General features: G+C 35.2%; 61 protein-coding genes (1 of these 61 running past the window's edge). 47 read left to right on the plus strand and 14 right to left on the minus strand.

The window, feature by feature from the left end; translation table 11 throughout:
- The first annotated feature begins 166 nt into the window (after positions 1 to 166).
- The 4 genes from Q0358_RS01990 to Q0358_RS02005 all read left to right on the plus strand — a co-directional run bounded on the left by Q0358_RS01990 (position 167) and on the right by Q0358_RS02005 (position 4,313).
- Positions 167 to 1,522 (plus strand): DASS family sodium-coupled anion symporter, encoded by a 1,356-nt coding sequence (locus Q0358_RS01990; protein ID WP_299546485.1) that lies wholly within the window; start codon positions 167 to 169, stop codon positions 1,520 to 1,522.
- Positions 1,523 to 1,620: 98 nt separating this feature from the next.
- Entirely contained in the window at positions 1,621 to 2,070 is a 450-nt protein-coding gene (locus Q0358_RS08425) for an adenine-specific methyltransferase EcoRI family protein (protein ID WP_366120857.1), read from the plus strand.
- Positions 1,989 to 3,008, plus strand: coding sequence for an adenine-specific methyltransferase EcoRI family protein (locus tag Q0358_RS02000; protein ID WP_299547022.1), 1,020 nt, complete (start codon positions 1,989 to 1,991; stop codon positions 3,006 to 3,008). Before Q0358_RS08425 ends, Q0358_RS02000 begins: the two co-directional genes overlap by 82 nt.
- A 129-nt stretch (positions 3,009 to 3,137) precedes the next feature.
- Positions 3,138 to 4,313: a DUF262 domain-containing protein gene (locus Q0358_RS02005; RefSeq protein ID WP_299546487.1), complete on the plus strand. Its 1,176-nt coding sequence runs from the start codon at positions 3,138 to 3,140 to the stop codon at positions 4,311 to 4,313.
- On the opposite strand, the gene lepA is transcribed toward Q0358_RS02005, so the two are convergent.
- Positions 4,310 to 6,100 (minus strand): translation elongation factor 4, encoded by a 1,791-nt coding sequence (gene lepA, locus Q0358_RS02010; RefSeq protein ID WP_299547025.1) that lies wholly within the window; start codon positions 6,098 to 6,100, stop codon positions 4,310 to 4,312. The genes Q0358_RS02005 and lepA overlap by 4 nt on opposite strands.
- A gap of 126 nt (positions 6,101 to 6,226) precedes the next feature.
- Here lepA and sppA point away from each other — a divergent pair, with 126 nt between their 5' ends.
- Positions 6,227 to 7,108, plus strand: a complete 882-nt coding sequence (sppA, locus tag Q0358_RS02015; RefSeq protein ID WP_299546489.1) for a signal peptide peptidase SppA — start codon at positions 6,227 to 6,229, stop codon at positions 7,106 to 7,108.
- A gap of 9 nt (positions 7,109 to 7,117) precedes the next feature.
- Entirely contained in the window at positions 7,118 to 7,948 is an 831-nt protein-coding gene (gene purU / locus Q0358_RS02020; RefSeq protein WP_299546491.1) for a formyltetrahydrofolate deformylase, read from the plus strand.
- A 25-nt stretch (positions 7,949 to 7,973) separates the two neighbouring features.
- Here the strand turns inward: purU and Q0358_RS02025 are convergent, their stop codons facing one another.
- Positions 7,974 to 8,708, minus strand: a complete 735-nt coding sequence (locus tag Q0358_RS02025; protein WP_299546494.1) for a M48 family metallopeptidase — start codon at positions 8,706 to 8,708, stop codon at positions 7,974 to 7,976.
- Positions 8,709 to 8,829: 121 nt separating this feature from the next.
- Between Q0358_RS02025 and Q0358_RS02030 the strand changes: the two genes are divergently transcribed.
- From Q0358_RS02030 to Q0358_RS02070, 9 genes are all read left to right on the plus strand, one after another.
- Complete coding sequence (locus Q0358_RS02030; RefSeq protein ID WP_299546495.1) at positions 8,830 to 10,251, plus strand: NAD-dependent succinate-semialdehyde dehydrogenase; 1,422 nt, start codon at positions 8,830 to 8,832, stop codon at positions 10,249 to 10,251.
- Positions 10,252 to 10,319: 68 nt separating this feature from the next.
- On the plus strand, positions 10,320 to 10,802 hold the full coding sequence (locus Q0358_RS02035) for a YqhA family protein (RefSeq protein ID WP_299547028.1): 483 nt from the start codon (positions 10,320 to 10,322) through the stop codon (positions 10,800 to 10,802).
- 9 nt (positions 10,803 to 10,811) lie between these two features.
- A complete protein-coding gene (lolA, locus tag Q0358_RS02040; RefSeq protein WP_299546497.1) occupies positions 10,812 to 11,357 on the plus strand; it encodes a LolA-like outer membrane lipoprotein chaperone in 546 nt (181 codons plus the stop codon).
- Between the two features lie 120 nt (positions 11,358 to 11,477).
- Positions 11,478 to 12,761 (plus strand): citrate synthase, encoded by a 1,284-nt coding sequence (locus tag Q0358_RS02045; RefSeq protein ID WP_299546499.1) that lies wholly within the window; start codon positions 11,478 to 11,480, stop codon positions 12,759 to 12,761.
- A gap of 83 nt (positions 12,762 to 12,844) precedes the next feature.
- On the plus strand, positions 12,845 to 14,197 hold the full coding sequence (locus tag Q0358_RS02050) for a class II 3-deoxy-7-phosphoheptulonate synthase (protein WP_299546502.1): 1,353 nt from the start codon (positions 12,845 to 12,847) through the stop codon (positions 14,195 to 14,197).
- Between the two features lie 177 nt (positions 14,198 to 14,374).
- A complete protein-coding gene (hsrA, locus tag Q0358_RS02055; protein ID WP_299546504.1) occupies positions 14,375 to 15,046 on the plus strand; it encodes a homeostatic response regulator transcription factor HsrA in 672 nt (223 codons plus the stop codon).
- 6 nt (positions 15,047 to 15,052) lie between these two features.
- Complete coding sequence (locus Q0358_RS02060) at positions 15,053 to 16,084, plus strand: HAMP domain-containing sensor histidine kinase (RefSeq protein WP_299546506.1); 1,032 nt, start codon at positions 15,053 to 15,055, stop codon at positions 16,082 to 16,084.
- A 43-nt stretch (positions 16,085 to 16,127) separates the two neighbouring features.
- Entirely contained in the window at positions 16,128 to 16,886 is a 759-nt protein-coding gene (locus tag Q0358_RS02065; RefSeq protein ID WP_299546508.1) for a hypothetical protein, read from the plus strand.
- Positions 16,883 to 17,959, plus strand: coding sequence for an N-6 DNA methylase (locus Q0358_RS02070; protein ID WP_299546510.1), 1,077 nt, complete (start codon positions 16,883 to 16,885; stop codon positions 17,957 to 17,959). Before Q0358_RS02065 ends, Q0358_RS02070 begins: the two co-directional genes overlap by 4 nt.
- Here the strand turns inward: Q0358_RS02070 and alaS are convergent.
- The 6 genes from alaS to Q0358_RS02100 form a co-directional block, all read right to left on the minus strand.
- Positions 17,937 to 20,531, minus strand: a complete 2,595-nt coding sequence (gene alaS, locus Q0358_RS02075; protein WP_299546512.1) for an alanine--tRNA ligase — start codon at positions 20,529 to 20,531, stop codon at positions 17,937 to 17,939. The genes Q0358_RS02070 and alaS overlap by 23 nt on opposite strands.
- Before the next feature lie 97 nt (positions 20,532 to 20,628).
- Entirely contained in the window at positions 20,629 to 21,522 is an 894-nt protein-coding gene (locus tag Q0358_RS02080) for a hypothetical protein (protein WP_299546514.1), read from the minus strand.
- A complete protein-coding gene (gene aroC / locus Q0358_RS02085) occupies positions 21,522 to 22,598 on the minus strand; it encodes a chorismate synthase (RefSeq protein ID WP_299546516.1) in 1,077 nt (358 codons plus the stop codon). The genes Q0358_RS02080 and aroC overlap by 1 nt, the downstream gene beginning before the upstream one ends.
- Positions 22,599 to 23,270, minus strand: a complete 672-nt coding sequence (gene rnc, locus Q0358_RS02090; RefSeq protein WP_299546518.1) for a ribonuclease III — start codon at positions 23,268 to 23,270, stop codon at positions 22,599 to 22,601.
- Between the two features lie 8 nt (positions 23,271 to 23,278).
- Positions 23,279 to 23,704 (minus strand): ribonuclease HI, encoded by a 426-nt coding sequence (rnhA, locus tag Q0358_RS02095; RefSeq protein ID WP_299546520.1) that lies wholly within the window; start codon positions 23,702 to 23,704, stop codon positions 23,279 to 23,281.
- Positions 23,679 to 24,776 (minus strand): tetratricopeptide repeat protein, encoded by a 1,098-nt coding sequence (locus Q0358_RS02100; protein WP_299546522.1) that lies wholly within the window; start codon positions 24,774 to 24,776, stop codon positions 23,679 to 23,681. Before Q0358_RS02100 ends, rnhA begins: the two co-directional genes overlap by 26 nt.
- A gap of 107 nt (positions 24,777 to 24,883) precedes the next feature.
- On the opposite strand from Q0358_RS02100, the gene dnaG reads away from it, so the two are divergent.
- The 26 genes from dnaG to folE all read left to right on the plus strand — a co-directional run bounded on the left by dnaG (position 24,884) and on the right by folE (position 47,290).
- Positions 24,884 to 26,563: a DNA primase gene (gene dnaG / locus Q0358_RS02105; RefSeq protein WP_299546524.1), complete on the plus strand. Its 1,680-nt coding sequence runs from the start codon at positions 24,884 to 24,886 to the stop codon at positions 26,561 to 26,563.
- Positions 26,541 to 27,518: an argininosuccinate synthase domain-containing protein gene (locus Q0358_RS02110; RefSeq protein WP_299546526.1), complete on the plus strand. Its 978-nt coding sequence runs from the start codon at positions 26,541 to 26,543 to the stop codon at positions 27,516 to 27,518. Before dnaG ends, Q0358_RS02110 begins: the two co-directional genes overlap by 23 nt.
- A 1-nt stretch (position 27,519) precedes the next feature.
- Positions 27,520 to 28,119, plus strand: a complete 600-nt coding sequence (locus Q0358_RS02115) for a nitroreductase family protein (RefSeq protein ID WP_299546528.1) — start codon at positions 27,520 to 27,522, stop codon at positions 28,117 to 28,119.
- Between the two features lie 116 nt (positions 28,120 to 28,235).
- The gene (locus tag Q0358_RS02120) at positions 28,236 to 29,342 is read left to right on the plus strand and encodes a methyl-accepting chemotaxis protein (protein WP_299546530.1); all 1,107 of its coding nucleotides are present in this window, start codon (positions 28,236 to 28,238) and stop codon (positions 29,340 to 29,342) included.
- A gap of 62 nt (positions 29,343 to 29,404) precedes the next feature.
- The gene (locus tag Q0358_RS02125) at positions 29,405 to 30,178 is read left to right on the plus strand and encodes a putative metalloprotease CJM1_0395 family protein (protein WP_299546533.1); all 774 of its coding nucleotides are present in this window, start codon (positions 29,405 to 29,407) and stop codon (positions 30,176 to 30,178) included.
- 21 nt (positions 30,179 to 30,199) lie between these two features.
- Positions 30,200 to 31,102 (plus strand): methionyl-tRNA formyltransferase, encoded by a 903-nt coding sequence (locus tag Q0358_RS02130; RefSeq protein ID WP_299546535.1) that lies wholly within the window; start codon positions 30,200 to 30,202, stop codon positions 31,100 to 31,102.
- Positions 31,102 to 31,746 (plus strand): biotin--[acetyl-CoA-carboxylase] ligase, encoded by a 645-nt coding sequence (locus Q0358_RS02135; RefSeq protein ID WP_299546537.1) that lies wholly within the window; start codon positions 31,102 to 31,104, stop codon positions 31,744 to 31,746. Before Q0358_RS02130 ends, Q0358_RS02135 begins: the two co-directional genes overlap by 1 nt.
- 14 nt (positions 31,747 to 31,760) lie before the next feature.
- Complete coding sequence (locus tag Q0358_RS02140; RefSeq protein ID WP_299546539.1) at positions 31,761 to 32,549, plus strand: AAA family ATPase; 789 nt, start codon at positions 31,761 to 31,763, stop codon at positions 32,547 to 32,549.
- Entirely contained in the window at positions 32,549 to 33,439 is an 891-nt protein-coding gene (locus Q0358_RS02145; protein WP_299546541.1) for a ParB/RepB/Spo0J family partition protein, read from the plus strand. The genes Q0358_RS02140 and Q0358_RS02145 overlap by 1 nt, the downstream gene beginning before the upstream one ends.
- A gap of 72 nt (positions 33,440 to 33,511) precedes the next feature.
- On the plus strand, positions 33,512 to 33,937 hold the full coding sequence (locus Q0358_RS02150) for a FoF1 ATP synthase subunit B' (RefSeq protein WP_299546543.1): 426 nt from the start codon (positions 33,512 to 33,514) through the stop codon (positions 33,935 to 33,937).
- 10 nt (positions 33,938 to 33,947) lie between these two features.
- Complete coding sequence (locus Q0358_RS02155; protein ID WP_299546545.1) at positions 33,948 to 34,463, plus strand: F0F1 ATP synthase subunit B; 516 nt, start codon at positions 33,948 to 33,950, stop codon at positions 34,461 to 34,463.
- A complete protein-coding gene (locus Q0358_RS02160; RefSeq protein WP_299546547.1) occupies positions 34,464 to 35,000 on the plus strand; it encodes a F0F1 ATP synthase subunit delta in 537 nt (178 codons plus the stop codon).
- A gap of 21 nt (positions 35,001 to 35,021) precedes the next feature.
- A complete protein-coding gene (gene atpA / locus Q0358_RS02165; RefSeq protein ID WP_299546549.1) occupies positions 35,022 to 36,536 on the plus strand; it encodes a F0F1 ATP synthase subunit alpha in 1,515 nt (504 codons plus the stop codon).
- A gap of 15 nt (positions 36,537 to 36,551) precedes the next feature.
- Positions 36,552 to 37,439 carry an ATP synthase F1 subunit gamma gene (atpG, locus tag Q0358_RS02170; RefSeq protein WP_299546551.1) on the plus strand — a complete coding sequence of 296 codons (888 nt, stop codon included), beginning with the start codon at positions 36,552 to 36,554 and terminating at the stop codon, positions 37,437 to 37,439.
- A gap of 24 nt (positions 37,440 to 37,463) precedes the next feature.
- The gene (atpD, locus tag Q0358_RS02175) at positions 37,464 to 38,867 is read left to right on the plus strand and encodes a F0F1 ATP synthase subunit beta (RefSeq protein WP_299547031.1); all 1,404 of its coding nucleotides are present in this window, start codon (positions 37,464 to 37,466) and stop codon (positions 38,865 to 38,867) included.
- Between the two features lie 10 nt (positions 38,868 to 38,877).
- Positions 38,878 to 39,270: an ATP synthase F1 subunit epsilon gene (gene atpC / locus Q0358_RS02180; protein ID WP_299546553.1), complete on the plus strand. Its 393-nt coding sequence runs from the start codon at positions 38,878 to 38,880 to the stop codon at positions 39,268 to 39,270.
- The gene (locus Q0358_RS02185) at positions 39,267 to 39,839 is read left to right on the plus strand and encodes a MotA/TolQ/ExbB proton channel family protein (protein ID WP_299546555.1); all 573 of its coding nucleotides are present in this window, start codon (positions 39,267 to 39,269) and stop codon (positions 39,837 to 39,839) included. The genes atpC and Q0358_RS02185 overlap by 4 nt, the downstream gene beginning before the upstream one ends.
- A 14-nt stretch (positions 39,840 to 39,853) precedes the next feature.
- Positions 39,854 to 40,252, plus strand: a complete 399-nt coding sequence (locus Q0358_RS02190) for an ExbD/TolR family protein (RefSeq protein ID WP_299546557.1) — start codon at positions 39,854 to 39,856, stop codon at positions 40,250 to 40,252.
- A complete protein-coding gene (locus tag Q0358_RS02195) occupies positions 40,245 to 40,979 on the plus strand; it encodes a TonB C-terminal domain-containing protein (RefSeq protein ID WP_299546559.1) in 735 nt (244 codons plus the stop codon). Before Q0358_RS02190 ends, Q0358_RS02195 begins: the two co-directional genes overlap by 8 nt.
- 2 nt (positions 40,980 to 40,981) lie before the next feature.
- Positions 40,982 to 42,259: a Tol-Pal system protein TolB gene (tolB, locus tag Q0358_RS02200; protein WP_299546561.1), complete on the plus strand. Its 1,278-nt coding sequence runs from the start codon at positions 40,982 to 40,984 to the stop codon at positions 42,257 to 42,259.
- 77 nt (positions 42,260 to 42,336) lie between these two features.
- Positions 42,337 to 42,840, plus strand: a complete 504-nt coding sequence (locus tag Q0358_RS02205) for an OmpA family protein (protein WP_299546564.1) — start codon at positions 42,337 to 42,339, stop codon at positions 42,838 to 42,840.
- Positions 42,841 to 42,858: 18 nt separating this feature from the next.
- Complete coding sequence (locus tag Q0358_RS02210) at positions 42,859 to 44,109, plus strand: tetratricopeptide repeat protein (RefSeq protein ID WP_299546566.1); 1,251 nt, start codon at positions 42,859 to 42,861, stop codon at positions 44,107 to 44,109.
- Positions 44,110 to 44,129: 20 nt separating this feature from the next.
- On the plus strand, positions 44,130 to 44,648 hold the full coding sequence (locus Q0358_RS02215) for a peptidylprolyl isomerase (protein WP_299546568.1): 519 nt from the start codon (positions 44,130 to 44,132) through the stop codon (positions 44,646 to 44,648).
- Positions 44,649 to 44,663: 15 nt separating this feature from the next.
- Positions 44,664 to 45,797 (plus strand): tRNA pseudouridine(13) synthase TruD, encoded by a 1,134-nt coding sequence (gene truD, locus Q0358_RS02220; protein ID WP_299546570.1) that lies wholly within the window; start codon positions 44,664 to 44,666, stop codon positions 45,795 to 45,797.
- Entirely contained in the window at positions 45,790 to 46,713 is a 924-nt protein-coding gene (gene htpX, locus Q0358_RS02225) for a zinc metalloprotease HtpX (protein ID WP_299546572.1), read from the plus strand. Before truD ends, htpX begins: the two co-directional genes overlap by 8 nt.
- 10 nt (positions 46,714 to 46,723) lie before the next feature.
- Positions 46,724 to 47,290, plus strand: coding sequence for a GTP cyclohydrolase I FolE (gene folE, locus Q0358_RS02230; protein WP_299546574.1), 567 nt, complete (start codon positions 46,724 to 46,726; stop codon positions 47,288 to 47,290).
- Here the strand turns inward: folE and nth are convergent.
- Both nth and Q0358_RS02240 read right to left on the minus strand, forming a co-directional pair.
- A complete protein-coding gene (gene nth, locus Q0358_RS02235) occupies positions 47,287 to 47,943 on the minus strand; it encodes an endonuclease III (protein WP_299546576.1) in 657 nt (218 codons plus the stop codon). The genes folE and nth overlap by 4 nt on opposite strands.
- 10 nt (positions 47,944 to 47,953) lie before the next feature.
- Positions 47,954 to 50,548 (minus strand): AsmA-like C-terminal domain-containing protein, encoded by a 2,595-nt coding sequence (locus Q0358_RS02240; protein WP_299546578.1) that lies wholly within the window; start codon positions 50,546 to 50,548, stop codon positions 47,954 to 47,956.
- Between Q0358_RS02240 and mltG the strand changes: the two genes are divergently transcribed.
- The 6 genes from mltG to Q0358_RS02270 all read left to right on the plus strand — a co-directional run bounded on the left by mltG (position 50,520) and on the right by Q0358_RS02270 (position 55,446).
- A complete protein-coding gene (gene mltG / locus Q0358_RS02245) occupies positions 50,520 to 51,419 on the plus strand; it encodes an endolytic transglycosylase MltG (protein ID WP_299546580.1) in 900 nt (299 codons plus the stop codon). The genes Q0358_RS02240 and mltG overlap by 29 nt on opposite strands.
- A gap of 146 nt (positions 51,420 to 51,565) precedes the next feature.
- Positions 51,566 to 52,507 (plus strand): malate dehydrogenase, encoded by a 942-nt coding sequence (locus Q0358_RS02250; RefSeq protein WP_299546582.1) that lies wholly within the window; start codon positions 51,566 to 51,568, stop codon positions 52,505 to 52,507.
- Positions 52,508 to 52,601: 94 nt separating this feature from the next.
- Complete coding sequence (locus Q0358_RS02255; RefSeq protein WP_221531310.1) at positions 52,602 to 52,913, plus strand: 4Fe-4S binding protein; 312 nt, start codon at positions 52,602 to 52,604, stop codon at positions 52,911 to 52,913.
- A 10-nt stretch (positions 52,914 to 52,923) separates the two neighbouring features.
- Positions 52,924 to 54,051 (plus strand): 2-oxoglutarate synthase subunit alpha, encoded by a 1,128-nt coding sequence (locus Q0358_RS02260; RefSeq protein ID WP_299546587.1) that lies wholly within the window; start codon positions 52,924 to 52,926, stop codon positions 54,049 to 54,051.
- A 1-nt stretch (position 54,052) separates the two neighbouring features.
- Positions 54,053 to 54,886: a 2-oxoglutarate ferredoxin oxidoreductase subunit beta gene (locus Q0358_RS02265; protein WP_299546589.1), complete on the plus strand. Its 834-nt coding sequence runs from the start codon at positions 54,053 to 54,055 to the stop codon at positions 54,884 to 54,886.
- Entirely contained in the window at positions 54,883 to 55,446 is a 564-nt protein-coding gene (locus tag Q0358_RS02270) for a 2-oxoacid:acceptor oxidoreductase family protein (protein ID WP_299546591.1), read from the plus strand. Before Q0358_RS02265 ends, Q0358_RS02270 begins: the two co-directional genes overlap by 4 nt.
- A 16-nt stretch (positions 55,447 to 55,462) precedes the next feature.
- On the opposite strand, the gene Q0358_RS02275 is transcribed toward Q0358_RS02270, so the two are convergent.
- The 4 genes in view from Q0358_RS02275 to Q0358_RS02290 are tightly spaced (at most 8 nt apart) and all read right to left on the minus strand, a layout consistent with a single transcriptional unit that may run on beyond the window.
- A complete protein-coding gene (locus Q0358_RS02275) occupies positions 55,463 to 56,041 on the minus strand; it encodes a hypothetical protein (RefSeq protein ID WP_299546593.1) in 579 nt (192 codons plus the stop codon).
- Positions 56,010 to 56,312 carry an AtpZ/AtpI family protein gene (locus Q0358_RS02280; protein ID WP_299546595.1) on the minus strand — a complete coding sequence of 101 codons (303 nt, stop codon included), beginning with the start codon at positions 56,310 to 56,312 and terminating at the stop codon, positions 56,010 to 56,012. Before Q0358_RS02280 ends, Q0358_RS02275 begins: the two co-directional genes overlap by 32 nt.
- 2 nt (positions 56,313 to 56,314) lie before the next feature.
- Positions 56,315 to 57,634 (minus strand): glutamate-1-semialdehyde 2,1-aminomutase, encoded by a 1,320-nt coding sequence (hemL, locus tag Q0358_RS02285; protein WP_299546597.1) that lies wholly within the window; start codon positions 57,632 to 57,634, stop codon positions 56,315 to 56,317.
- A gap of 8 nt (positions 57,635 to 57,642) precedes the next feature.
- On the minus strand, positions 57,643 to 57,671 hold the 3' end of the coding sequence (locus tag Q0358_RS02290) for a glutathionylspermidine synthase family protein (protein ID WP_299546599.1). Its footprint extends 1,141 nt past the window's final position; only the last 29 of its 1,170 coding nucleotides appear in the window; its start codon lies off the right edge, out of view; the stop codon is at positions 57,643 to 57,645.

A 57,671-nucleotide genomic window follows, 5' to 3' on the forward strand; every position in this document is an offset into this window, starting at 1 on the left:
AATAAAATCGCTGATGATATTTTAGAAGATGTGAATAAGAAGAGGTTTGAATAAAGTTGCTTAGAAACAATTTGATTTTAACAAAGAGATATTGTAGAATCTTATTTATTTCTAGATGCTTAAAAAGCGTATTGAAATCCTAAAATAATAGGGGTTAAAGATATTTATGCTTAAGCGTGCATTGATAATTTTAGCATTAGATATTTGTTTATTTGTGATTCTTTATTCTATTTTGCCTTATGAACGCAATGAGAATTTAGGAATTTGTCTTTTGGTTTTTATTGGAATCTTGTGGCTAACAGAAGCTATTCATGTAAGTTTAACAGCACTTTTAGTTCCTGTTCTTTCCGTTCTTGTAGGTCTGCAAAATACAAGTTCCGCACTTAGCACTTTTGCAAATCCGATTATTTTTCTCTTTTTTGGTGGATTTGCACTTGCAACTGCATTGCATATTCAGGGTATTGACAGGTTTATTGCTCAAAAATTAATTATCCTCGCAAAAGGAAAAATTAAAATTGCTGTTTTTATGCTATTTGTTGTTACCGCATTGCTTTCAATGTGGATAAGTAATACTGCAACTGCTGCAATTATGCTTCCTTTAGGGCTTGGTATTTTAAAAAGTCTCAATACACAAGAAAATAGACAAACTTTTGTTTTTGTATTACTTGGGATTGCGTATAGTGCTAGTATTGGTGGGTTTGGCACTTTAGTTGGAAGTCCTCCAAATGCAATTGCTGCTTCATCGCTAGGAATTGGATTTTTAGAGTGGATGCGACTTGGAATTCCTTTTATGATTGTAATGTTTCCTAGTTGTTTGTTTCTTTTATATCTTGTAACAAAGCCAGATTTAAATGAACATTTTTCTATGCAATTTGAAAAAATGGTGTGGAATCCACAAAAAACAACAACAATTTTCATTTTTGTTGCAATGGCGCTAGCGTGGATTTTTAGCGGGAAAATTAGTTCATTGTTAGGTGGAATCCAAGATATTGATGCAATGATTGCATTAATGGGAGCAGTGGTGATTGGCTTAAGTGGAACAGCTTCTTGGAAAGAAATTCAAAAAAACACAGATTGGGGAGTTTTGTTATTGTTCGGCGGTGGATTAGCGCTTGGAAGAATTATCAAGGATTCTGGTGCTAGTGCTGTAATGGCGGATTTTATCGCAAAAGTTCTTCGGGTTGGGGATTTTGGTATTGGGAGTTGGATATTGATTATTATAGCTTTAGCAATTTTTATTATTCTACTCACCGAATTTACGAGTAATACTGCAAGTGCTAGTTTGCTAATCCCTGTTTTTGCGTCTTTAAGCACTGCATTAAATATGCCTGATTCTATTTTGACTCTTGTGATAGGGTTTGGAGCAAGTTGTGCCTTTATGCTTCCTGTGGCAACTCCTCCTAATGCAATAGTGTTTGGGACAGGCTATATTAAGCAAAGTGAGATGATAAAGGCGGGATTTTGGCTTGGCGTATTTTCTGTGTGTATACTTACGATTTTTGCGCTTTTTGTGTGGAGTTGAAATGGATACTCCTTAAGATCTGTTTATAAAGACTTTAGATGCAAAAGGTTTAAAGATTTTAAGATTAGAATTATTAAATGATTTTAAGGATGGGAATAATGGCAAAAGTAGCAAACACCAATCTCCACGATGCAAAAAAGCATAAAAAAGATGAGTTCTACACGCAACTTAGCGATATAGAAAATGAGCTTAAGCACTACAAAGAGCATTTTAAAGATAAAATCGTGTATTGCAACTGCGATGACCCACTGCAAAGTGCCTTTTTTGAATACTTTTTTAAAAACTTCAAATGGCTTGATTTAAAAGCTCTTATCACCACTTGCTATAAAAGCCAAAATTACAGAGAAGTAAGCAGCGAAGACTCCCCCAAGAAAGCCTATGCGATAAAAATCCACCTAGATGATGTGATAAAAGATGAGCTTATAAACCCACAAAAGCACTCCATAGAAGATATAGATAAAGTTCTATCACAAATGCACCCACTAAGCGAAGTGGAAGCTACTCTCTCTCTCTCTCTCGTAGCAAATCGCAGTCGCCAGAAACGCTAAAGGCATTTGAGGAAAACAAGCATAAGCTTTTTGATAAATTTAGAGCCGAGCTAGAATCTGGACTGCCAAAAGAATCCACACAAAACAAAAACACAAAATCCCCCAAGCAACCAAAACTTTTTGAGATAAATGAAGACAAGGGGCTAAACAATGCAGGGGATTTTAGAAGTAAAGACTGCATAGAGCTACTAAAACTAGCCGATATAGTCGTAACAAATCCGCCCTTTTCACTCTTCCGTGAGTATGTCGCACAGCTTGTGGAGTATGGTAAGAAATTTTTGATAGTAGCACATCAAAATTGCATTACCTACAAAGAAGTCTTTTCTCTTATTAAAGATAAAAAGTTGTGGTTGGGATATGGATTTAAAGGTGGAGCTGGGCATTTTATAAATTATCATTATGAAGATTATGCAACAGCCTCAGACCATAGAGAAGGAATGATACGAGTTTCAGGAGTTACTTGGGTAACAAATTTAACACACAAAAAACGCAATGAGATTCTAGAAACTATCCATAGCTATGTTAAAACCCCTGAAAAATACCCTAAATATGATAATTACGATGCGATTAATGTGGATAAAACAAATGAAATCCCGCTAGATTATGATGGCGTAATGGGCGTGCCGATAACCTTTTTAGATAAACATAATCCTAAGCAGTTTGAGGTGGTAGCTTTAGGGATAGTTGGTTCAGTAGATTTTACTTGTAATAAAAAAATGGAGATTTTAGACAAATTTGGCAATGGCACAGGTAAATTTACCTTTAATGCAAAAGGCACACTTTATAGAAAATTTAATCCAAATACGGATAAAACTCCAGCTTTTAAGGATTGTGAGAGCGGGGAGCTGTATTCTAGTATTTACGCCAGAATCCTAATCCGCAAAATCGCTGAAGTAGAAACCTTACGCAAAGCCGAGCAAGAGAAAATGCAAACTTAACTTGTCTCTTCTTGTCATATTGAGCGTAGCGAAATATCTAGAATCTAGCTTTAGATACTTCGCCTAAAGGCTCAGTATGACAATAAAAGAAGCTTAAGAAATCATAGTGACCAAATCAAAGGAGTTAAAATGCAAATAGACAAAACCGAAATTTCCATAAAAGAGCTAGTAGCAGGATATGTAGTAAATGAAGAGAGCAATCAAGTAGTCGCTTATGCTGATGAAAAGGGCGTAGCAAGGCTAAATATCCGCCCTAAATATCAAAGGGAGTTTGTCTATAAAGACACACAAAGAGAAGCGGTGATAGATACGATATTAAAGGGCTTTCCGCTTAATATAATGTATTGGGTCAAAAATGCAGAATCTAGTGCAGGATATGAATTTGAAGTGCTAGATGGACAGCAAAGAAGCATAAGTATTTGTCAATATAAAGAGGGTGAATTTTCGGTAAAAGTGGGGGATAAATCGCAGTATTTTCACACACTGCCTAAGGATTTGCAAGAGAAGTTTTTAGACTATAAGCTTGATGTGTATGTGTGTCAGGGGAGTGAGAGTGAGAAGCTAGAGTGGTTTAAGACTATCAATATCGCAGGGGAGAAGCTCACAAATCAAGAGCTAAGAAATGCGGTATATGCGAGTGCGTGGCTAAGTGATGCAAAGCTTAGATTTTCTAAGCCTAATGGCTTGGCGGTGCAAAGAGGGGCTAAATATCTAAGTGGCAGTGCGATACGGCAGGAGTTTTTGGAGAGTGCGATTGCTTGGATAGTGGATTCTAAAAAAGATGAGAAGATTTGTGCGTATATGGCAAAACACGCTAAAGATTCTAAAAATGCCGATGAGCTTTGGGGGTATTTTCAAAATGTCATAAACTGGGTGGAGATGAAGTTTGAAAAATATCGCAAGGAGATGAAAGGGCTTGAATGGGGGCTTTTGTATAACGCCCATAAAGATAAGCCCCTAGATGCCAAAGAGCTAGAAGAGCAAATCGCTAAGCTTATGCAAGATGATGAAGTAACGAATAAAAAAGGCATTTATGAATATGTGCTAAGTGGCGATGAGAAGCATTTGCACTTGCGGACTTTTAGCGATAGCATAAAAAGAGCGGTCTATGAGAAGCAAAATGGCGTGTGTGCCAATAGCGATGGGCATATCAAGGGCGTGAAATGCCCTAATGAAAAGCAAAAGCTAGATATAAAGCAAATGGAAGCAGACCACATAATCCCTTGGAGCAAGGGCGGAAAGACGGAGAAAGAAAATTGTCAAATGCTTTGCCGCGAGTGTAATAGAGCTAAAGGTGCAAATTAATCAATCTTTAGCACAGCTAAAAAAGCCTCTTGTGGTAAGGCAACTTTACCGATAGCTTTCATTCTCTTTTTGCCTTCTTTTTGTTTTTCAAGCAATTTTCTTTTTCTTGTAATATCTCCCCCATAGCATTTTGCTGTTACATTTTTGCCCATTGATTTAACGGTTTCTCTAGCAATAATTTTGTTGCCGATACTTGCTTGGATTGCCACTTCAAAGAGCTGGCGTGGGATAATTTCTTTCATCGCTTCTACAAGTTCTTTTCCGCGCTCATAGGATTTAGATTTTGGCACAATAATACTTAATGCATCTACAATTTCATTTGCCACACGAATATCAAGTTTAACTAAATCTCCTTCTTGATAGTCTAATGGCTCATAATCAAAGCTTGCATAGCCTTTTGTGCAGGATTTTAACTTGTCATAAAAGTCCATTACAATTTCATTAGTTGGAATCCAATATTCTAAAAGCACGCGCGTTTCTTGTAAATACTCCATTTTCTTTTGGATTCCGCGTCTTTTGTTAAGCAGAGTTATCATATTACCTAAAAATTCACTAGGCACGATGATGGTTGCGCGGACATAAGGCTCTTTAATGTGTGCGATTTTTTGTTCTGGTGGGAGTTCGCTTGGGTTTTGAATATACACAACTTCACCATCTGTTTTTGTAACTTCATACACAACAGTAGGTGCTGTGGCGATTAGATCTAATCCAAATTCACGCTCTAAACGCTCTTTGATTACCTCCATATGTAAAAGTCCTAAAAAGCCTATACGAAATCCAAAACCTAATGCCACAGAAGTTTCAGGTTCATAGGTTAAACTTGAGTCATTAAGTTTTAGTTTATCTAGTGCATCGCGTAAATCTTCAAATTTATCTGTATCAATTGGATAAATCCCAGCAAACACAAAAGGTTTAGCGGGTTCAAAGCCAGCAATAGGTTCTTTTGTTTGATTTTTAAAATCAGTCATTGTATCGCCTACTGCAATATCTGTAACATTTTTTAAGCCTAAAATTACGATTCCAATTTCTCCTGTTTGGATTGTTTTTGTTTTTTCTTGGCGTAATGGGTGAGGATACATAAGCCCTAAAACTTCGTGGCTTTTGCCACTTCCCATAATATAAAGATTTTGTCCTAAAGAGATTTTGCCATCTATTACACGAACAAGCGCAAGCGCACCTAAATAATTATCAAACCAAGAATCATAAATGAGTGCTTTTGTTGGGGCATTGCTATTGCCACTTGGGGCAGGGATTTTTTCTACAATGCTATCTAGGAGTTCTTTGATGCCGATGTTCACCTTAGCGCTCACTTCTAATGCGTTTGTGCAATCAAGTCCTATGGTTTGTTCAATCTCATCTTTGACGCGTTGTGGATTTGCTGCTGGTAAATCAATTTTATTTAATACGGGGATAATTTCAAGATTATTTTCTAGGGCAATATATACATTAGCAATCGTTTGCGCTTCTACGCCTTGACTTGCATCTACAACAAGCAAAGCGCCTTCACAGCTAGCAAGAGAGCGAGAGACTTCATAGCTAAAATCCACATGTCCGGGAGTATCAATTAAATTTAAAATATAATTTTCTCCCTTATAGTTGTAGTTTAGTCGCACGCTTTGGGCTTTAATAGTGATTCCACGCTCTTTTTCAATTTCCATTGTGTCCATAACCTGTGCGCTCATTTCTCTTGAGCTAATTGCGCCACAAGCTTGAATAAGACAATCAGCAAGTGTAGATTTGCCATGATCAATGTGGGCAATGATTGAGAAGTTGCGAATCTTTTGCATAGAATCCATTAGCAAGCCTTAATTAAAGATAAAGTATAAGGCGGAATCTTAGCAAAAATAGACTTTAATGTTTTTGAGTGTGCTATAATTTTGACTTTATTTTTGTGAAATTATATGAGGTATTTTGTGCGATTTTTTAATTTTATCATCAAGCCTTTAGAGTTTATTAGAAAACATTTTAAGGCGTTAATTTTTTTGCTGATTGTGGTGTTAATTTTTATGCCAAAACAAGAAGAAGTGATTGAAGAAGCAAATGTTGCTAGGATTGATTTATATGGAGCAATTTTACAGAGTGATACTTTTTTGCAAGAATTAGAATTGTTAGAAAAAAATCCAAATTTAAAAGGAATCTTGCTTGTGATTGATTCACCTGGTGGCGCGATTGCACCAAGCATTGAGATTTCTGAAGCTATTAAGCGTATAAACTCTAAAATACCTGTGGTGGCTTATGCGCAAGGTGCAATGGCAAGCGGAAGTTATTTAGCAGGAGTGTGGGCGGATTCTATTGTAGCAAATCGTGGAGCTTTGCTTGGTTCTATTGGTGTGATTATTAATGGGGTGGATTTAAGTGAGCTTGCTAAAAAAATAGGAATCTCTTCACAAACAATTAAAGCAGGAATCTATAAAGAAGCTGGCACTTTAATGCGCCCTTGGAATAAAGAAGAAGAAACAATGCTACAAGATTTAGTTAAAGAGCAGTATTGGGCGTTTGTAGAAGAAGTAGTTAATGCTAGAAAGTTAGAGATTGCACAAGAGCCAAGTTTTGCACAAGGCAGAATCTTAAGTGCGAAAAATGCACTTGAACTTGGATTGGTAGATAAAGTAGGAAGTATCTATGAAGCACAGATATTGTTGTTTAAAAAAGCAAACATTTTAGAGCCTAAATGGTTTAAAAAAGAAAAAGATAAGATTGAAGTGTATTTAGAAAAAATCTTTGGAGAGCAAATTTCTAATGGAATCCAAAATGGAATCCTCAAAGGCTTAGAGCAGTTTAGCAAAGTGCAGTAGGAGAAAGTAATGCAGATTATTTTAAAAATTCAAACACCAGACAAAAAAGGTTTAATTGCAGAAATTACGCGCGTGATTTTTGATTTTAATTTGAATATTTTAACAAATGATGAGTTTGTAGATGTAGAGAATAATCTCTTTTTTATGCGTTCAGAAATATTGGGAGAATGTGATATTACCACACTTAAGAGTGAAATATTTAAACGGCTTTGCAAAGAAGCTAAAGTGGAAGTTTTTGAAGCAAAACGCAGAAAAATCGTTATTTTATGTACAAAAGAAAATCATTGTTTGGGGGATTTGCTTATTCGCTATGATAGTGGAGAGTTAAACGCGGATATTTTGGCGGTGATTTCAAATTATGATTCTTTAGAGCCTTTGTGTCATAAGTTTGATTTGCCTTTTATTTGTATTTCTAGTGAAAATTTAAATCGCGAAGAACACGAAGAAAGAGTTTTAAAAGAGCTTAGAAAATATCCTTGCGATTATATTGTGTTGGCAAAATATATGCGGATTTTAAGTCCGAAATTTGTAGGAGAATTTGAAGGTAGAATTATTAATATCCATCATAGCTTTTTGCCAGCTTTCATTGGCGCAAATCCTTATAAACAAGCGTATGAAAGGGGTGTTAAGATTATTGGAGCAACAGCGCATTTTGTAAATAATGCTTTAGATGAAGGTCCAATTATTTATCAAGATATTACAAAGGTTAATCACGCAATGAATTGGAGAGATATGCAAAGAAGTGGGCGTGATGTAGAAAAAATCGTGCTTGCTAAGGCATTAAATTTAGCCTTAGAAGAAAAGATTTTTACCTACAATAACAAAACGATAGTGTTTTAAGTCCTTTTTTTTTGGGGGGGGGCTTTTATTTGTTTAAAATTTCTTCAATCTCTTTTATGCGTTTTGCATCGCTTGGGTGAGTAGAAAGAATCTCAAGGTTATTTTTACCATTTGCTGCCATTTTTCTCCAAAAAATTAGTGCAGCTTGAGTGTTATAACCTGCTTTTTGCATTAAAGCGATTCCAACCTTATCGGCTTCTAACTCGTGAGATCTGCTAAATGGGAGCATTACACCAACATTGCTACCTATGCTGTATGCTTGATTAAAAAGAGAGGTGTATTCTGGGGCTTGAGACTGCACGATAAGGCCCAAAATACTGCCACTAATTTGGCGAATATTTTGCATACTCATTCTTTCTGCACCGTGCCTTAAAATAGTATGTGCAATTTCGTGAGAGAGAACCACAGCAAGTTCATCATCACTATTTACTAACTTAAGTAGTCCTGTATAAACAAATACTTTTCCACCCGGCAAACAAAAAGCATTGACTTGTTTGTCTTCTAACACATAAAATTCCCATTTAAAATCCGGGCGATTTGAAACATTGGCAATTCTTTTTCCAACGCGTTTTGTCATTTGTATAAAGGCTTGATTGTGGCTAATTTTGGATTCTTTTAAAATTGCTTCTGCACTGCGATTTCCAAGTGCAATTTCTTCTTTCTCTCCTAGTAACATCAACTGTGATCGGTTTGTGTAATCTGTAGAGGAACAAGAACAAAAGAAAACAGCAATGATTGCAAACAATAAGTAATAACGCATAAGCTATCCTTGAAATTTTCTTGTATTTTATAGTAATTTTGTAAATGGAATCCAAAAAAATTTAATTTAATGAAAATATTAAGATTAAGATAACATAATTATTGAAAAATAAGGAGTTTTTATGGATTTATTTCAGCATAGTGATGTTTTTAAAGAAAAATTAAAACACACAATAGAAGTTAGAAATCCCGCAACACAAGAAATTTTAGCCTATGTTAGAAAGACAGATGAAAATTTATTGCAAGAAATTATTTATCAAGCAAGTAAAGCACAAAGAGAATGGGCAAATACCTTAGCTGAAGATAGAGCAGATAGATTAATGCGTTTTTACGATTTAATTTTAGAGCATAAAAACGCACTTGCAGAAATTATGACAAAAGAACAGGGTAAGCCATTAAATGAAGCGCAAGGAGAGATTGTTTATGCTGCATCTTTTATTAAGTGGTTTGCAGAAGAAGCGCGTCATATTTGTGGGGATATTATGGAATCTAAAACGCAAGGGCAAAAATTAATGACAATTAAACAGCCTATTGGTGTTTGTGCTGCAATTACTCCGTGGAATTTTCCATCAGCAATGATTACGCGTAAGATTGCCCCAGCTTTAGCAAGTGGTTGTGCGATTATTGTAAAATCTGCTTCTTTAACACCGCTTAGTGCTTATGCATTAGAATTATTAGCAAGAGAAGCTGGAATCCCAAAAGAAGTATTTGTAGTGGTAAATGGCGATTCTAGGGCGATTAGTGATGTGTTGTGTAAAAATGATAAAATTCGAAAATTAAGCTTTACGGGATCTACTGAAGTTGGAGCACAATTGTATGCAAAGTGCGCAAAAAGTATTAAAAAGTTAAGTATGGAGCTTGGAGGAAATGCACCTTTTATTGTTTTTAATGACGCAAATTTAAAGGAAGCTGTGGAGGGAATAATGGCTTCAAAGTTTCGTAACAGCGGACAAACTTGTGTATGCGCAAATCGTATTTATGCTCAAAGTGGAATCTATTTTGAATTGTGTGCGGAATTGCAAAAAGCAATGCAAGAATTAAAAGTAGGTAATGGGCTAGAATATGGCGTCAATCAAGGACCTTTGATTAATCAAAACTCTTTAAATAAAGTTAAAGAACATATTGCTGATGCACTTGCAAAAGGGGCAAAACTTCTCAGTGGTGGAAAGGAACATAGGCTCGGTGGAACTTATTTTGAGCCTACATTAATCTGCGATGTGGAATCTAATATGTTAGTGGCAAAAGAAGAAACTTTTGGTCCATTAGCACCTATTTTTAAATTTGAAAGTGAAGAAGAAGTGATTGCTAGGGCAAATGATACAGAATTTGGATTAGCAGCGTATTTTTTCACACAAGATTATAAACGACAATGGCGTGTTGCTGAAGCATTGGAGTATGGTATGGTTGGGATTAATACAGGATTAATTTCTAATGAAGTTGCGCCTTTTGGTGGAGTTAAACATAGCGGACTTGGGAGAGAAGGTTCAAAATATGGATTAGAAGAGTATATGGAGATTAAATATCTATGTTTAAGTCTAAAGTGAGTTTGGCTATAATTGCGCTTTAAATTTTTGGATAAAGGTTTCTTTTGCGAGTATTGTTTGAAAAATTAATGTGGAATGCACGATTATTTATTATTCTGGCAGTGATCCTATCGCTTGTGGGTTCTATTTTGCTATTTGTTGTGGCAAGTGTGGATATTATAAAGGCAGCAAAGCAGACTTATTTGTATTATATTGGAGCGTTAGAGACAGGAGCGGATATTCATAATATTTTACTAAATTCTATTATTATGGCGATTGATTTATATTTGATTGCTGTGGTGCTTTTGATTTTTGCGTTTGGTTTGTATGAGTTATTTATTAGTAAAATTGAAGTTAAAGATGAAAGTCAATCTAAAGTCTTAGAGATTCATACTTTAGATCAACTCAAAGATAAGCTAGCTAAAGTGATTGTTATGGCGTTGATTGTTGCGTTTTTTTCAAAAGTCTTAAATATGGGTATGAAAACGACACAGGATATGCTGTTTTTTGCGATTTCTATTTTATCGCTTGCAGTTGGATTATACTTTTTGCATAAAGATTCCAAACATTAAGGAAGTATGATGAAAATGCTGCAAAATTTGCTAAAAGTTGGAATCCTTTTTTGTTTTTTTAGTGTAATAGCACAATCAAATGAGTTGCAAGTTATTCAAAGTTTTCGTGCTAATTTTGAACAAAAGGTGCAATCTGCTGAAGGGCAGGGGAGTACTCTAAGATACACAGGAGAAATAAAGGCTTTAGCACCAGTTAGCGTGTTGTGGGAATATAAAACGCCCATTCCAAAAGAAATTTATATTGATAATGGCGCAATGATTATATTTGAGCCAAAATTACAACAAGCAATTTTTACACAATTACAAGAAAATTTAGATTTATTTAGCTTGTTAAAAAGAGCAAAGAAAATCAAAGAAAATTATTATGAAGCAATAATTTTAGATCAAAAATATGTCTTATTGTTTGAAAAAGGAATCTTAAAAGAAGTGCGATTTAAAGATCATTTAGGTAACAAAGTAGAGATTAGTTTTTCTAATGTTATTATAAATAGCAAAATGCGTGCAGAGATTTTTGAGTTTAATCCTAGTAGTGATATTGATATTATTTACCATTAAAGAGTGTGTAAAATTGGTAAAAAATTTTGAAGTTCTCATAAAAATTTAAATTTTTTTTGACTTATTTTAAAAAACTGCGTTACAATAGGACTCAGTTCAACTTTATTTAAGGAGTCAAGTATGGGAACAGTTACGCTTATTAACAATGAAACAGGCGAAAAATTCGATTTTGATTTAATTGACTGCACTAGAGGTCCTAAGGCTATTGATTTTAGTAAGTTGTTTGAACGCACAAATATTTTTTCTTATGATCCAGGTTATGGCTCAACAGCAGGTTGTGAGTCTACAATCAGCTTTGTAGATGGTAAAAATGGGCGTTTGCTTTACAAAGGCTTACCAATTGAAGAGATTGTTGAAAAATATCGTTTTACGGATGTTGCAAAGTTGCTAATCACTGGCGAGGTCCCAAAAGATGAAAAAGAATCTAAAGAATTTGATTTAGAGTTGCGCCATAGAAGTTTTTTGCACGAGGGACTTATTAATATTTTTAGTGCTTTTCCAGATGGAGGACATCCAATGGCTAATTTAAGTTCTGCTGTTGCAGCACTTTCTACATTTCACTTTGATCATAATGAAATGGAAGAAGAAAATGATTATCAGACAATGGCTCGTAGAATCATTGCAAAAATTACAACTTTAGTTGCGTTTTCTTATCGTAACTCTATTGGCGCACCTTTTATTTATCCTGATATTAGCAGAAATTATGTAGAAAACTTTTTGTATATGTTGCGCGCATATCCGGGAGGTAGATTAAAATATACATTAAAAGGAGAAGAAGAGATTACTCCTTTAGAAGTTGAGGCGTTGGATAAAATCTTTACACTTCACGCTGATCACGGACAAAATGCTTCTACAACAACAGTGCGCAATGTTGCCTCCACGGGTGTGCATCCTTATGCGGCAATTTCTGCTGGGATTAATGCGCTTTGGGGACCAGCACACGGTGGAGCAAATGAAAAAGTTCTAGTGCAGCTTGCAGAAATTGGAGATGTAAAGAATGTAGAAAAATTTGTAGCACGCGCAAAAGACAAAAGTGATCCTTTTAGACTTATGGGCTTTGGGCATCGCGTATATAAGAGCTATGATCCACGCGCAAAAGCAATTAAAGCATTAAAAGATGAGTTGGACAAAAAAGGCATTAAAATGAATGCGCGTTTAAGTGAGATTGCTGAAAAACTGGAAGAAGTTGCATTAAGTGATGATTATTTCAAAGAAAGAAATTTGTATCCTAACGTGGATTTTTACAGTGGAATTATTTTAACAGCACTTAAGATTCCTGTGTCATTATTTACACCAATTTTTGTTATTGGAAGGATGCCCGGTTGGTGTGCGCAAGTGATGGAGCATATCAAAAATCCACACGCAAGAATTACGCGCCCACGACAAGTTTATTTGGGCAAATAATTGCAAAATGCAAACATTAAAGTAAAGAATGATTTTATTTTTTATGCGATAAAATCCACGCTTATTTTAAAATAGGAAAGTTGATGCAAGCAAAAGAATGGAATCTTAAAAGTTGGCGGAGTAAAGTTGCATTACAGCAGCCCATTTACAAGGATTTAGATGCACTAGAACGCACGCAAGGTATCCTAAGTAAATTCCCACCATTAGTGTTTGCTGGAGAAGCAAGATCGCTAAAGGCACATTTAGCAAAGGTTTCTCGTGGAGAAGCCTTTTTGTTGCAAGGAGGTGATTGTGCGGAAAGTTTTTCGGATTTCAATGCTGTAAGGATTCGGGATTTATTTAAAGTAATTTTGCAAATGGCGGTGGTTTTAACCTATGCAGGAGCTTGTCCTATTGTGAAAGTTGGACGCCTAGCGGGGCAGTTTGCAAAACCCAGAAGTAGTGATACAGAAACAATTGATGGGACTACATTGCCAAGTTATCGCGGAGACATTATTAATGGTATGGAGTTTAGTGTTAAAGCTAGAGAAGCAGATCCAGAAAGAATTTTGCAGGCCTATCATCAATCTGCTGCAACACTAAATTTAATCCGCGCTTTTGCGCAAGGTGGGCTTGCAGATCTTAATCAAGTTCAAAAGTGGAATCTTGATTTTGTGGAAAGTGCGCAAAGCGAGAGATTTTATGAAATGGCAGATAAAATCACTCAAGCTTTGGCGTTTATGGAAGCTTGTGGAATCACTGCAAAAAACACGCCAATATTGCACGAAACAGAGTTTTTTACATCACACGAAGCGTTGCTTTTAAATTATGAAGAAGCATTAACTCGCAAAGATCATTTAACGGGTGATTGGTATGATTGTTCTGCGCATATGCTTTGGATTGGAGAGCGAACACGCAATTTAGATGGAGCGCATTTAGAGTTTTTGCGTGGAGTAGGAAATCCTGTGGGTGTGAAGATTGGACCAAATGCTACTAGAGAAGATATTTTAGGGATTTGCGAGATTTTAAACCCAAGTAATGAAGCAGGACGATTAAATCTTATTGTAAGAATGGGTGCAAATACAATTATGGATAAACTTCCTAAGCTTTTAGAATCTATTAAAAATGAAGGAAGAGAGATTATTTGGAGTATTGATCCAATGCATGGGAATACAACAAAAGCAAGCAGTGGTTATAAAACGCGTTCTTTTGATAGTATTTTAAGTGAAGTGAAAGCGTTTTTTGAAATCCATAGAAGTGTTGGAACTTATGCTGGCGGTGTACATTTGGAGATGACAGGAGAAAATGTAACAGAGTGTGTGGGAGGAATGCAAGCAATTACAGAAGAGAATTTAGGCTGTAATTACAACACACAATGTGATCCACGCTTAAATGCAAGTCAAGCTATTGAACTTTCTTTTTTAATTGCTGATGTTTTAAAGCAAAGACGCCTTTAGAATTTCTATCAAAGATTCCATATTTTAGTGATAAATATGGAATCTAGAATCAAATTTTTTTAAAATATTAAAAAATCCTTATTATTTTTTTAATTTTTTATAAAACTTTGTTTAAAAATAGCTAAAATTATGATATAATTTCATAATTTTTTAATTTTACAAGTAAGGATAGAAGGGATGAGAATCTTAATTATTGAAGATGAGATTAGCCTTAATAAAACCATAACAGAGGGATTAAATGAGTTTAATTACCAAACAGATGTAGCAGAAAACCTAAAGGATGGCGAGTATTATATTAGTATTCGTAACTATGATCTGGTTCTTGCAGATTGGATGTTGCCTGATGGTAGTGGGTTGGAGATTATTAATCAAATCAAAAGTAAATCTCCGCGCACAGCTGTTGTAGTGATTTCTGCTAAAGATGATGCGCAAAGCGAAGTAGAAGCACTAAGAGCTGGGGCGGATGATTTTTTAGCAAAACCTTTTGATTTTAGTGTTTTGGTTGCTAGGATTGAAGCGCGTTTGCGTTTTGGCGGGACAAATCTAATTGAAATTGAGGATCTAGTGATTAATCCTGATGAAGAAAAAATCACATATAAAGGGCAAGAGATTGAACTTAAGGGTAAGCCTTTTGAAGTGCTTACACATCTTGCGCGTCATAGAGATCAAATTGTTTCAAAAGAGCAACTTCTTGATGCAATTTGGGAAGAGCCAGAACTTGTAACGCCAAATGTTATTGAAGTAGCGATTAATCAAATTCGTCAAAAAATGGATAAACCACTAAATATCGCAACAATTGAAACAGTTAGACGCAGAGGTTATAGGTTCTGCTATCCAAAAGGTATTTAGTTTATCTTGCAAAAGTTTTTTTTGCCTGTTTATATCGCCTTTATGGCGGTATTTTCTACTTTTTTTTATGTTGATTTTCATCACACAATTTATCAAAACATAGAATCCAAATTGCAAAAAAAAATAGAGCATTATCCTAATGTGAATTTAAATGAGATTGTAATTTTAGATTCTAAATCTCTTCATACAACTTTTAAAAAATATGTGAGTGCAGAGAGTATAGAGTGTGTCTTATCTGTGCCTTTTGGTGAAAAAACCTTGCAAATTAAGCAAGATATTACACAAGAGATTAAATCTTTAAAGTTTTTAAGCTTAGTTTTGGTGGTTTTTAATGTGGCGTTTTGGATTTTAGCGACATTATTGTGGCAGGAAAAGCGAAGATTAAACAAAGATTATGAAATTCAAAAACAACTTTATAGTGGCATTGCACACGAATTAAAAACTCCTTTAGCAGTTATTAAGGCAAAATGCGAAGTTGCTTTGCTAAAACCTAGAGAAGTTGTAGTTTATGTTGATGTTCTAAAAGAAAATATTGCGAGTGTTAATGGTGCGCAAGCTAGTATTAAGACGCTTTTTGATTTGGCAAACAGCGAACAAATAGAATACAAAAAAAAGACTAATATTCAAAAAGAACTAGAGAGTATTGCTAAAGATTTCTCTGTATTATATAAAGAGAGAAAATTTGATTGTATGCTTGAAACGCAAGGTTTGGAGATCGCAATTAAGCCAACACTTTTAAAGCAAATTATTCAAAATTTTTTACAAAATGCGTTTAAATTTACTCCAAAAGATAAAAATATTTGCCTAAAAAGCTATATAGAAAATGGAATCTTAAGAATAGAAGTTTTGGATGAGAGTTGTGGCATCCCTAATGACCTTGATGTTTTTGCTCCTTTTAAAAAAGGTGGAAAAAAGGAAGGAATGGGACTTGGGTTATTTTTAGCAAAAAGAGCGGCAAAGGCATTAGGAGGGGAAGTTACTTTGGAGAATCGCAAAGAAACTCAAGGGGTAATTGCTGCTTTTGTGCTTAAGATTTGATTTAGGAACAAAAATTGCTGTAACACTTACATAAGGAGTTGCTATGCAAAGGATTGTTTTAGTTTTATTAATGCTACTTGGCGTGTTGTATGCTGCCCCAAAAGTAGAGTTTAAAAATGCTTGTGTGCCTTTATCTCAATTTTCAAAGCCCCAAAAAGAAGTGCTTTTACGCTCCTATCTTGCAGGTGAGGGCGATGGGCTTGGATTAACTCTTGCAGCGATTGCGTGGAAAGAATCTTGTGCAGGAGAATATAAAATGAACTTTCAAGATCCAAGTGCTGGAGTTTTTCATGCCTATATTCCAGGTGTTATCAATCGTTATCCGCAATTAAAACAAAATGGTTTTACGCAAAATATGGTAGGAGCAATGCTTGTAGAGGATGATGAATTTGCCGCAAAAATTGCGATTTTAGAATTAAAATTTTGGCAGAAAGAGCATAAAGGCAATTGGAAAAATATCATTAAATCTTACAATAAAGGTTATAGCTGGAAAAAGAGTGTTAATGCTAACACGCAAGCTGAAAAATACTATCAGGAAATTGCGTGGCGCATTAAAGAATTGAAATCTTATTTTAAAAGTCTAGATGTTCAGCGTGTGGCATTAGATCTTCCAAAAACAAAAAATAAACATAAAACAAAACAACAACAAGAACAGCAAGAGAATTTTTATGCCTATAAAGAAGATGTTGTCTCCAATGATTTTAAATTTTTGCCGATTTATCAAGTTGGCAATGAGTTTGCCGCGCCTTATGTTTCTAAAAAAACAATTATAAAAGAATTTGAATTGTTAGAAATTTATTGATTAAATCTTGTAATTTTAAATATAACAACAATATCACCAAATGGATGGCTATCCCTGATAATGAGAAAAACGATGTAGTCTTAACCCCTCGCTATGTGGTAGATTTGATGGTAGAGCTTGCAGAAGTAAATAAAGATTCTTTTGTATGGGATTATGCCACAGGAAGCGGAGCATTTTTAATTAGTGCGATGAATGCGATGATAAAAGACGCTCAAAACTCCATAAAAAGCCCAAAAGAATTAGAGCTTAAAATCGCCCACATTAAAGCCAATCAACTTTTAGGCATAGAAACACGCCGCGATATTTATCTACTAGCTGTGCTTAATATGATTTTGCTAGATGATGGCTCGGCAAATTTAATTCACAAAGACAGTCTTGAATTTCAAGGCTCTTATGAGCAAGGCGATAAAAAAGGGCAAAAATTCCCAGCCGATGTCTTTTTACTAAATCCGCCTTATTCCGCTAAGGGCAAGGGCTTTATTTTTGTAGAAGAAGCCTTAAAGAAAATGAGCAAAGGCAGGGCAGTTGTGATTATCCAAGAAAATGCAGGTAGTGGTAATGGAATCCCCTATACCGCCGATATTTTAAAGCATAGCACCTTACTAGCTAGTATCAAAATGCCTATTGATTTATTTATCGGTAAATCTAGCGTTCAAACGGCTATTTATGTCTTTGAAGTAGGCAGAGCGCACAATAAAGATAAATTAGTGAAATTCATAGATTTTAGCTTTGATGGCTATAAAAGACAATATAAGAAAAAGGCAAAAGCCTCCGCAAATTTAAAAGATATTGATAACGCCAAAGGTCGCTATGCTGAGATTGTAGCCATAGTTAATGGCACTTTTAAGGAGACACATTATTATGATGATTTTTTCATTGAAGATACGATTAACTTAGAGGGTAGAGACTGGACATATTCGCAGCATAAAAAGATAGACACAACGCCTACTTTAGAAGATTTTAAAAAATGCGTAAGTGAGTATCTAGCGTGGGAAAGCAATGTGCTGAAAAATCTAAGCTTCCACTATGAAAAAGCATTAAAGGCTAACGCTAATCTTTTAGAATCTTACTAGCAAACTCTTTTGCTATTTCCAAGGCTTGCGTGATTTTAGTCATATCCTTACCTCCAGCGGTGGCAAAGTCATCTCTGCCCCCACCATTGCCCCCTAGAATCTGTGCGACTTGCTTCACCCATACACTAGCTTTAAGCTTAGATTCCACTCCCTTTACTCCAGCAGTTAGGGCGATCTTGCCACTAGATTCTGTTAAAAGCAAAATCGCTACTTTTTCATTCTCATTTTTCGCCCTATCTATGATATCTTTTGCCTCTTTTGCCTCCACAGAATCTAGCTTTAAAACGATTAGCTTCACGCCATTTACTTCTTCATAATCTAGGCTTTTGACACTTTGTTTTGCCTTGTTTGCACTCTCTCTTGCCTCTTTTAGCGCATTTTGCAATTTTGCTACACCCTGCAAAACATCTTGAGCTTTTAGCTGCTCTTTTAGACTTTTTATCGCATCTAACGCTTCTTTGCCATAGCTATATGCGGCTTTGCCACACACCGCTTCAATGCGTCTAACACCGCTACTCACACTACTTTCACGCACGATATAAAAGCTCCCAATTTCAGCGGTATTGCGAGCGTGGATCCCCCCGCACAGCTCAATAGAATCCCCAAAGCTTATCACACGCACACTCTCCCCATACTTCTCGCCAAAAAGTGCCATAGCCCCCTTTGCCTTTGCCTGCTCTATGCCCATAGTCTCGCACACTTGTGGGGAAGATTGTGCGATTTTTTCATTCACTAGGGCTTGTATTTGCTCTAGCTCATTTGTGCTTAAGGCTTTAGGGTGGCTAAAGTCAAACCGCAAACGATTTGCTTCTACAAGGCTTCCCGCTTGGGCGATATGAGATCCTAGAATCTGCCTTAGGGCATAGTGGAGCAAATGCGTAGCAGAGTGGTGCTTAGCAATTTCAAAGCGAGTAGAATCTACTTGTGCTAGGATTGTATCGCCTGTTTTTAATGGGCGTAGGGCGTGGATTTTGGAGAGATTTAAGCCGAAGTATTTTTGGGTGTCTAACACTTTAGCGACTATATTAGAATCATTTTTTAATTTACCTTTATCCCCCACTGGTCCCCCTGACTCTGGGTAGAATGGCGTAGATTCTAGCATCACCCAGCCCTCTTGCCCTGCCTGTAAAGATTCCACGCGTTTAAAGCTAGAATCTAAAAGCGCTAGAATCTTAGATTCCGCATTTACGCAATCATAGCCTACAAACTCATTTTCACCAAACTCACTTAAAAGCGCGTTAAAATCGCCCTCTTTGACACTATCGCCGCTGCCTTTCCAATGTGCTTTGCTTCTGTCTTTTTGCTCCTGCATACATCTTTCAAAATTCTGCAAATCCACGCTTAAGTTAAGCTCTCTTAGCATATCTTGCGTTAGATCAAGCGGAAAGCCGTAAGTGTCGTAAAGCTTAAAGGCAATATTACCATTAAAACTTTTTTCATTCTTTTTTTGCATAGAATTTAATTCTGCATTAAACAACGCCATTCCCGATTCTATCGTCTCAAAAAACCTCTCTTCTTCCGCTTTGCACTGCTCTTGCACGGCATTTTTACGCTCTTGTAAATAGCCATAATGTCCGCCCATACAATCACACACAGCTCCCACCACTTCGTATAAAAAGGCTTTTCTTAAACCTAGCAAGTAGCCGTGTCTCACCGCTCGGCGTAAGATTCTACGCAAAACATAGCCCCTGCCTTCTTTGTCAAAATTTACTCCTTGAGCAAGGAGAAAGGCTACTGCGCGCGCGTGGTCGGCAATCACCCTAAAACTTGCGCCACTTTCATAGATATAGGTTTGTCCGCTTAAGGATTCCACCTTGTTAATTAAGGGCATAAACAAGCTAGAATCAAAATTTGAGCGTTTGCCCTCTAAAAGCGCTGTTACTCTCTCTAGCCCCATGCCTGTATCAATGCTAGGCTTAGGCAGTGGCTTCAACGCCCCGCTAGAATCCCGCTCATATTGCATAAACACAAGATTCCATATCTCTAAGAATCTATCTCCATCACCTCCAAAATAGTCTTCTTTTCCATTGAAAAACTGCTCCCCTTGATCTACAAAAATCTCACTGCAAGGTCCGCATGGTCCTGTATCTCCCATTTGCCAGAAGTTATCCTTATCGCCCATTCTCTTAATGCGACTAGGCTCTATATGCTCCTGCCATAGTGCAAAAGCCTCATCATCACTCTCGTGGATTGTTACATACAGCACAGATTTATCAAAGCCTAAAACTTCAGTTACAAACTCCCACGCATACGCAATCGCATCTTTTTTGAAATAATCACCAAAGCTAAAGTTGCCAAGCATTTCAAAAAGCGTGTGATGGCGTGCGGTGTAACCGACATTTTCTAAGTCATTGTGCTTTCCACCTGCGCGGATACAAAGTTGCGCACTTGTGGCGCGTTTTTGACCAGGAGTTGGAATTTGCCCGGTGAAAATATCCTTAAACTGCACCATTCCTGCATTTGTAAAAAGCAAGCTTGCATCATCTGGCACTAAAGGCATAGATTCATAAACCTTATGCCCTTTGTTTTTAAAAAAATCTAAATATAAAGCCCTGATGTCTTTTGTTTTCATTACGATACCTTAAAAAACTAAAATTCCAAAATTCTACTTTTTTTCATTTAAAAACTCGCTTTAGTTTGTGGTTTTTGAAAATGTTTTTAAGGATTGTTTAAAAGGCGTTTTTCCATAAATTCTTTTCTTGCAACAATGTTTGCGCTGTGTTTTGATGCGCTTGGCGCAAGGATAGATTGTGATAGGATTGTAGAAGCTCTAAGACTTTTTGTGTGATTTGTGTTTTAGAAAATGTGTAGGCTTGTGGGAGATTTAAGGTGCAGGTTTGAAAGCTCTTTAGATTTGCATTTTGATTGTTTGCGATTTCTAGTGCAATTGCTGGCACTCCACAACAAAGAATCTCTCTCAAACTTTGTCCGCTAGCGCAAATACAAAGATCCATTGTGCAAATGAGTTGTGCCATTTCTTGTGCGTTTAAGCCAAAATGTGTTGTTATGGGTTTTGGTAGGTTGGAATTTTTTGTAATGCAATGGATTTGTAAGGTTGGAAAAGTGTTTAAAAGCGCGTAAGCTATGGTGGGGATTAATTCTAGAATATCTTCTGCACCTAAGGTGATTAGACAGCGTTTTATTGTGGGATTAAGTGTTTTTGGCACTTGTTGTTTAAAAACGTGTTGAGTTAGGGCGTATTCGCTACCTAAAAATAATGTGTGATTAGGATATTTCTCTTTATAAAATTTAGATTCCGTATTCGCGCTATTTACAAGGATTCCTTGAGGATAGTCTAGACGTAAAGTATCATCAAAAAATAAACATTTTTTTGCGTGTTTAGTTGCTAAAATATAGGAATCTAGCGGTAGAACATAAGAATCAATTGCGATTAAATCATATAAAATTTGAAAATTAAAGGAATCTAAAAAACTAGAATCTAAAACTTTTGCTTGAAAACCCTGTGTTTCTAGTTCTTCTTTTAGTGCGGTGCAACGGCTAATATGCCCCAAACCTACACCAAGTTTTCCATCAGCAAAGATTAATGCAGTTTTTATTGACATTAGAGTGTATAGAGTTTTTGCAGATTTTCAAGCTTGCTTGTCGCATTTAATAGAAGCATATCTGCTAAGATTAATGCAAGCTGGGCTTCACACACAACACTACCGCGCACAGCAATACAAGGATCGTGGCGTCCTTTAATATTGCATTGCGTAGTGTGTCCTTGAAGATTTTGTGTATTTTGGGGCAAGAAAATGCTAGGAGTTGGCTTAAAATGCACTTTGATAATAATCTCTTCTCCTGTGCTAATACCGCCTAGGATTCCACCACAATGGTTGCTTTGAAATCCATTTTCGTCCATTTGATCGTTATTTTCTGAACCTAGTAAAAATGTAGATTCCACACCTTTACCAATCTCTACTGCTTTGACACCATTTAATCCAAGCATTAATGCACCAATGGCACTATCAAGTTTGTAATATAAAGGTTCTCCAAGTCCTGCTGGGACCCCACTTGCGCGAATAAGCGCAACACCGCCTATGCTATTGTGTGTGTTTCTTGCTTGTATTATAGCTTCTTTTTGTTGGGATTCCATTGTTTTGTCTAATGCGAAAATTTCACTTTTTTTTGCGTGGCTAAAATCAATTTCTGTGCCTAAGATTTTACCAACGCTTAAGATTCCGCTTTCTATATTGATTTTAAAATATCTCAAAAGCATTTTAGCAATCGCCCCAGCAGCAACGCGCGCAACACTCTCTCTAGCACTGCTTCTACCACCACCCCTAAAATCGCGAATTTGGTATTTTTGAAAATAAGTAAAATCTGCGTGTCCGGGACGAAATAAGTCTTTAATGGAATCGTAATCTTTGCTTTTATTTGCGGAATTTTGGATAAAAAAACCAAGTGGAGTTCCGGTGGTTTTGCCATCAAATACACCACTTAGGATTTTAACTTCATCAGCTTCTTTGCGTTGAGTAGAGTAGAGGTTTCTACCGCCTGAACGTCTTAGCATTTCTGTTTGTAAAAATTCTTCATCAATGATGATTCCAGCAGGTAATCCATCAATCACTCCACCAATTCCAGCTCCGTGGCTCTCTCCAAAAGTCGTAACCCTAAGAGCAATTCCAAAAGTATTCATTCAAGATTCCTTTAATGCTTTAATGGCAATTTTTGCGCAAGTTTGTTGAGCTTCTTTTTTGCTTTTGCCATTTGCTCTTGCAAACTCTTTGCCTTGTATTTTTACGCTCATTAGAAAATTTTTATTGTGATCTGGTCCGCTAGAATCTAACAAAATATATTCTGGAGTTTCTCCAAATTTCGCTTGTGTGAGTTCTTGAAGAGCAGTTTTGTGGTCATAAAACAGACTGTTTAAATCAATGTTTGGATGCACAGCGTTTAAGAGATTATGCACTAAATTGCGTGCTACATCTAAGCCGCTTTCTAAATAGATAGCACCAATAAGTGCTTCAAAGGCGTTAGATAATATGGAATCTTTTTTTCTGCCATTATTTTGCTCTTCAGAGTTTGAAATAAAAAGATAATCGCCAATATTTAAATGGCGCGCAACTTTAGCAAAGGCTTTTTCATTAACCATTGAAGCCCGCATTTTTGAGAGTTCTCCTTCTCTTGAGTTTGGAAATTTTTTATACAAAAACTCACCAATGATTAAATCTAACACCGCATCTCCTAAAAACTCTAAGCGCTCGTTGTGTGCGCCTTTTTTTGCACTTTTGTGTGTCAGTGCTTCTTTAAGTAAATTTTGCGCCTTAAAGTGATAGCCCAATGTTTTTTCAAAATGTTTTAAATCCACGATAATCCTTAAGTATTTTTGAATTTTAATGCTTCTTCTTTGGCAATCTTATCGCACCGCTCATTTTCGCAATGCCCACTATGCCCTTTGACCCATTCTACTTTGATTTTATGAGGTTTTGCAGCTTTGATGTAGCGTTGCCAAAGTTCAGTGTTTTTGACATTTTTAAAGTTTTTAGCAATCCAGTTTGGAAGCCACTTGCTAAGTCCATCTAAAACATATTTAGAATCACATACCACAAGAACTTCGCAAGGTTCTTTTAAAGCCTCTAAACTCATAATTAATGCGGTTAATTCCATTTGGTTATTTGTCGCTACCTTTGCCCCACCGCTTAGGACTTTTTCAAACTCTCCATAACGCAAGATTCCACACCAACCACCAAAACCCGGATTTCCCAAAGAAGAACCATCACAAAAAAGAGTAACACACTTCATCTTGCTTTTCCTTTAAAAAAACTAGTGTTTTAGAGGTTAATAATCCATTACAATGTGGGCAACGATCAAAGGATAATGGAGAAGTGCCATTGCAATTTGTGCATTGATAGTTAAAACGCAAATCACCTTGATAGTTTTTGTTTGCACGCAATAAACAAAGTGTTTCTAGCTCAAAAGTTGTTTTTTTAGAAATACTTAAAGGCAAAAGTCCTTTGGCTTCAAAAATGTCTTTTAATAGGCTTTGTTTTTCTAGCAAGGTAGAATGCTCTAGTTCTTTTAATAGAGAAGTTGGAATCTCTTTTTGATTCCAAAGTAAATCTATGATTTGTAAGAGTATGTCTTGTGGAATCTTTAAGATAGATTGCCAAAAGAGTGTTGGGTAATAGTCTTTTAAAAAGCTTAAAATTAAACGCGCTAAACGCGGTTCATCTCTAAGTTTTGCAAGAAGTTTTAGTGGGAGCTGATTTTTTTGTGTTTGATTTTTATGGGTTAGGATTAGGATTTTTGTTTTGAGATAGGATTTGTGAAGTTGTGTCCCGCCTTGAATTTCTTCTAGGCAATCTAGTGCATTTAGTGCGTCTTCAAAGTCGCTTAAGTCCTCATAAATTTTAATAAGTGCATTTAAGATTAAAGGATTGCGTGGGTAGTGATGTAGGATTTCAAGATAGATTTCTTTTGCGCGCAAAGGAAAGCCAGCCTTGGTATAGACAAGTCCTAGAGACTCTAAAATTGGAATTTTATCTAGAGGATTTTTAATAGAATCTAAAAGTGTAGCGTAGAGTCTAATCGCTTTTTCATAATTTGCGCCTTTTTGATACATTTTTGCCATAAAAAGCAAAGATGGAATCGGATTTGGACTTAGGGCTAAAAACTCCTTTACTTCTTTATCGAATCCTACATAGTCAAAACTTTCCATAAATTTACTTAAGGATTCTTGCTGTTTTTTGCTCACAATATAATTCCAATAATAACCCAAAAGACTTACAAGACCAATACAAAAAATCAGCACCACAATGCCAAAAAGAGGATCGCGATACTCAATGTTATGAATTGCGTATTCAAAAAAATCCACGCCATTCCTTAAATTTTTAAAATAAGATCTTTCAATTATAGCAAACTTATAGTTTAATTTTGTAAAATACGCACCTTTAAAGTAAGCTTGAAATTTTGGAGTAGGTATTGATACAGCAACAAAGCATAGATACCCTAAAAAATCAATTAGATGTTTTAGAAGTGATCAGCCATTATATTGAAGTAAAAAAAATGGGAAGCAGTTATAAGGCTTGCTGCCCATTTCATCAAGAAAAAACTCCAAGCTTTGTTATTAATGTGAACAAAAACTATTATCACTGCTTTGGTTGTGGTGCTAGTGGAGATCCTATAAAATTTGTAATGGATTATGAAAAGCTAAATTATGTAGAAGCCATTGAAAAACTTGCGCAATTTTACAATGTGTCTTTAGAGTATTCTCAAAAATCACAAAACAACGATAGTTATAAAATAATGGATTTTATGAATAACTATTATCAGGCAGTGTTAAATTCTGAAGTGGAATCTTATTTAAAAGAGCGTGGGATTACAACAGAAATTAAGGCACGTTTTGAATTAGGATTTGCGCCACAAAATTACGAGATTATGGCACATTTGCAACGCAATATGATCAATTTGCAAGATGCTCTTAATCTTGGAATTTTAGGAGCGGATTTAGAAAATGGAGCGAAGCATTACTATGCGCGTTTGACGCAACGCTTAATTTTCCCTATCCGTTCAGCACAAAATAAAATCATTGGTTTTGGAGGACGCACACTTTCAAATCATCCTGCAAAATATATCAACTCCCCTCAAACAAAGCTTTTTAATAAATCACAAGTGCTTTATGGCTATCCTCAGGCTAAAGAATCCATTTATCGTTTAGGTAGCGTGATTATTACAGAAGGTTATTTGGATACGCTAATGTTGCATCAAGCAGGCTTTACAAATGCTGTTGCAACGCTTGGAACAGCATTAACAAAAGAGCATTTGCCTTTACTTGCAAAAGGAGATCCAAAAATCATTTTAGCCTTTGATGGAGATCGTGCAGGAATGCAGGCGGCTTTTAAAGCAGCAAGTTTATTAAGTGTGGCAAAAAAACAAGGTGGAGTTGTGCTTTTTGAGGGAGGTTTAGATCCGGCAGATATGGTAAAAAATGGCGAAATTGAAGCATTAAAAAGCTTGTTTGATTCTCCAATCCCATTAATTGATTATGTTTTGGAGAGTATTATTAAAAACTATGATTTACAAAATGCTGTGCAAAAAGATCAATGTCTAAAAGAATCTTTAGAATATCTTCATAAACTTTCTCCAATTATTCAAGAAGAATATAGAATTTGGCTATCCCAACATTTAGCATTGCCAGTGCATTTAATACAACTTAAAAAACCTCAAAATCAAAATAAAATCCCTACAAAAGGAACATTGCAGTTTAGCCAAGCAAATTTTTATGATTTATCAGAAAAGACTATTATTAAAAGCGTATTAGAAAATATGGATCTTTTAGAATTTGTTTTAGGCTATCTTGATCCGCAAATGTTTCATACGCAAAGAGAAGCTTATCACAAACTTTTAAAAAATGAACTAGAAGACCCACTATTAATTGGAATCTTATTAGATGAGAGGATAAAACCACAAAATAAGGAGCATTTAAGAGAGCAAATTATTATGGTTTTATATCAGCATTACGACCAAAAACGCAAGGCATTGACTTATGATAAAAGTTTGTCCTTGCGTGAGAAGGCTTTTTTGTTAAGAAAGTATCAAAAATATTTAGATGATTTAAAGAAAGGAGAATTATCATTATATGAAAGCATTAGCGTTATTTAGTGGTGGGCTTGATAGCCTGCTTGCAATTAAAGTTATTAAAGATATGGGAGTTGATGTTTTAGCATTACATTTTAATATAGGTTTTGGTGCAAAGCGCGATAAAAGTTCGGTTTTGCGTCAGCGTTTGGATCAAGTAGATGTAGAGTTAAAAATTGTAGATATTAGGAAACAATTTTTTGATGATGTGCTTTTTAAGCCAAAGTTTGGTTATGGAAAATACTTTAATCCTTGTATTGATTGTCACGCAAATATGTTTTCTCACGCACTTGGTATGTTGGAGTCTGAAGGAGCTAGTTTTGTAATTAGCGGAGAAGTTTTAGGACAAAGACCAAAGAGTCAAAGGGCAGAAGCATTAGGGCAGGTAGAGAGACTTTGTGAGGGGGAAGGATTAATTGTTCGTCCGATGTGTGCAAAACTTTTGCCTATTACAATACCAGAACAAAAAGGTTGGATTGAAAGAGAGAAGCTTCTTGATATTCACGGAAGAGGTAGAGAAAGACAATTGCAGCTTGTTAAAGAATACGGATTAGAATATTATGAAAATCCAGGTGGTGGCTGCTTACTTACGGAAACTTCGGTGGCAAACAAAATCAAAGATATTCAAATGCATCGTGAAGTTGTGTTTGAAGATATGGAGCTTGTAAAATTTGGAAGATATATGATTTTGCCAGATGGAGGGCGTTGTGTAATTGCAAGAAATGCAGAAGAAAATGAACGCTTAAGTTTTCATCATCCAAAAATGAGTAAAATTGAGCTTTTAGATTGCATTGGACCTTTAGGGCTTGTAGAAAATAATGCAAGCACGAGCGATAAAAAGCTTGCCATAGAGCTTACATTATTATATGGGAAATCGGAAGAAAATAAAAGCTATCAAGTGCGCTTTGAAGGGCAGGAAATAGAAGCTAGAGCTTTTAAGAGTAAAGAAAAAGCAAAAGAATTTTTAATTGGAGAATAGTATGGATTTTTTAGAGATTGTAAAAGAGCGTTATTCTTGCAGAGCTTTTAAAGAATGTGAAGTGGATGCAAATCATTTAGATTTCATCTTAGAAGCTGGGCGTTTAGCGCCTAGCTCTTTAGGTTTAGAGCCTTGGAGATTTTATGTTGTGCAAGATGCTAAAAAACGGCAAGAAATTGCACAAATTGGAAATAATCAAAGTCATATTGCACATTGTGGGGCGATAATTATTGTTGTGGCGCGTTTAGATTTTGGGGAATATTTTGAGAGTAAATTAAGAGCGCGCAAACTTTCAGAAAAAGAATTGCAAAAGCGTTTAAGAGTGTATAAGCCATTTATTGATGGAATGAGTTTGGAGAAAAAGTTAAGTTATGCAAGAGAACAGGCACATTTAGCAGTAATGAATATGGCAAATGCCGCAACTTCTTGCAATCTTGCTTCTTGTATAATTGGAGGTTTTGATAGTGTAGCACTTGATAAATATTTACACTTAAATCAAAGTGAGAAAAGTGCGGTAATGCTTGTGGTGGGAGAACCAAAAGATTCTGTAATTCCAGAAAAAATACGAAATTCTAAAATAGAAGTCATAAAGTTTTGGTAGAGAAAAAATTTAATAATTTTTTATGATATATTTGAAGTTTAGTTGTATCTAAGATATAATACGCAGGATTTTTGTAAAATTTTGATGAGATTGTAGACTAGATGAAAGGAGATTTTATGTTTGGGAATCCCAAAAAAGAACAAGAATTGGTTGCTGAAAACAAGGCTTTGCGTGCAAAAATTGAGCAACTTCAAAATGCATTGCGTCAACAAAACGAAGAAAATGAAAGAAAAGATGCTTTAATTGCAGAATTTGATGAAAGAAAAGAAAAATCTGCAGTTTCTAGTGGAATCTTTCAAGCAGTAATGGGATCTTGTGCTAAAAATTTACAGGTTTTGCAGGATAATTTCGCTTCATCGGTGGAAATGTTAAAAAACGCCAAAAATGCTTCCACAGATAATGCAAAACAAACAAAGCTTTTAGAACATGCAATTACAGATAGTGTTTCACAGGTTACGGAGCGTTTAAATAGTTTTCAAGGAATGATTCAACAAGTGTATCAGGATTTGGATTCCATCTCTAATGTGATTAATCTCATCACAGATGTTAGTGATCAAACAAATCTTTTAGCGTTAAATGCAGCTATTGAGGCGGCAAGAGCAGGGGAACACGGAAGAGGGTTTGCTGTTGTCGCAGATGAAGTTAGAAAGCTAGCAGAGCGTGCGCAAAAAGCTACAAAAGAAATTGAGATGAATATCCAAGTATTGCGTCAAAATTTCTCAGAGGTTCAAACTTCTACAGAAGAGATTGTGGATAATATGAATGAAGTTAATAATGAAGTGGCAAAACTAGTAGAAGTAGGGGAAGCCTCGATGGATGTCAGACAAGATTCTGCAAATGTTCTTGATACGACATTTATTGGACTTGTGAAATTAGATCATTTACTCTTTAAAATTAGAGGATATAAGGCAATTTTAGAAGAAGATTTAGAAGTGGAACTTGTCTCTCATCACGATTGTCGTTTGGGAAAATGGTATGAACACGGAATTGGAAAAGAAGCATTTGGTCAGTTAGTGGATTATCCAAGCTTAGAAGCTCCACATGCTGGTGTTCATAATAGCTTTAAAGATGCGATTGAGATTTATAAAAATAAAGGTATAGAAGGGAATGCTGAAGAAATTTTGGGATTGTTAAAAGAAGGCGAAATTGCGTCTGATAAGGTTGTAGAAGTGCTTGATAATATGCTTAATGCAAAAATTGCAGAACGCAATGGTCGTTCTTAAATGATAAAATGTTTTGAAGTTTGTAATTTTGCATTAAGCGCAAGAAAATAAAAGGAGTGTCAATGCAAGTTGGTAATGGACTATCTATCCTGCAGGGTCTTTATGCTCTTAAAAGGACAGATGAGTCTTTAGTGGATTCCATTAAGCATCCGTTTTTTGAAGAAGAAATTAAAAAAGTAGAATCCAAAAAGGATTCCACACAAAACATAGATTCCAAGGATTTTGAAAAGTCCGAAGAAACAGATTCTATTACAGATAAAGAATCTCTTAATGGCGAAAAGCTAGACCAAGAAGAATTGCAAGTTGTAAGAGAGCTTGAGAGCATTGATAGAAATGTTCGCGCACACGAAGGAGCGCATATTGCAGCTGGTGCTGGTGTGGTAACAGGTGGCGCATCTTTTACTTACACGCGCGGACCTGATGGAAAAATGTATGCAACTGCAGGTGAAGTTCCTATTGCAATGAAAGAAGGCAGAACACCAGAAGAAACAATTCAAAATGCGCGTCAAATTGTAGCAGCAGCAATGGCTCCATCAGATCCTAGTCCGCAAGATTACAAAGTTGCTGCAAGTGCTGCACAAATGGAGAGTAGAGCTAGAAGCGAGCAAGCACAAGAGAAAGCCAAAGAAGCAGAAGAGACTCTTGAAAAACAAGAAAAATCCAAAGAAAAAGATTCTATTGCACAAAAAGAATCCAATGATACTCAAAGCACGCAAAAATCTCAAAGGGATTTTGATGATTCAAAAAGTAAGGATTTATCGTTGCGTAATTATGCAATTCAAAGCTATAAAGCAAACTCCAAAAGTTCTTCTTTAATGTTTGAAATTGCCTCTTAGATATTGATTTTAGGATAAACAATGCGAATTATTTTTATGGGAACTCCTAATTATGCAGCGGTTATTTTAGATTCCTTATTGCAAGAGCATACTCTTTGTGCTTTGGTGTGTCAAAAAGACAAAAAAGCAGGGCGGGATATGCAGTTAAAAGCTCCAGCTACAAAAGAACTTTTGTTGAAAAAATCGCCTAATACTCCTATTTTTCAACCAGAAAATTTAGATGAAGCATTTGTTGCAGAATTAAAAGCGTTAAAGGCGGATATAATTATTGTTGCAGCGTTTGGGAAAATTTTGCCAAAAGAAGTTTTAGAGATTGCGCCTTGTATGAATTTGCACGCATCAATTTTGCCGAAATTTCGTGGAGCAAGTCCAATACAGCAAAGCATATTAGAGATAGAATCGTATTTTGGTGTGAGCGTCATGCAAATGGAAGAAGGCTTAGATTGTGGAGATATTTTGGGTTTTAAAGCGGTTAAAAACACAGGGCAAAATGCACTTGAATTGTTTGAGTCTTTGGCAAATCTTGCCGCAGAACTTACTCTGGAATATTTAAAGCGTATTGATAGGATTATTCCTATGGAGCAAAATAATGCCGATGCAAGTTATTGCAAAAAGATTAAAAAAGAATTTGGGCTTGTGGAATTTGATTGTGCAAAAACACTAGAAAATAAGGCGTTGGCTTATAGTGGCTGGCCAGAAGTTTATTTGAAAAGCGGTTTGAAATTAAAAGCTTTAAAATTGAATTCCATAAATGGCAGTTATAAAATGGGTGAAATTTTAGAAATTACAAAAGATGGAATCCAAATTGGTTGCAAAAAGGGAAGTGTGTGGATTACAACATTGCAAGCACCTTCAAAAAAAGCAGTAGGGGCATATGAATACGCTCAAGGAAAACATTTGAAAATCGGAGAGATTTTGGAGTAATGGAGATTGTAAGATTTAAATGTTTAGAATCTACGCAATTATATTTAGTGGAGAATTTGCGCAATGGCAGTTTAAAAGCACCTATTATGGTGGTAGCGCAGACGCAAAGCAGTGGGATTGGCAGTCGTGGAAATGTGTGGGAGAGTGTAGAGGATGGATTATATTTTTCTTTTGCGATTCCGCAATTTATGTTGCCTAAAGATTTGCCATTAGCGTCTATTTCTATTTATATGGGATGTATTTTTAAAGAGATTTTAAATCAAAATGGTGCAGAAGTTTGGTTGAAATGGCCCAATGATTTATATGTCGGCAATAAAAAAGCAGGAGGAGTGATCTGTTCAAAATCTTTAGAAAATGTTATTGTAGGGATTGGTATTAATTTAAAGGTGAGTAGTGCTGATTTTGGAGTGGTAAAAGTTGGAATTCAAAAAGAAGAGATTTTAAAAGACCTAATAGAAATTTTAGAATGTGAAGAAAAAAAGTCTAGTTGGAAGCAAATTTTTAGTAAATATGCGTTAGAATTCTCCAAAAATTTCAATTATGGATTTCACTATAAAGGCAGAATTGTAGAGATGCGCGAAGCAGTGCTATGTGATGATGGTGCAATCTTAATTGAAAATGAAAAAATTTATAGTTTAAGATAGCGGAGTTTTAGATTATGTGCGAAGTTATTTGTATTGCTAATCAAAAAGGGGGAGTGGGAAAAACGACAACAGCAGTAAATCTTGCTGCCTCTCTTGCAGTAGAGGAAAAGCGTGTTTTATTAATTGATGCTGATCCGCAAGCAAATGCAACAACAAGTTTAGGGTTTCATCGCAATAGCATAGAATTCAATATTTATCATGTGTTAATTGGGACAAAAAAGCTTTCTCAGATCATTCAAAAAACTGCAATTCCAACTTTGCATTTAGCACCTTCTAATATCGGTTTAGTTGGAATAGAGAAAGAATTTTACAATCATAAGCGCAATGGACGAGAATTAATCTTAAAAAGGAAAATTGAAGAGATTTTGGATTCTTATGATTATGTGATTATTGATTCTCCTCCTGCTCTTGGACCACTTACTATTAATGCGCTTTCAGCTTCAAATTCTGTGATTATTCCAATTCAATGTGAGTTTTTTGCTTTAGAAGGTTTGGCGCAGCTCTTAAATACTATTAAAATTTTACGTAAAGAGATTAATCCAAATTTAGAAATTAAAGGTTTATTGCCAACAATGTTTAGTGCGCAAAATAATCTCTCAAGGCAAGTTTATGCAGATTTGGTACAGCATTTTGATGGGCAACTTATCAAGGAAGTATCTTCTAAAACAACCATTGCAATACCGCGTAATATTAAGCTTGCTGAATCCCCAAGCTTTGGTAAGCCTGTGATTTTATATGATGTGCGTTCTCAAGGGAATATGGCATATCAAAGTCTTGCGCGTGCAATTTTAAAGAGAGCTTAATGGCAAAGGAAAGATTAGGGCGCGGACTTAGTGCAATTTTAAGTGAAGTTGAAGAAGCGTATCAAAATGATTTGCAGGATAATTCTGGTTTAGTTGTGGAGCTTGATATTGATAAAATCAAACCAAATCCACTTCAACCACGCAAAGTTTTTGATGTAGCATCCTTACAAGAGCTTGCTACTTCTATTGAAGAACACGGATTGTTACAACCTATTTTAGTATATGAAGATAGAAGGGATACAGATTTTTATTATTTAATTGCTGGTGAGCGTCGTTTGCGTGCTAGTAAAATTGCCAAAAAAGAAAGCATTAAAGCAATTATTGTAGATGTTCAAGCGGATAAATTGCGAGAATTGGCACTTATTGAAAATATCCAAAGGGAGGATTTAAATCCGATTGATTTAGCGCATTCTTATAAAGAGCTTATTGATGATTATGGAATTACACACGAAGAAATGGCAAAACGCCTTTCAAAATCACGCACTCAAATCACTAATACGCTGCGTTTATTGGACTTGAGCAAAGAAGTTCAGGATTTGGTATTAGAAAATAAAATTTCTCAAGGACACGCAAAGATCTTGGTTGCATTACCAAAAGATGAGCAAAATCTTATTGCAAATTCTATTATTGGACAAAAATTAAGTGTGCATGCTACAGAAAAGATTGTAAAAACTTACAAAGAAACAAAAAAGGCAAATAAGATTCCAACTTTAAAATCTTTTCCGCAAAAACAAAAAAATCTTAATAGAGATTCTCTTACGACTTTAAATGCCGCATGTGCAGAACTAAAAAATAATGGGATTATTGCTTTTGTGCAAAAAAATCGTTTAATTGTAGAGTTTAGTAACGACGAGGAGGTGAAAAAGTTTAGTAAAATTTTACTATTATGAAGTTTTTAAGAAAAACTTAGAAAAAGTCGTGTTAAAATAAGAGCTATTTTAGAAATAGAGAAAGGAGTGCAAATGACTATAACCCCAACTCCTTGGGTAATGGCGTTAGTTTTTGTTATTTTTCTTATATTGGTGTATTTATTAAATCGTATGCTGTATAAGCCATTGCTTGGTTTTATGGATGCGCGTGATGCTTCCATTAAGAAAGATAGTGAAGGAATAGAAGGTAATACTGCAGATATTAAAGCACTAAAAAAAGAGGCTGATAATATTTTGCAAAAGGCTAGAGAAGAAGCCGCTTTAATCAAAAGTAAGGCCCATGATAGTGCAAAACAAATCGCAGAAATAAAAATTTCTGAAAAAAAGAATGAATTGGCACAAAAATATAATGTGTTTATGACGAATTTGGAAGATGAAAAAGAAAAACTCAAAGTTTCTTTGAGTTCTGAAATTCCACTTTTTAAAGAAAGCTTACAAACGAAGCTTGGAAAACTTTAAGGGAGAGTCAATGAAGAATAAAACATTGTATTTTTTATTATTAATGCTTGCTCCAATTACGCTTTTTGCAGCAGATAATGCAAATTATGATATTATTGAAAGAACAATTAATTTTGTTATTTTCTTTTCGCTCGTGTATTATTTTGCTGCAGATGCGATTAAAAATACTTTTAAGGCGCGTAGAGATGATATTGCAAATTCTTTAGCTAAGATTCAAGAAAAATTGCAGGAATCTAAAAAAGCAAAAGAAAAAGCTCGAAACCAACTAGAAGAAGCAAAACAAGTTGCGCGAGATATTATAGAAACTGCACATAAGGAATCCAAGATTATTGCGCAAAAAGTTGAAGAAGCTACAAAGATAGAAATTGAAAATCTTGTGCGTCAATACAATGATCATATTGCATTTGAGCAACGAAAGGCAGAAAAATTGATTGTTGATGAAGTTTTATCTGAATTCTTAAATAAAGACTCTATTGCATTAAGTAAAGATGTTTTAGTTAAATCTTTGTTAAAAAAGGCGGCATAAATGAAAGACTTAATTGCAAAGCGTTACATTAAAGCATTGGCAAATTCTGCGTTACAAAAGGAATTGGAAGAAATTGCTCTTTTTCTTGGGAAACTAGCAGGAGCAAATGCAATTTCAAAGTTTAGAGAAATCATAGAATCTCCTTATGTTACGATAGAGCAAAAAGTAGATTTTATCTTAAAGAATATTTTGGATAATACAGCAAATGTGAAGTTTGTCAATTTTGTTAAGGTTTTAGCAGAACATAAGAGATTGAATTTATTTGAGGAGCTTTATGCGGAGCTATCTTCACATTTAGCGGCTTTAAATAAAGAATATATTGCACAACTTGTTGTAAATGAGAGTTATGAAGACTCAATTTTAAAAGAAATTGAGAGTAGTTTTAGTAAAAAGCTCGGTGTAAATCTTTTGTTGAAACAGCAAGTTGTAGCAAATGCTGGAATTAGATTAGTTGTAGAAGATTTAGGCGTAGAGGTTTCTTTTTCGCAAGAGAAATTTATCAATGATTTAAGAAATCATATTTTAAAAGCATTTTAATTTTTTAGATAAGGAGTTGCAGTGGTGGCAAAGTTACAAGCAGATGAGATTAGCTCTATCATTAAAGAGAGAATTGATAATTTTGAACTTGATTTAGATATTGCACAGACAGGAAAAGTTGTTGCGTATGCTGATGGAGTTGCGAAAGTTTATGGGCTTAAAAACGCAATGAGCTATGAAATGGTTGAGTTTGATACAGGCGATAAGGGTTTGGCGTCAAGCTTGGAAGAAGGCAGTGTAGGTGTTGTTGTTTTAGGTGCTGGCAAGGAGATCAAAGAAGGAACTTCTGTTAAGCGATTAGGAAAGCTTTTGCGTGTGCCAGTTGGAGAGGGTATGATGGGGCGTGTTGTAAATGCACTTGGAGAACCAATTGATGGGAAAGGTGCTGTTGAAGCTAAAGAGTATCGCTTTATGGAAGAAAAAGCACCTGGAATTATGGCTAGAAAGTCTGTTCATGAGCCACTTCAAACAGGATTGAAAGCTATTGATGCGCTTGTTCCAATTGGTAGAGGGCAAAGAGAATTGATTATCGGTGATAGACAGACAGGAAAAACAACTGTTGCCATTGATACAATTATTAATCAAAAAGGGCAAGATGTTGTTTGTATTTATGTTGCTATTGGTCAAAAAGAATCCACAGTAGCACAAGTAGTAAGAAAGCTTGAAGAGCACGGAGCTATGGAATACACAATTATCGTTAATGCTCCCGCTTCAGATTCTGCTGCTATGCAGTATCTTGCACCTTATGCAGGTGTAACAATGGGAGAGTATTTTAGAGATAACGGCAGACATGCTCTAATTGTTTATGATGATTTGAGTAAGCACGCTGTTGCTTATCGTGAAATGTCATTAATTTTAAGACGCCCTCCTGGTCGTGAAGCATTCCCTGGTGATGTTTTCTATTTACACTCAAGATTGCTGGAAAGAGCAGCTAAGGTTAGTGATGAGTTGGGTGCTGGATCTTTAACTGCATTGCCAATTATTGAAACACAAGCTGGAGATGTTGCTGCATATATTCCAACGAATGTTATTTCTATTACAGATGGGCAAATTTTCTTAGAAACAGATTTGTTTAATTCTGGAATCCGTCCAGCTATTAATGTTGGTTTGTCTGTTTCTCGTGTTGGAGGTGCTGCGCAGATTAAAGCAACAAAACAAGTTTCTGGGACTTTAAGACTTGATCTTGCGCAATATAGAGAACTTCAAGCATTTGCACAATTCGCATCTGATCTCGATGAATCTAGTAGAAAACAGCTTGATAGAGGACAAAGAATGGTGGAAGTGCTTAAACAGCCTCCATATTCTCCACTACCAATTGAGCGACAAGTTGTGATTATTTTTGCAGGAGCTAGGGGCTATATGGACGATGTAGCAGTTGCTAACATTACAAAATTTGAGGCAGATTTGTATCCATTCTTAGAAGCGAAATATCCGCAAATTTTTGAAGATATTCGTTCTAAAAAAATGCTAGATAAAGATATTGAAGAGACACTTTGCAAAGCGTTAGAAGAATTTAAATCTAGTTTTGCTGTATAAAAATAGGGAGTTGTTATGGGAAACAACCTGAAGGATATTAGAAAGCAGATTTCAAGTGTTTTAAATACACAAAAAACGACACGCGCAATGAAGCTTGTATCTACTTCTAAATTAAAAAAAGCCGAAGAGATGGCTAGACGATCTAGAATGTATGCAAGAAAAATTGTTGAAGTGCTAGAAGAAATTAAAGTTAAGGTTGCAAACGGTGAAAATGTGCAAGAAAATCCTTATTTTAACGCGGGAAATAAGGATTCTAAACTTGTTGATATTATTTTGGTAACAGCAGATAAAGGACTTTGTGGAGGCTTTAATATCAATACCATCAAGGAAGTTAATCGTATAATTGCTGAGCAAAAAGAAAAGAATTTAAAAATTCGTTTGCGTGTTATTGGTAAAAAAGCCATAGAATATTATAAGTTTAATGAAATTGAAGTTCTTGATAGTGTTATTGGTCTGAGTGCCACGCCTCAATATGCAGATGCAGCGGAATTTGTTAATAAAGCAGTTACAGATTATCTAAATGGTGTAACTTCTAAAATAATTTTAGTCCATAATGGATTTAAGAATATGATAGCTCAAGAGATGAAAGTAGAACAACTTTTGCCTATTGAAAATGCAATGCTTTCTGAAAAATGCACTTCTGTATTGGAAGTAGAACCTAATGATCAAGAGAGTGAAATTCTAAATGAACTTGCTAAAAAATATGTTGAATTTAGTATGTATTATGCTCTTGTGGATTCTTTAGCGGCAGAGCATAGTGCTAGAATGCAGGCAATGGATGCGGCAACAAGCAATGCAGGTGAACTAGCAAAGAGTCTAACGATTGCTTATAATAAAGCACGTCAAGAAGCAATTACAACCGAGCTAGTAGAGATTAATACTGGCGTTGAATCAATGAAATAAGGAGTATAGTAAATGTCAGAAAATATGGTAGGAAAAATCATTCAAGTAATGGGTCCTGTGGTTGATGTTGATTTTGAATCATATCTGCCTGCAATTAATGAGGCGTTGGATATAGATTTTGAAATTGATGGACAGAATCGTAAGTTAGTTTTGGAAGTTGCAGCGCATATTGGCGATAATCGTGTGCGTGCAATTGCTATGGATATGACAGAAGGTCTTACAAGAGGCGAAAAAGTCAGTGCTAGAGGTAATCCTATTACGGTTCCAGTTGGCGAACAAGTTCTGGGTAGAATTTTTAATGTTACAGGCGATGTGATTGATGGCGGAGAAGAACTTAATAATCCAGAAAAATGGTCAATCCACAGAAGTGCGCCAACTTTTGAGAATCAAAGCACTAAAACAGAAATGTTTGAAACGGGAATTAAAGTTGTAGATTTGCTTGCTCCTTATTCTAAAGGCGGTAAAGTTGGTTTATTTGGTGGTGCAGGAGTTGGGAAAACGGTTGTTATTATGGAGCTTATCCATAATGTTGCTTTTAAACACAGTGGTTATTCTGTGTTTGCAGGAGTTGGCGAGAGAACACGTGAAGGAAATGATCTTTATCATGAAATGAAAGAGTCAGGTGTTTTGGATAAAGTTGCTTTATGTTATGGGCAAATGAATGAACCACCGGGTGCTAGAAATAGAATCGCTTTTACGGGTCTTACAATGGCGGAGTATTTCCGTGATGAAAAAGGATTAGATGTATTGATGTTCATTGATAATATCTTTAGATATGCGCAATCTGGAGCAGAGATGTCAGCACTTCTTGGAAGAATTCCATCTGCAGTAGGTTATCAACCAACGCTAGCTAGCGAGATGGGAAAGCTTCAAGAAAGGATCACATCAACCAAAAAAGGTTCAATTACATCTGTTCAAGCAGTATATGTTCCAGCAGATGACTTAACTGACCCAGCACCAGCCTCTGTTTTTGCTCACCTTGATGCAACGACGGTGTTAAATAGAAAAATTGCAGAAAAAGGGATTTATCCAGCAGTGGATCCTCTAGATTCTACTTCAAGAATTTTAGATCCTCAAGTTGTAGGAGAAGAACATTATAAAATTGCAACAAGTGTGCAGCAAGTACTTCAAAAATATAAAGATTTGCAAGATATTATTGCAATTTTGGGAATGGATGAACTCTCTGAAGAAGATAAAAAAGTTGTTGAACGCGCAAGAAAAATTGAAAAGTTCCTTTCTCAACCATTTTTCGTTGCAGAAGTTTTTACGGGAAGTCCAGGTAAATATGTAACATTACAAGAGACGCTAGAAGGTTTTAAAGGAATCTTAGAAGGTAAATATGATCAGATTCCAGAAAACGCTTTCTATATGGTGGGTAATATCAATGAGGTTCTTGAAAAAGCGGAGAAAATGAAAGCTAACGGATAAGGATTTTTATATGGAAACCTTGAAGCTAGATATTGTTACTCCAGAGGGTAAGATTTTTTCTAATTCTGTAAGAAGTGTTACTCTTCCTGGTAGTGAGGGTGAGTTTGGTGTTTTGCCTGGGCATGTTGGTGTCGTAACAACATTGCATACAGGTGTTATTGAAATTGAAAAGATTGATGGCAAAAAAGAAATTGTTGCAATTAATTGGGGATACGCAAAAGTTGATGAAACAAGTGTAGATGTTTTAGCAGAGGGCGCAGTGGATATCAATGGTGATAGTGAAGGAGAAATTGCTCAAGCTATTGCTAGTGCAAAACAATTACTTGAAGAATCAACAGATAACAATATTGCAGTTTCAATGGTGGTTTCACGCATTGAAAATGCTGCAAAGAGTGTGTTGTGAGTTTTCTTTCATTGCTAGAGGGCTACGGAATAACTACCGTGGTCATTCTTTCTTGGTTGTCATTATATTTTATTTTGGTTCTTTGGATTTTTATGTATCGCTATTTTTCAATTACTATGGCTTTGTCAAGCGAAGAGAAATGCTTAGAAACATTGTTAAGTGGTCGCAATACGCTACCTAAAAATTCATTGTTGGGTTCTAATTTGGTTGGAATTGATAAGAAATTAACAGAACATATGTTGCAATTTGCATTAGATAAGGCAATTAAAGACGCGACTCTTGGCTTGACCTTTTTAGCTATTGTTGCTTCCACTGCTCCTTTTATTGGACTATTTGGAACGGTTGTTGAAATTTTAGAGGCTTTTTCAAAGCTTGGAGAAAACTCAAGAGCAACTTTAGATATTATTGCTCCTATTATCTCAAAAGCACTTGTTGCCACTGCAGCTGGAATCTTAACGGCAATTCCCGCTTATTCTTTTAATCTCTTTTTAAAGCGTAAGGTTTTTGAGCTTAATACTTATTTGCAATTACAAATTAATGTTTTAATTTCCCCTAAAGCTACTGTTTAGAGTTGGAGTAATTTTTGAAATCGCATTATAATTGGGACGAAACTCCAGAGCTTAATATTACGCCTTTAGTTGATATTATGTTGGTGTTATTGGCTATTTTAATGGTAACTGCTCCTGTAATTGTTTATCAAGAAGAGATTGCGCTTCCACAAGGTTCAAAAAGTGCAAAAATGCAAGAGGATTCCAAGATAGAGATTCGCGTAGATGTTCAACGCAATATTTATTTAAAAGATGAAGTGTTGAGCTTTGATAGTTTTCCAGATGCTTTTGTTGTTTTTGCAAATGCTTATGATAAAAATACACAAGTATATATTCGTGCGGACAAAAATTTAAAATACGATGATGTCATTTATGTGTTAAAGATTGCAAAACAAAGTGGATTTTCAAGGGTTTCACTCGTTACTGATGGTTAGAGTTGTTTTATTTTTAACAAGTGGAAGTATTTCTCTTTGTTGTTATGCCTTAATGATTGCTCTTTTGTTGTGGCGTCTAAGTGCTGTAAGCGAGCCTCCAAAAGCCTATACAACATATAAGGAGACAACTTTTAGTATTGATTTAATTGAAGAATCTAAGCCTAAAAAAGAGATTAAGGTTACACAAAAAAGATCAGAGAAAAAAGTCAAAGAGATTCCTGTAAAAAAAGAAAGTGCTTCTGTAAGTCCAAATGTTGGAATTGGAATTAATGATCTTTTTAAACAGGTGGAATCTAAAATGCCAGTAAAATCGACAAAGCCACCTAGCCAAAATGATAAAATTGCTAAAAACAAAAAAGCAAAAGAAAGTGCGCAAAGTGAGAATTTAAGTGACGAGTTAGAAAAAATTATGGCAAATTTAGATACACAAAAAACATTAAGTTTTGCTACTCCAAAAGGAGAGTATGATGCTTTTTATGCGAAGGTTCATGAGATTTTAGCGCAAAATTGGAATCCAATGCGCACGGCAACTCAGCATTTTTCAGAAGTTGCAATCACCATTGATGCACAAGGTAAATTCTCTTATGTAATTGTTAAAAAATCGGGAGATTTTGAATTTGATGAAGCTTTAAAAGCCTTTTTGGATATAATGCGTCGTCAAGAATTTCCACCTTATGATGGTGGGAGTAGCACTAAAATTATGGTAACTTTTAAAACTGAGGTGTAAAAATGAAGAAAATTGTTTTTGTGTTGATGTGTGTTTTTGAATTTGCTTGTGCAAATCAAGTTGATGCAACTTTAGAGGTTGTAAAAAAATTTGGGAATCTTCCTAGTATTTTGGTGCAAAATGCAGGTAGTAATTTTTCTGAGCGTGAGTTTAGTCAAAGAATTTTTAAGATGCTTATTGCGGATTTGAAGGTTACAGGGCATTTTGTGGTGCAAGAATCAAAAGAGACAATTTCTAGTGAGATGCTAAATTTTGATGAATATCGCAAAAATAAGATTGACTTAGTTGCGCGTATTAAAGCAGAAAAAGTAGGTAATGGCGTAATGGCAAAACTTCAGCTTTATGATGCAAATTCTGGTTTAGTTGCCTTAAGCAAAGAATATCAAAACACGCAACAAGAAGCCTATCCTTTTTTAGCGCATAAAATGGCAATTGATATTAATAATTACATAAAAGCTCCAAGCGTAGATTGGATGGAGCGTATGGTTATTCTTGCTTATTATACAAAATCTGGTGAGAGTGATATTATAATGAGTGATTACACACTGAGTTATAAAAAGAAAGTGATAAGTGGAGGCTTAAATATTTTTCCTAAATGGGCGAATACAACACAAAGTGCTTTTTATTATACAAAATATCTTGATAAGCCTACACTTTTTAGATTTGATTTAACAACAGGACAAAATAAGAAAATGTTTGATAGCAATGGGATGCTTGTTGCTTCAGATGTCAGTAATGATGGGAATAAAATCTTAGTGACAATGGCTCCAAATGAACAGCCTGATATTTTTATGTATGATGTAACAAATGGTGCATTAAAGCGACTTACAAAGTATAGTGGTATTGATGTGAGTGGAAACTTCATTGACAATGAAGAAAGAGTTATGTTTGTTTCTGATCGCTTAGGGTATCCGAATGTGTTTGCGATTCCAACTAGTGGAGAAGCTTCTGGGAAAGTTGAACAGATGGTTTTTCACGGACGTAATAATAATGCAGCAAATGCACATGGTAATTACATTGTATATTCTAGTCGTGAAAGTAGTGAAGAATTTAGTCGTAATACCTTTAATCTTTATTTGGTTTCTACAAAGAGTGATTTTATTCGCAGATTGAGTGCAAATGGTGTAAATCAGTTGCCACGCTTTGCAAAAGATGGGGAAACAATTATGTATATTAAACACGAAGCAAATCAAAGTGCTCTTGGGATAATTCGTTTAAATTATAATAAAACTTTATTATTTCCATTGCAGGGCGGTGTAATTCAATCAATGGATTGGTAAAATAAATAAATTTTGTAGCAAAATAATTTTTTTTTGGTATAATTTTATGTTTTTTAAAAAAAATTAGGGAGAAAGAAATGAAAAAGTTTCTAGTTTTAGGCTCATTAGCGGCTGTGTTGTTGGTAACTGGTTGTAGTCAAAAAAGCGGAGTAGATTCCAATACAGATGCAACTCAAGGTAAAGGTTATGCAAGTGGTCAAGATAACTTTGCAACAATTGAAGAGAGAATAAATTATGTTGAAAATCAACTTCAAAGTGTATTTTTTGATTTTGATAAGTTTGTTGTGCGCAATGATATGCAGAGTGTAGTTGATGGCGATGCTAATGTTCTAACATCTCCAGCAATGGGACTATTGACAGTAAGAATTGAAGGCAACACTGATGAGTGGGGAACAGATGAATATAACTATGCCCTAGGTTTAAAAAGAGCAGTTGCTGTTAAAGATGCTCTTGTAGCTAAAGGTGTAGAAGAGGGTAAAACTGTTTTAGTGAGTTATGGTGAAAGCAAGCCAACTTGTACAGCAAAAACAAAAGAATGTTGGGCGGAAAATAGAAAAGTAACATTTAAAATGTTACCATAGTTAAAAGAGGGGCTTCTTTTGCGAAGGTTATTTGCTACAAGTTTGGTTGTTGCAAGTTTGGTTGTTGCGCAAGAGCCATCTGCATTTAATGCAGGTGGAACTGCACCTCAAAAGACGGAATCGCAAATTCTTAATGAAAAACTTTTTAATCTTTCTACACAAGTGAGAACTATTGAAGAATCACAAGAAGGTTTAAAAAGTGTTTTTGAAGGACAGCTTCAAAGAGTACAAGATGTCGCAAGTAAGATAGAGCTTTTAAGAGGCGAAAATAATGCAATCATTGCAGAAGTTAGAAAACATACGGATTCTAACTTTGCCTTGCAAAATGAAAATATTGAAAAAATCAAGCAAAGTATTTCTGCGCTTGGGGCTTTAATTAAAAAAACAAATGCTCAAATGCAAAATGAAATCAGTGTGCTAAAAGAAAAAATCGCAACCTTAGAGAATATGCAGACTACCACAACAAGTTCTGCTACAGCTAGCAATGTGGAATCTAAAGTAAATCGTATTGCAGATACTGCAAAAAATGCTCAAGATGTTAAGGCTGTTGGAAATGTAAAAAAGACAGAAGAACAAAATGCTTATTTGGCGGTAGATGCACTTATTGCAAGTGTAGAAAATAATGCAACACAGATTAAAACATTAGAACTTGAAAATCAAGTATTAGATTCACTTAATGCTCAAAGTATAGAAAATTTGCCTATGGATGAAAAGGCGGAAAATACAGATAAAGACACAAAACAAGAAAGCCAAGAGAGTCAAAAATCTAATAAGATGGATTCCAATAATATTAGCAAAGATGGCAAAAAAATTGAAAAAGTTGAACCAAAAGCAACAAAAGACGCACAATCTACTAAGGCTAAAGAAAAGAGTAGCTCCACTGAAGATTTAGGTGTTGAAGATCTTAAGAAAAAGCCTTTAGCAAATGTTTTTAAAGAAGGTGAGCAATTCTATAAAGATAAAAACTATAAAAAAGCTGATGCGTATTTGCAGTTTGCGCTAAAGGGTAATTATAAACCGGCTCGCGGGAATTATCTGCTAGGAGAAGTTGCATTTGAACAAAAGCGTTATGAAGATGCCATTTATTACTATAAGACAAGTGCGACGCGTTATGACAAAGCTGATTATATGCCTCGTTTAATGTTGCATAGCGCAAAATCTTTTATAGCACTTAAAGAAGAAGAAAATGCAAAGCGGTTTTTGGAAACTTTGATTGCTTTATATCCAAAGACTAGTGAAGCAAGAGAAGCAAAAAAACTAATTAAATAAATTTAAATCAGGAGAAAATAATGATTAATAAAAATCAAGTTGTAAGTATTGAATATTCCGTAAAGGAAGAAGGTGCAAGTGAGATTTTGGATTCTAATGTTGGTGGGAAACCTCTTGAGTTTATTATGGGTGCTGGAGAAATTATCAAAGGCTTAGAAGAGGCTGTTGCTGAAATGAAAGTGGGCGATAAAAAAGAAGTGATTATTGCTCCAATTAACGCTTATGGTGAATATCGATCAGATTATGTTCAAGAAGTGCCACGCGATCAATTTGTGGGAATTGATTTGCAACAAGGAATGACGCTTTTTGGACAAGGAGAAAATGGTGAAACTGTGCAAGTGATTGTTAAAGATTTTAATGATGATATGGTTATTGTAGATTATAATCATCCATTAGCTGGTAAAACGCTAAATTTTTCTGTAACTATTCTAGCAACGCGCGAAGCAACAGATAAAGAGTTAAGCTGTGGATTGCATTATCAAGAACATAATCACGGTGGCGGTGGTGGCTGCTGTGGTGGCGGATGTGGTTGTCATTAACATTTGCTTAATGCTATGAATCTTTCTTTTGCTTATACGCATTCTCCAATAGAATTTTATTTTAAACAAAGTCCGCGTGATTTTGTTGTGGAGGAAGTTCCGCTCTATCCCTTTAGTGGCGATGGAGCGCATTTAGTTTTAAAGCTACGCAAAAAAAATTTAACAACTTTTGAGACATTAAAGATTCTCTCTAATCACCTTGGTATTAAGGAAAAGGATATTGGTTATGCTGGATTAAAAGATAAAAATGCTCTTACAATTCAGTATATAAGTTTGCCACATTTTATAAAAGATAAATTAGAAGATTTTACTCACCCTGAAATTAAAATTTTAGATTCCAATTTTCATCATAACAAAATCAAAATTGGGCATTTAAAAGGCAATAAGTTTTTTATTCGTATCAAAAAACTTAGCTCCTTAAATGCCCAAAAAATTGTGCAAGTTGTGGAATCTATTAAGCAGTTTGGAATCCCAAATTATTTTGGTTATCAGAGATTTGGAATAGATGGCAAGAATTATCTGCAAGGCAAGGAGATTATAGAAAGCAAACGGCGTTTGCGCGATAAAAAAATGCAAAATTTTCTAATTAGTGCATATCAAAGTTTTTTATTTAATTTATGGCTTTCTTTGCGCATTGATTTTTCGCATATTATTGCTACACATAGTGGGAAAGAACTTTCAAAAGCATTGGAGATTTATGCTAAGACAAATGCGATTCCAACTTGTTTTAAAGATCAAGGATATTGTAACGCTCTAAAAAAGCAAAAACATCCTTTTAGGTTGCTAGAAGGAGATTTGCTGTGTCATTATCCATTTGGCAAGCATTTTATATTGGAGAATTTAGAAAGAGAGTCTTTGCGTTTTTTACAAAAAGATCTTGCGCCAACAGGATTATTAAGCGGCAAAAAGGTGATGTTTGCGGAAGGTTGTGCAGAATTTTTTGAAAGACAATTTTTGGATTCCAACATTTTAAATGCTGGACAACGCCGTTATGCTTGGGTTTTTCCGCAGAATTTGGAGTTTTATTATAAAACAGAAGAAGCGCAAGGTGAACTTTGTTTTTTTCTGCCCAAGGGAGCATATGCAACAAATTTATTAAGAGAATTGGCTCATAGAGAGATTACAGAAGGGATAGGGGAGAATGTTTGATAGGATTATAAGAGAAAATCAATTTAAGACAAATTGTGTAATTGTGCTGTATGTATTAATCTTTTCACTTATTGGTTTGCTTGTAGATGTTGTTAGAATAAATGCAAGCACGCTTAGTGGTGGGTTTTACAGGCTTTTGACTTTGCAAGAGTTTCCCTTGGTTACTTTGGCTTTATTTGGAATCGCTTTTGTTGTTGTGTTTTTTACAATTAGCAATTTCAAGCAAATTTTGCTTAGTGGAAGTGAATATAAAGAAATTATTGCAGGCTCTGAAGCAAATCTTCAAGAAAAAAATCTTACAAAAATGCTTGATGAATTAGTGGAGATTGCAAATTTACCTTTTCGTCCAAAACTATATTTAATGGACGCGCCTTATATGAACGCATTTGCAAGTGGTTGGAGCTCGGAAAACTCTTTAATTGCACTTACAACTACTTTGGTTAGAAATCTAAACTACAATGAGCAAAAAGCGGTGATGGCACACGAGTTAAGTCATATTAGGCACGGAGATATTCGTTTGACTTTAATGGTCGGAGTGCTAAGTAATATTATGCTTTTGGTTGTCAATTATGGCGTATATATGTTTTTGGGGGGCTCTAGAGAGAAAGGTGCAAATGCAGCAAGAACGATTTTGCTTATTTTGCAGTTTGTTTTGCCGCTTTTAACGCTTGTTTTGCAAATGTTTTTAAGCCGTTCAAGAGAATATATGGCAGATTCTGGAGCTGCTTATTTGCTAGGAGATAGTGCACCTATGATTCAAGCTTTGCAAAAAATTAGTGGAAACTATGCGCAATCAGATTTTTCACAAAGCGATAGAAATCCCACACGTCAAGCTTTATATATTTTTTCAGCTGGAGAAATGTTTAGCACACATCCTAGTATTGAAAATCGTATCAAAGCACTATTGAATTCATAAGGAATCCAAAATGAAGGAAATTACAAAAGAAAATGCACAAGAGCTTATTCGTTCTATTTTTGATTACATTGGAGAGGATCGCAATAGAGAGGGATTGCTAGATACCCCAAAGCGTGTGGTAAAAAGCTGGGAGCATCTTTACAGTGGATATAAGAGTGATCCAAAAGAGATTCTAGGCACAGTTTTTACAGAAGGTGCTTGCGATGAAATGGTGGTGTTAAAAGATATTGAATTTTATTCTGTGTGTGAGCATCATTTGTTGCCTTTTTTTGGTAGGGTGTCTATTGGCTATATCCCTGATTGCAAAGTGGTTGGAATCTCAAAATTGGCACGCCTTGTGGAAGTGTATTCTAGGCGTTTGCAAATCCAAGAAAAAATGACTGCGCAAATCGCAGATACGCTAATGGAAGTTTTGCAGCCAAAGGGCGTAATGGTGGTAGCAGAAGCAAAGCATATGTGTATGGTAATGCGTGGCGTAGAAAAGCAAAACAGTCAAATGCTAACAAGTGCAATTCGTGGGCTTTTTAAAAGTGATCATCGCACAAGAGAAGAGTTTATGGGGCTAATTCGCAATTAATTACAACGATAGGTTGTTTTGCTTTTACAAAGATGACTCAAGAAACATTCTTCACATTTTGGATTAATTGCCTTGCAAGTATAACGCCCAAAAAGAACCATTGCTTGATGAAGTGTGGCGAGATTATCTTTGAAGATTTTTGTTAATTCTGTTTCTGTGGCAAGTGGAGTATTTGCAAAACTTAAACCTAAGCGGTGAGAGACTCTAAAAACATGAGTATCTACGGCGATGAAATTTGCTTCTTTGGATTCTATTAATACAACATTAGCGGTTTTTTGTCCAACTCCTGGCAGTGTTTTTAAAATTTCTCTATCAAGTGGGATTTCTCCATTGTATTTTTCGCAAACTTCTCTTGCCATTGCTTTTAGATTTTTTGCTTTATTATTAAAAAAGCTACAAGTTTTAATGCACGCTTTAATGGTATCTAAATCTGCTAGGCTAAGTGCTTGTGGGGTGGGAAATTTTGTAAAAAGTTCTGGAGTGATGAGATTAACACGCTTATCTGTGCATTGTGCTGAAAGCATTACAGCAATTAAAAGTTCAAAATCATTTGAAAAAATAAGTTCTGTTTTAGCGCCTTTAAAATGTTCTAAAAAAAGCGCTTTGATTTCTTGCGCTTCTTTTTTTGTGGCTTTTTTTGGAGTTTTTGTCATTTTGGATTCCTTAGTTAAAGACTTCAAAAGGTGAAGTAATAGCACGCTTTAAGATATTAAAAGGTAAAAGTAGAAGGTCTTGAGTAGTTTGGGTGTGGATTTGTGGTTGATGAATTGTTCCACTAATTTTAAAGTTTGTAGAGATTTTTCCTTCTTTGCCTAACACAATATAATTCACAAGTGGAATTTTATTAATAATTCCACTTAATGCTTTAGCGGTGATTAATTCTGCGTTAAAATCTATATTTTGAGATTCTAGCTGAATAATACCTTGTCCATTAATATCAATTGAAGAGCCTTTAAAATGCAATTTATCAATAGCTAAAAATGTATCATTTAATCCAAAGTAGATTTTGCCATCTTCTAAATAATAACCTTTATCATTAAAGCCCGGAATCTTGAAACTCAGCAAAGATGGAATCGTATCAATAAAAGCCATAAGGTTTTGCAAGACATTTAATTCATTAAGTGAAGTATTAAGCAGCCGCATTTCTCCAACAATTACACCTTTTTCGTTGGTATTTGCATTGATGAAAAAGCGTCCTTTGCTAACAATATGCTTCTTTGCGATGGTATTTAAAAAATCATCTCCAAATTCTTTAGCATCAAGAGTAATAGATTTGCCACGCTTATAAAAATCGGCATTTCCATTTTTGTGTTTAAGTGTGCCTTGAATTGTGTCATTGTGGAGATTAAAAGAAAAAGAATCGCTTAAAATTGTGTAATCTTTAAAAAGTAAATTTGTGTTTTTACCCTCAACAAGTGTTGGAATATCAGCATCTTTTGGGTTGGTGCTTGTAAGGTTTTTACTATTTAAGTTAAGATTAACATCTTTAAAGCTCACTTTTTGGGTTGCTTTAGTTATTGCATAATGAAAAGTTTGGCTATTTAACAAAAAGCCATCAGAATCATAATGTAAATCTAAATCAAGTGCAGAAATAGGCGTGTTGTCTGTTTTGTGCAAGAGAATATCTTGTGTGCTTTGGAGAGAAATCTTGGCTTTATAAGTGGAGAAGTCTTGTGTGTTTAGAGAGATTTCACCATTTGTGATTTTATAATCTTGTAGGACTTTTGAAAAAGGAATTAAAGGTGTGAGATTATCAATCTTAAAGGTATAGGGCGCATTAAGTTTGGCTTGAAAGAAAAAGGTAGGAAGAGTTAAAAGGATTGCATTATGGTCAGTAAAATTAATATGAAAAGGGAGATTGTGGTTAGAGATTTGTAAAATTTCAGTGTTTAAAAGCATAAGAGAATGTGTTAAAAATTCACCGCTAATTGTTTTATTGGAAGTATCAATAATAAAGTTGGAATCCCCTCTTAATAAATCTTGGTAAGCAATATTTTTGGATTCCACTTTGATAATATGATTATCTAAAGTAACATTTAATGCTTTGAAGTTTAATGGTGTGCCATTTAATAAAGCTATGGAATCTTCTGCTTTGAAGCTCCCTTTTGTTTTTAGTTCGTGGGTTAGCAAATCAAGATGAATAAAAAGATTGGTTGAAATTTTAGCTTTAGGAGCACTAATTGGTAAAGTGATATGATAGGCGTCTAATACTTCTTTAATGTTGGAATCCAAAGGAGCAGTAGTATTTAAAAAGACTTCAAGACTAGGGGTTTTGCTAGTGAGATCTTTTAAAGACACTTTTGTGCCATTAGCGGAGTATTGTTTGTAGGTTGGATTTTCTGGATAAAATTCTAATGCGTTATTTTGAAAAAGTAATTTTAAGGATTTTGCGTGTGCAGCTTGAAGATTTGGGTGAAAAATCACTTCAGCATTTTTAGCGGTGGCTAAAACATACAAAGAATTTATAGAATCTTGCAGAATCTGTTTGCTATTTAGAGGAATTGTAATGGCAAAATCATTGATTTGCATATTTTCTACACTATAATTATCAAAAATCCACGCATCTACAAGCTTGTTTTTAATTTCTGGTAAGAATTGACGCAAAAATTTAATATCATTAAAAATATTACTTGAGCCCTTAATATTAAGAGTTTTTAAATCACTAAAAATATTTAGATCCAAACGCGCATAAGAATAGTAGCTTTCTTGGTTTAAAAAATCCAAGCTCCCTTGCATTGTTGCTTCTTGTCTCCTTAAATCATATACGCCATTACCTTGAAAATAAATTCCATAGGACTTAAGATAGAAATCGTGGATTTGGATTAACACCTTAGAAGCGTCTTCTATAAGATTAAGTTTGGCATAGAGTTCTGGGAGATTTAATGTGAAATTATCGCCATCGTAAAATAAACTTGCTTGATAATCTTTGATGTTAATGCTTTTTATATTAATTTTTTGAAAATATTGCAGGATAAAATGCACATTTTTAGCAATGGTAACTTGTGAAGAGATTGAAAAGTTTTTGTTAGAATCATTGGAATCTAAATGTTTTAAATGTAAAGATTGAATTTCTAAAATAAGTTTTTTATCTAATCTTAGATAGAATCCTTCAATTTGTGAGCCAACTAAATTAAAGCGCTCCAGTCTAATTCCCGTGTGTAAAAAGGTATAAAAAGTGATAAATAAGCCTATAAAAAATGTAAGAAATAAAATAAGCTTCAGTGTTTTAATGGATGGTATTTTTATTGTTTTAATCATTTTGTGTTTTTATTTGCAAACTTCAATGCAATCCAGTCGTGTTGTTTATATCCCAAAAGGTGGAACTAATGCTATTATAGCATATTTGCAAGCAAATAATTTTGATTTAACTGCAGGAGATAAGTATTTAGTGCGATTTTTTGGCTATCCACAAAGTGGTTGGTTAGATATTGCGCAAGAGAAATTAAGCAAGGGTGATTTTCTTTATAGACTCACAACAGCTAAGGCAGTTTTAGAAGAGATTACGCTAATTCCGGGAGAAACTTTATATTTTTTCATTAAAGAAATGAATTTGAAGCTTGACTTAGATGAAAAAGCTTTGCAATTAGCATATAATAAATACGCACCAATGCCAGATGGTGTGATTTTAGCAAACACCTATAAAGTTCCAAAGGGCATTAGCGCATCGCATTTAATGTATTACTTGGTTAATACTTCTTTAAACGAGCATAAAAAGTGGGCGATTAAATTTTTAGGAGAGTATGATGTAAAGCAGTGGTTTAGATATGTTATTATTGCTTCTATTATCCAAAAAGAGTCTGCAAATGAAGAAGAAATGCCACTTGTTTCAGCAGTCATTAGAAATCGCTTAGAGAAGAAGATGCGCTTACAAATGGACGGCTCATTAAATTATGGTAAATATTCACACACAAAAATAACGCCAGAGATGATACGAAATGATACAACAAGTTATAATACTTATCGTAATGATGGAATCCCAGAAGCTCCTGTAGGAAGCGTAAGTTTTAAGGCGATTCAAGCGGCGATATTTCCCGCAAATGTTGATTATCTTTATTTTGTAAGAAACAAAAAAGGGGTGCATTCTTTTAGTAAAACTTATAATGAACATATCAATAATTTCTCAAAATAATAAAAAGAATGGCTAAAAATTTTAAAAATAAGATTAATTTAAGAAAAAATACTTAACAATACCTAGATGAAGTTTAAAACAAAAAGTTAAATAAAATTTTGCTTTTTGCAGTTGAAATCCAAAATTATATTTTAAGGAAAGATGTGATGGAGAGAGTGAAAAAGGTCGGAATTATTGGCGCAGGAAATGTAGGTTCAACCTTGGCTTATATCCTATCTGCAACAACTCCTTATGAAATTGTCTTACAAGATAAAGATAAGGATAGGGCTAGAGGAATGTTGCTTGATATGTTTCAGGCTTCTTGCGTGGGTCCAAAATTCACAAAATTAGGGGTCATTGCATCTTCAAAAGATTTGAATGGTTGTGATGTGATTGTAATTGCAGCAGGTTCTCCAAGATTACCCGGAATGAGTCGTAATGATTTATTGTTGGCAAATGCAAAGGTTATTAGTGAGATTGCAAAGGATATTAAAGAAAATTCTCCAGATGCTATTGTTGTGCTTGTAACGAATCCTTTGGACGCAATGGTCTATACAGCATTAAAAGAAACGGGTTTTAGTCCTAAACAAATTTTAGGAATGGCGGGAGTTTTAGATAGTGCTAGAATGGCAAGTTTTATTTACGAAAAACTTCAATGTGCGCCAGGACAAATTATGTCTCCTGTAATGGGAGGACACGGCGATGATATGGTGCCCTTAGCGCGTTTTTGCATGGTAAATGGTGTGCCTTTAGCAGAGCTTCTTAGCAAAGAAGAAATTGAAGAAGTTATAGCGCGCACAAGAAATGCGGGAGCAGAAATTGTAAATTGTCTCAAAAAAGGCTCTGCATATTTTGCGCCAGCTAGAGCAACTGCAGAAATGGTTGTTGCAATTATGAGTGATAGTCATAAGATTCTCCCTTGTTCTGTGTTATTACAAGGTGAATATGGCTATAATGATGTTGTAGGTGGGGTTCCAGTAGAGCTTGGGATTAACGGTGTTGAGCGTATTGTAGAGTTAAAGCTTAATACAGAAGAAAAAGCTCAATTTGATCGTTCAATTCAATCTGTAAAGGATTTGATTGACACATTAAAGCAAGAATATTTTTAAATCTATTTCAAGGAGGCATAGCGCAAGACAATATTAATGGTTGTAGGAAATTTAGGTGAAATAGATTTAATTTTAGAAAATTAAGGAGTTTAAAATGGGATTATTAAAAGCCCCTGATAACACACCTGTTTGGGTTAATGAAGATCGTTGTAAAGCTTGTGATTTATGTGTATCTGTTTGTCCTTCAGGAACGCTTGCTATGCGACTTGATGAAAACAGAGTTTTAGGTAAAATGGTAGAGATTATTCATCCAGAGAGTTGCATTGGATGTCAAGATTGTGAATTACATTGTCCAGATTTTGCGATTTCAGTTGCAGATAGAAAAGAATTTAAATTTGCAAAAATCACTGATGAAGCAAAACAAAGAGCAGAGGCCATTAAAGCTAATGGCTATATGGCAGTTTAAGGAGTGAATTGTGAGTAGAGAATTAATTTCAAGCGGAAATGAGCTTGTTGCGCACGCTGCAATTGATGCTGGCTGTAAGTTTTTTGGTGGATATCCTATTACACCTTCTAGTGAAGTTGCTCACGAAATGAGTGTAATGTTACCACAAGAAAATGGATCATTTATACAAATGGAAGATGAGATTGGTGGAATTTCTGTGGCTCTTGGTGCTTCAATGAGTGGTGTTAAATCTATGACGGCAACTTCAGGTCCGGGAATTTCTTTAAAGTCTGAGCAAATTGGATTGAGTTTTATGGCAGAAGTCCCTTTGGTAATTGTTAATGTTATGCGTGGTGGTCCTTCAACTGGTCTTCCAACGCGCGTTGCACAAGGTGATATTGCACAAGCAGCAAACCCAACGCACGGAGATTATCAGTCTATTGCACTATGTCCAGGGAGCTTAGAAGAAGCATACACAGAAACGGTGCGTGCCTTTAATTTGGCTGAAAAGTTTATGACTCCAGTCTTTTTACTTTTAGATGAAACACTAGGACATATGCACGGAAAAGCGATTGTTCCAGATCTTAACGAAGTGCAAAAAAACATTATAAAGCGTAAAGAATACACAGGTGATAAAAACTCCTATAAACCTTATGATGTTGCAGATGATGAACCAGCTGTATTGAATCCTTTCTTTAAGGGGTATCGTTATCATATTACAGGGTTACATCACGGACCAACAGGTTTTCCAACAGAAGATGCAGTGCTATCACAAAAGTTAATTGATCGGTTGTTTAATAAAATTTTAAGTAAAGCTGATGAAATTGTTACTTATGAAGAATACAAGTTAGAAGATGCGGACACTTTGCTAATTGCTTATGGTTCAGCTTCAAGAAGCGCAAAAGAAGCGGTAGATAGATTAAGAGAAGAGGGGAAAAAGGTAGGGTTATTTAGACCAATTACACTTTGGCCTTCTCCAAAGGCGGAGCTAGCAAAGCTTGGCAAACGCTTTGATAAAATTTTAGTCGCAGAGTTAAATAAAGGGCAATATGCTAAAGAAGTAGAGCATAGTATGAAAAAAGATGTGGCACTTTTAGCAAAAGCAAATGGTCGCCCATTATCTCCAATTGAGATTATCAATAAAATTAAGGAGTTGTAAAATGGCATTTAATTATGATGAATATTTAAGAGTAGATAAAATGCCGACACTTTGGTGTTGGGGTTGTGGTGATGGTGTCATTTTAAAGGCAATTGTGCGTGCTATTGATAAGCTTGGTTGGAATATGGACGATGTTTGTCTAGTTAGTGGAATTGGCTGTTCTGGGCGCGTAAGTTCTTATGTAAATTGTAATACAGTGCATACCACACACGGAAGAACATTAGCATATGCAACGGGAATTAAACTTGCAAATCCCACAAAAAAAGTTATTGTTGTAGGTGGAGATGGGGATGGTTTGGCAATTGGTGGAAATCACACAATACACGCTTGTAGAAGAAATATTGATATTAATTATGTGTTGATTAATAATTTTATTTATGGACTTACAAATTCACAGACTTCTCCAACAACTCCAAAGGGAATGTGGACTGTAACTGCACAATATGGAAATGTGGATCCAGAATTTGATCCTTGCAGTCTTGCAACAGCAGCAGGAGCAAGTTTTGTAGCGCGTGAATCTGTGCTTGACCCTAAGAAGCTTGAGAAAGTTTTAGTGGAAGGTTTTGCGCACGAGGGATTTGCATTTTTTGATATTTTTAGTAATTGCCATGTCAATTTGGGTAGAAAAAATAAAATGGGAGAGGCAATTGATACGCTAAAATGGATTGACAGCAGGATTATTTCTAAGAAAAAATTTGATGATCTAAACAAAGAAGAGCAGGCTGGAAAATATCCAACAGGAATTTTACATCACGATACAGATAAGGTGGAATATTGTAAGGCTTACAAACAAGTGCAAGAAAAAGCTCAAACAAAAAAAGGAGGTGCAAAATGAGAAGGCAACTCCGCTTTACAGGTGTAGGAGGTCAAGGGGTTTTATTAGCAGGTGAAATTCTAGCTGAAGCGCAAATTCGCACAGGAGGTTATGGGGTGAAAGCAGCAACCTATACTTCGCAAGTGCGTGGAGGTCCAACAAAGGTAGATATTCTTTTGGATAATGAAGAAATTTTATATCCTTATGCTAATGAGGGTGAAGTGGAATATATGTTATCTACTGCACAAGTGAGCTATAATCAATTTAAGGATGGACTAAAAGATGGGGCAATTATTGTTGTTGAGCCAAATCTTGTAACACCAAGTGATGAGGACAAAAAACGCTTTAAGATTTATCCAATTCCAATTATCAGTATTGCAAAAAATGAAGTAGGAAATGTGGTAACACAATCTGTTGTGGCACTTGCTGTAACAGTAACGCTTACAAAATGCGTAGATAGAAATTTGGTATTTGATACAATGATTAGTAAAGTCCCAGCAAAAGTTGTTGAACTAAACAAAAAAGCCTTTGAGCTTGGAGAAAAATATGCAAAAGAAGCCTTAGAAAAAGGTTCAATTTAATGAAATTCCTAGTCTTTTAAGGACTGGGGATCTTGTCTTCTTTAAAAACTCCAAAGATAATTCCAAAGATTAAAAAGAGATTTGCAAAAACTAATCCACTAAAAAAAGCTAGCATATCAAAAAATTGATGATGTATTAAAATTAAGATTCCAACTATTAAGACTCCATAAGTTAAAAGGCGTAAAGGTAAAAAGAAGATCTTAGCCCCAGTTTTTGCATTAAGCACACTAAAGTTATCCCAAAATTTTCGTTTCTTTAGTGGTATTTCTTGTGGATTATGCAAGCAATCAATCTTTTTAGAATCCATATAAGAATTTGATTGAAAAAACTCATCTTGTTCTTCTTTTAGTCTTTCTTGCTTGCTTTTATAAGTTTCCGCTAGAGCTTTTAACTCTTCTTTAGAAGATCCGTTAAGCAGGTTTAAAATTTTTCTTTTTTGTGTAAAAAAAACACTTAAAGTAATTAATAAAAAAGAAAATAGTGCAAAGACAAAATTAAGCGTGAATCTATCTCCTAAAAACAGCCATACACAAAGCACGACAAAACAAAATAATATAAAAATCTTAGTCTTCTTCATCATATTTACAATGGGCATATTTAGGATCGTTTGCAAGAGCGTCTAATTCTTTTTTTTGGCGTTTATAGGCTTTATAAACATTTAAAATTGCTGCACATACTCCCCAAACAACTCCTAGCCAAAATAACCAACGCACACCAAAAAGATATTCTAAACCATATCCAATCCCAACACCAATTAGCACTGCTAGAACCATTGAGATTCCAAGCGTTGCGTTAGAATAAGCAAGTATCGCGTCCTTGTATTTTGGAGAATCTTTTGTATCTTGTGTTGTGTTTTTGGATTCCATATTTAAGACCTATGTGTGCTAATTTTTTTCAAGACCTTTTGAGCTTTTTGTAAGACTTCATCAATAAGAGCAGAATCCATAGGAGTGCAAATAAAGCCAGATTCAAATTGTGAAGGTGCAAAATACACTCCTAGATCCAACATTTCCTGATGAAATTGTGCATACATTTTTGTGTTGCTCTTTAGTGCGTCTTGAAAGTTTTTAATGGGATTTTCATTAAAAAAGAATCCAAACATACTTCCACGCACGCAAGTTTGTAATGGGATTTTAAAAGAAGTGCAAAGATCTTTTAAGCCATTTGTGAGTTGTAAAGCTAGAGATTGTAAATGTTGATAAATTTTGGGATTTGCACGCAAATTTTGTAACGCCACAAGTCCAGCCGCCATTGCCACAGGATTTCCACTAAGTGTGCCCGCTTGATAAACTGCACCATTAGGAGAGAGTAGATCCATAATTTCAGAACTTCCACCAAATGCTCCCACAGGCATTCCGCCACCAATAACTTTTCCAAAAGTGGTAAGATCTCCACGCACTTTGTAAAATTCTTGCGAACCGCTAAGTGAAGCCCTAAATCCACTCATTACCTCATCAATGATTAAAAGGATTCCGTGTTGATCACAAAGTTTTCTTAATCCCTCTAAAAACTCTATCTCACTTGGCACAAGTCCCATATTTCCAGCAATAGGCTCTAAAATCACGCAAGCCACCCCTTGCCCCTTGGAATTACTTAAAGCAATGCAAGATTCCACACTTTGTAAGTCATTATAAATAGCAACTAAAGTATGTTTTGTAAAATCATTTGGAACTCCTGGTGAGCTTGGATTGCCAAAAGTTGCAAGACCACTTCCTGCAGAAACCAAAAGTGCATCACTATGTCCGTGATAGCAACCTTCAAATTTAATAATATCTTCACGCTGTGTGTAGGCTCTTGCAAGACGGATTGCACTCATTGTAGCTTCTGTTCCACTTGAAACAAAGCGGATTTTCTCAATTCCGTCCATTATACTAATAACTTCTTTGGCAAGTTCCGTCTCAAGAGTAGTTGGTGCTCCAAAAGATAAACCATTCTTTACAGAAGCAATCACTGCTTCTTCGATATTCTTATCGCAATGTCCAAAAATCAGGGGTCCCCAACTTTGCACAAAGTCAATGTAATGATTGTGATCTACATCTACAAGATATGCTCCTTTGCCTTTAGTAATAAAAGGTGGTGTGCCACCCACGCTTTTAAATGCCCTAACAGGAGAATTTACACCACCTGCAATTACTTGTTTTGCTGCATTAAAGTCGTTAATGCTGTTTAAATGCTCTAAAGATTCCATAATTTTCCTTATTTGATTTTGTGTGCGACAAATTTTG

Source organism: uncultured Helicobacter sp. (assembly GCF_937893305.1).
Taxonomy (GTDB): domain Bacteria; phylum Campylobacterota; class Campylobacteria; order Campylobacterales; family Helicobacteraceae; genus Helicobacter_D.

Bases quoted from the DNA above. Each gene is read 5' to 3' on its own strand.
- Q0358_RS02205 (WP_299546564.1), top strand. From the start codon at position 42,337: ATGAAAAAGTTTCTAGTTTTAGGCTCATTAGCGGCTGTGTTGTTGGTA.
- Q0358_RS02115 (WP_299546528.1), top strand. From the start codon at position 27,520: ATGGATTTTTTAGAGATTGTAAAAGAGCGTTATTCTTGCAGAGCTTTT.
- Q0358_RS02025 (WP_299546494.1), bottom strand. From the start codon at position 8,708: ATGCGTTATTACTTATTGTTTGCAATCATTGCTGTTTTCTTTTGTTCT.
- tolB (WP_299546561.1), top strand. From the start codon at position 40,982: ATGAAGAAAATTGTTTTTGTGTTGATGTGTGTTTTTGAATTTGCTTGT.
- Q0358_RS02050 (WP_299546502.1), top strand. From the start codon at position 12,845: ATGCAAGCAAAAGAATGGAATCTTAAAAGTTGGCGGAGTAAAGTTGCA.
- Q0358_RS02155 (WP_299546545.1), top strand. From the start codon at position 33,948: ATGAAGAATAAAACATTGTATTTTTTATTATTAATGCTTGCTCCAATT.
- Q0358_RS02270 (WP_299546591.1), top strand. From the start codon at position 54,883: ATGAGAAGGCAACTCCGCTTTACAGGTGTAGGAGGTCAAGGGGTTTTA.
- Q0358_RS02265 (WP_299546589.1), top strand. From the start codon at position 54,053: ATGGCATTTAATTATGATGAATATTTAAGAGTAGATAAAATGCCGACA.
- Q0358_RS02120 (WP_299546530.1), top strand. From the start codon at position 28,236: ATGTTTGGGAATCCCAAAAAAGAACAAGAATTGGTTGCTGAAAACAAG.
- Q0358_RS08425 (WP_366120857.1), top strand. From the start codon at position 1,621: ATGGCAAAAGTAGCAAACACCAATCTCCACGATGCAAAAAAGCATAAA.
- Q0358_RS02005 (WP_299546487.1), top strand. From the start codon at position 3,138: ATGCAAATAGACAAAACCGAAATTTCCATAAAAGAGCTAGTAGCAGGA.
- hemL (WP_299546597.1), bottom strand. From the start codon at position 57,634: ATGGAATCTTTAGAGCATTTAAACAGCATTAACGACTTTAATGCAGCA.
- Q0358_RS02110 (WP_299546526.1), top strand. From the start codon at position 26,541: ATGAAAGCATTAGCGTTATTTAGTGGTGGGCTTGATAGCCTGCTTGCA.
- htpX (WP_299546572.1), top strand. From the start codon at position 45,790: ATGTTTGATAGGATTATAAGAGAAAATCAATTTAAGACAAATTGTGTA.
- hsrA (WP_299546504.1), top strand. From the start codon at position 14,375: ATGAGAATCTTAATTATTGAAGATGAGATTAGCCTTAATAAAACCATA.
- Q0358_RS02215 (WP_299546568.1), top strand. From the start codon at position 44,130: ATGATTAATAAAAATCAAGTTGTAAGTATTGAATATTCCGTAAAGGAA.
- atpC (WP_299546553.1), top strand. From the start codon at position 38,878: ATGGAAACCTTGAAGCTAGATATTGTTACTCCAGAGGGTAAGATTTTT.
- Q0358_RS02125 (WP_299546533.1), top strand. From the start codon at position 29,405: ATGCAAGTTGGTAATGGACTATCTATCCTGCAGGGTCTTTATGCTCTT.
- atpD (WP_299547031.1), top strand. From the start codon at position 37,464: ATGGTAGGAAAAATCATTCAAGTAATGGGTCCTGTGGTTGATGTTGAT.
- nth (WP_299546576.1), bottom strand. From the start codon at position 47,943: ATGACAAAAACTCCAAAAAAAGCCACAAAAAAAGAAGCGCAAGAAATC.
- Q0358_RS02030 (WP_299546495.1), top strand. From the start codon at position 8,830: ATGGATTTATTTCAGCATAGTGATGTTTTTAAAGAAAAATTAAAACAC.
- truD (WP_299546570.1), top strand. From the start codon at position 44,664: ATGAATCTTTCTTTTGCTTATACGCATTCTCCAATAGAATTTTATTTT.
- Q0358_RS02250 (WP_299546582.1), top strand. From the start codon at position 51,566: ATGGAGAGAGTGAAAAAGGTCGGAATTATTGGCGCAGGAAATGTAGGT.
- Q0358_RS02160 (WP_299546547.1), top strand. From the start codon at position 34,464: ATGAAAGACTTAATTGCAAAGCGTTACATTAAAGCATTGGCAAATTCT.
- lepA (WP_299547025.1), bottom strand. From the start codon at position 6,100: ATGCAAAAGATTCGCAACTTCTCAATCATTGCCCACATTGATCATGGC.
- folE (WP_299546574.1), top strand. From the start codon at position 46,724: ATGAAGGAAATTACAAAAGAAAATGCACAAGAGCTTATTCGTTCTATT.
- Q0358_RS02255 (WP_221531310.1), top strand. From the start codon at position 52,602: ATGGGATTATTAAAAGCCCCTGATAACACACCTGTTTGGGTTAATGAA.
- Q0358_RS02280 (WP_299546595.1), bottom strand. From the start codon at position 56,312: ATGGAATCCAAAAACACAACACAAGATACAAAAGATTCTCCAAAATAC.
- Q0358_RS01990 (WP_299546485.1), top strand. From the start codon at position 167: ATGCTTAAGCGTGCATTGATAATTTTAGCATTAGATATTTGTTTATTT.
- Q0358_RS02135 (WP_299546537.1), top strand. From the start codon at position 31,102: ATGGAGATTGTAAGATTTAAATGTTTAGAATCTACGCAATTATATTTA.
- Q0358_RS02150 (WP_299546543.1), top strand. From the start codon at position 33,512: ATGACTATAACCCCAACTCCTTGGGTAATGGCGTTAGTTTTTGTTATT.
- Q0358_RS02130 (WP_299546535.1), top strand. From the start codon at position 30,200: ATGCGAATTATTTTTATGGGAACTCCTAATTATGCAGCGGTTATTTTA.
- purU (WP_299546491.1), top strand. From the start codon at position 7,118: ATGCAGATTATTTTAAAAATTCAAACACCAGACAAAAAAGGTTTAATT.
- atpG (WP_299546551.1), top strand. From the start codon at position 36,552: ATGGGAAACAACCTGAAGGATATTAGAAAGCAGATTTCAAGTGTTTTA.
- Q0358_RS02275 (WP_299546593.1), bottom strand. From the start codon at position 56,041: ATGCCCATTGTAAATATGATGAAGAAGACTAAGATTTTTATATTATTT.
- aroC (WP_299546516.1), bottom strand. From the start codon at position 22,598: ATGAATACTTTTGGAATTGCTCTTAGGGTTACGACTTTTGGAGAGAGC.
- rnhA (WP_299546520.1), bottom strand. From the start codon at position 23,704: ATGAAGTGTGTTACTCTTTTTTGTGATGGTTCTTCTTTGGGAAATCCG.
- lolA (WP_299546497.1), top strand. From the start codon at position 10,812: ATGAAAATGCTGCAAAATTTGCTAAAAGTTGGAATCCTTTTTTGTTTT.
- Q0358_RS02045 (WP_299546499.1), top strand. From the start codon at position 11,478: ATGGGAACAGTTACGCTTATTAACAATGAAACAGGCGAAAAATTCGAT.
- Q0358_RS02035 (WP_299547028.1), top strand. From the start codon at position 10,320: ATGTGGAATGCACGATTATTTATTATTCTGGCAGTGATCCTATCGCTT.
- Q0358_RS02195 (WP_299546559.1), top strand. From the start codon at position 40,245: ATGGTTAGAGTTGTTTTATTTTTAACAAGTGGAAGTATTTCTCTTTGT.
- Q0358_RS02065 (WP_299546508.1), top strand. From the start codon at position 16,128: ATGCAAAGGATTGTTTTAGTTTTATTAATGCTACTTGGCGTGTTGTAT.
- Q0358_RS02080 (WP_299546514.1), bottom strand. From the start codon at position 21,522: ATGTCAATAAAAACTGCATTAATCTTTGCTGATGGAAAACTTGGTGTA.
- Q0358_RS02240 (WP_299546578.1), bottom strand. From the start codon at position 50,548: ATGATTAAAACAATAAAAATACCATCCATTAAAACACTGAAGCTTATT.
- Q0358_RS02140 (WP_299546539.1), top strand. From the start codon at position 31,761: ATGTGCGAAGTTATTTGTATTGCTAATCAAAAAGGGGGAGTGGGAAAA.
- alaS (WP_299546512.1), bottom strand. From the start codon at position 20,531: ATGAAAACAAAAGACATCAGGGCTTTATATTTAGATTTTTTTAAAAAC.
- mltG (WP_299546580.1), top strand. From the start codon at position 50,520: ATGGATGGTATTTTTATTGTTTTAATCATTTTGTGTTTTTATTTGCAA.
- Q0358_RS02145 (WP_299546541.1), top strand. From the start codon at position 32,549: ATGGCAAAGGAAAGATTAGGGCGCGGACTTAGTGCAATTTTAAGTGAA.